The organism is Caballeronia sp. SL1002 (genome assembly GCF_057814995.1).
On sequence record NZ_JBYMUW010000003.1, the window covers coordinates 516740 to 574410 of the forward strand.

General features: G+C 61.6%; 51 protein-coding genes and 3 pseudogenes (1 of these 54 cut by a window edge). 23 read left to right on the forward strand and 31 right to left on the reverse strand.

Annotation, left to right across the window (positions count from 1 at the left end):
- From AC3D25_RS19755 to AC3D25_RS19770, 4 genes are all read right to left on the reverse strand, one after another.
- Positions 1 to 106, reverse strand: partial view of a hypothetical protein gene (locus tag AC3D25_RS19755; RefSeq protein ID WP_488890141.1) — the start only. It extends 464 nt beyond the left edge of the window; the window shows 106 of its 570 coding nt (coding positions 1-106); it begins with the start codon at positions 104 to 106; its stop codon lies off the left edge, out of view.
- A 10-nt stretch (positions 107 to 116) separates the two neighbouring features.
- Entirely contained in the window at positions 117 to 1370 is a 1254-nt protein-coding gene (locus AC3D25_RS19760; RefSeq protein WP_488890142.1) for an HdeD family acid-resistance protein, read from the reverse strand.
- The gene (locus AC3D25_RS19765) at positions 1367 to 2131 is read right to left on the reverse strand and encodes a hypothetical protein (protein WP_488890143.1); all 765 of its coding nucleotides are present in this window, start codon (positions 2129 to 2131) and stop codon (positions 1367 to 1369) included. The genes AC3D25_RS19760 and AC3D25_RS19765 overlap by 4 nt, the downstream gene beginning before the upstream one ends.
- 266 nt (positions 2132 to 2397) lie before the next feature.
- Entirely contained in the window at positions 2398 to 3315 is a 918-nt protein-coding gene (locus AC3D25_RS19770) for a LysR family transcriptional regulator (protein ID WP_488890144.1), read from the reverse strand.
- 115 nt (positions 3316 to 3430) lie between these two features.
- Between AC3D25_RS19770 and AC3D25_RS19775 the strand changes: the two genes are divergently transcribed.
- Positions 3431 to 4240, forward strand: a complete 810-nt coding sequence (locus AC3D25_RS19775; protein ID WP_488890145.1) for an alpha/beta fold hydrolase — start codon at positions 3431 to 3433, stop codon at positions 4238 to 4240.
- Between the two features lie 56 nt (positions 4241 to 4296).
- Here AC3D25_RS19775 and AC3D25_RS19780 read toward each other — a convergent pair whose 3' ends face one another.
- From AC3D25_RS19780 to AC3D25_RS19795, 4 genes are all read right to left on the reverse strand, one after another.
- Positions 4297 to 5031, reverse strand: a complete 735-nt coding sequence (locus AC3D25_RS19780; RefSeq protein WP_488890004.1) for a Crp/Fnr family transcriptional regulator — start codon at positions 5029 to 5031, stop codon at positions 4297 to 4299.
- A 670-nt stretch (positions 5032 to 5701) separates the two neighbouring features.
- The gene (locus AC3D25_RS19785; protein ID WP_488890146.1) at positions 5702 to 7522 is read right to left on the reverse strand and encodes a hypothetical protein; all 1821 of its coding nucleotides are present in this window, start codon (positions 7520 to 7522) and stop codon (positions 5702 to 5704) included.
- A gap of 420 nt (positions 7523 to 7942) precedes the next feature.
- Positions 7943 to 8269: a cupin domain-containing protein gene (locus AC3D25_RS19790; protein ID WP_488890147.1), complete on the reverse strand. Its 327-nt coding sequence runs from the start codon at positions 8267 to 8269 to the stop codon at positions 7943 to 7945.
- A gap of 24 nt (positions 8270 to 8293) precedes the next feature.
- On the reverse strand, positions 8294 to 9055 hold the full coding sequence (locus AC3D25_RS19795) for a bestrophin-like domain (RefSeq protein ID WP_488890148.1): 762 nt from the start codon (positions 9053 to 9055) through the stop codon (positions 8294 to 8296).
- 225 nt (positions 9056 to 9280) lie between these two features.
- Here AC3D25_RS19795 and AC3D25_RS19800 point away from each other — a divergent pair, with 225 nt between their 5' ends.
- From AC3D25_RS19800 to AC3D25_RS19815, 4 genes are all read left to right on the forward strand, one after another.
- Positions 9281 to 10066, forward strand: a complete 786-nt coding sequence (locus AC3D25_RS19800) for a hypothetical protein (RefSeq protein ID WP_488890149.1) — start codon at positions 9281 to 9283, stop codon at positions 10064 to 10066.
- Positions 10067 to 10206: 140 nt separating this feature from the next.
- Positions 10207 to 10596 (forward strand): DUF2946 domain-containing protein, encoded by a 390-nt coding sequence (locus tag AC3D25_RS19805; protein ID WP_488890150.1) that lies wholly within the window; start codon positions 10207 to 10209, stop codon positions 10594 to 10596.
- A 114-nt stretch (positions 10597 to 10710) separates the two neighbouring features.
- On the forward strand, positions 10711 to 11616 hold the full coding sequence (locus AC3D25_RS19810; RefSeq protein ID WP_488890151.1) for a hypothetical protein: 906 nt from the start codon (positions 10711 to 10713) through the stop codon (positions 11614 to 11616).
- A gap of 98 nt (positions 11617 to 11714) precedes the next feature.
- Positions 11715 to 12011 (forward strand): copper resistance CopC family protein, encoded by a 297-nt coding sequence (locus AC3D25_RS19815; RefSeq protein ID WP_488890480.1) that lies wholly within the window; start codon positions 11715 to 11717, stop codon positions 12009 to 12011.
- Between the two features lie 162 nt (positions 12012 to 12173).
- Here the strand turns inward: AC3D25_RS19815 and AC3D25_RS19820 are convergent, their stop codons facing one another.
- Complete coding sequence (locus AC3D25_RS19820; RefSeq protein ID WP_488890152.1) at positions 12174 to 12608, reverse strand: ribonuclease; 435 nt, start codon at positions 12606 to 12608, stop codon at positions 12174 to 12176.
- A gap of 174 nt (positions 12609 to 12782) precedes the next feature.
- Between AC3D25_RS19820 and AC3D25_RS19825 the strand changes: the two genes are divergently transcribed.
- Together AC3D25_RS19825 and AC3D25_RS19830 are read left to right on the forward strand one after the other, a co-directional pair.
- On the forward strand, positions 12783 to 13079 hold the full coding sequence (locus AC3D25_RS19825; protein ID WP_488890153.1) for a YdhR family protein: 297 nt from the start codon (positions 12783 to 12785) through the stop codon (positions 13077 to 13079).
- Between the two features lie 297 nt (positions 13080 to 13376).
- Entirely contained in the window at positions 13377 to 13595 is a 219-nt protein-coding gene (locus tag AC3D25_RS19830; RefSeq protein ID WP_488890154.1) for an RNA chaperone Hfq, read from the forward strand.
- A 66-nt stretch (positions 13596 to 13661) separates the two neighbouring features.
- Here the strand turns inward: AC3D25_RS19830 and AC3D25_RS19835 are convergent.
- The 3 genes and pseudogenes from AC3D25_RS19835 to AC3D25_RS19845 form a co-directional block, all read right to left on the reverse strand.
- A pseudogene (locus AC3D25_RS19835) lies at positions 13662 to 14032 on the reverse strand (ABC transporter permease subunit); the annotation flags it as partial.
- Between the two features lie 33 nt (positions 14033 to 14065).
- Positions 14066 to 14251 (reverse strand): annotated as a pseudogene (locus tag AC3D25_RS19840) (LLM class flavin-dependent oxidoreductase); the annotation flags it as partial.
- Between the two features lie 79 nt (positions 14252 to 14330).
- A complete protein-coding gene (locus tag AC3D25_RS19845; RefSeq protein WP_488890155.1) occupies positions 14331 to 15452 on the reverse strand; it encodes an FAD-dependent oxidoreductase in 1122 nt (373 codons plus the stop codon).
- Between the two features lie 415 nt (positions 15453 to 15867).
- Between AC3D25_RS19845 and AC3D25_RS19850 the strand changes: the two genes are divergently transcribed.
- Positions 15868 to 16692 (forward strand): alpha/beta hydrolase, encoded by an 825-nt coding sequence (locus AC3D25_RS19850; protein WP_488890156.1) that lies wholly within the window; start codon positions 15868 to 15870, stop codon positions 16690 to 16692.
- Positions 16693 to 16713: 21 nt separating this feature from the next.
- On the opposite strand, the gene AC3D25_RS19855 is transcribed toward AC3D25_RS19850, so the two are convergent.
- From AC3D25_RS19855 to AC3D25_RS19890, 8 genes and pseudogenes are all read right to left on the reverse strand, one after another.
- Entirely contained in the window at positions 16714 to 18234 is a 1521-nt protein-coding gene (locus AC3D25_RS19855; RefSeq protein WP_488890157.1) for an amino acid permease, read from the reverse strand.
- Positions 18235 to 18306: 72 nt separating this feature from the next.
- On the reverse strand, positions 18307 to 19746 hold the full coding sequence (locus AC3D25_RS19860; RefSeq protein ID WP_488890158.1) for a gamma-aminobutyraldehyde dehydrogenase: 1440 nt from the start codon (positions 19744 to 19746) through the stop codon (positions 18307 to 18309).
- A gap of 300 nt (positions 19747 to 20046) precedes the next feature.
- The gene (locus AC3D25_RS19865; RefSeq protein ID WP_488890159.1) at positions 20047 to 20964 is read right to left on the reverse strand and encodes a LysR substrate-binding domain-containing protein; all 918 of its coding nucleotides are present in this window, start codon (positions 20962 to 20964) and stop codon (positions 20047 to 20049) included.
- 106 nt (positions 20965 to 21070) lie between these two features.
- Positions 21071 to 21730, reverse strand: a complete 660-nt coding sequence (locus AC3D25_RS19870; RefSeq protein WP_488890160.1) for a M24 family metallopeptidase — start codon at positions 21728 to 21730, stop codon at positions 21071 to 21073.
- A 134-nt stretch (positions 21731 to 21864) separates the two neighbouring features.
- Positions 21865 to 22368, reverse strand: a complete 504-nt coding sequence (msrA, locus tag AC3D25_RS19875; RefSeq protein WP_488890161.1) for a peptide-methionine (S)-S-oxide reductase MsrA — start codon at positions 22366 to 22368, stop codon at positions 21865 to 21867.
- A 123-nt stretch (positions 22369 to 22491) separates the two neighbouring features.
- A complete protein-coding gene (locus AC3D25_RS19880; protein WP_488890162.1) occupies positions 22492 to 22884 on the reverse strand; it encodes a DUF779 domain-containing protein in 393 nt (130 codons plus the stop codon).
- A gap of 80 nt (positions 22885 to 22964) precedes the next feature.
- Positions 22965 to 23756, reverse strand: a pseudogene (gene adh, locus AC3D25_RS19885) (aldehyde dehydrogenase); the annotation flags it as partial.
- A gap of 4 nt (positions 23757 to 23760) precedes the next feature.
- Positions 23761 to 24816 carry a Rieske 2Fe-2S domain-containing protein gene (locus AC3D25_RS19890; RefSeq protein ID WP_488890163.1) on the reverse strand — a complete coding sequence of 352 codons (1056 nt, stop codon included), beginning with the start codon at positions 24814 to 24816 and terminating at the stop codon, positions 23761 to 23763.
- A gap of 325 nt (positions 24817 to 25141) precedes the next feature.
- Between AC3D25_RS19890 and AC3D25_RS19895 the strand changes: the two genes are divergently transcribed.
- On the forward strand, positions 25142 to 27319 hold the full coding sequence (locus AC3D25_RS19895) for a TonB-dependent receptor (protein WP_488890164.1): 2178 nt from the start codon (positions 25142 to 25144) through the stop codon (positions 27317 to 27319).
- Between the two features lie 80 nt (positions 27320 to 27399).
- Here the strand turns inward: AC3D25_RS19895 and AC3D25_RS19900 are convergent, their stop codons facing one another.
- Positions 27400 to 28425: an SGNH/GDSL hydrolase family protein gene (locus tag AC3D25_RS19900; RefSeq protein WP_488890165.1), complete on the reverse strand. Its 1026-nt coding sequence runs from the start codon at positions 28423 to 28425 to the stop codon at positions 27400 to 27402.
- A gap of 240 nt (positions 28426 to 28665) precedes the next feature.
- Here AC3D25_RS19900 and AC3D25_RS19905 point away from each other — a divergent pair, with 240 nt between their 5' ends.
- From AC3D25_RS19905 to AC3D25_RS19940, 8 genes are all read left to right on the forward strand, one after another.
- Positions 28666 to 30618: a methyl-accepting chemotaxis protein gene (locus tag AC3D25_RS19905; protein WP_488890166.1), complete on the forward strand. Its 1953-nt coding sequence runs from the start codon at positions 28666 to 28668 to the stop codon at positions 30616 to 30618.
- A gap of 131 nt (positions 30619 to 30749) precedes the next feature.
- Complete coding sequence (locus AC3D25_RS19910) at positions 30750 to 31457, forward strand: CsgG/HfaB family protein (RefSeq protein ID WP_488890167.1); 708 nt, start codon at positions 30750 to 30752, stop codon at positions 31455 to 31457.
- Positions 31458 to 31482: 25 nt separating this feature from the next.
- A complete protein-coding gene (locus AC3D25_RS19915; protein ID WP_488890168.1) occupies positions 31483 to 32010 on the forward strand; it encodes a hypothetical protein in 528 nt (175 codons plus the stop codon).
- 161 nt (positions 32011 to 32171) lie between these two features.
- On the forward strand, positions 32172 to 33452 hold the full coding sequence (locus AC3D25_RS19920) for a hypothetical protein (RefSeq protein WP_488890169.1): 1281 nt from the start codon (positions 32172 to 32174) through the stop codon (positions 33450 to 33452).
- Between the two features lie 146 nt (positions 33453 to 33598).
- On the forward strand, positions 33599 to 34660 hold the full coding sequence (locus AC3D25_RS19925; protein WP_488890170.1) for a DMT family transporter: 1062 nt from the start codon (positions 33599 to 33601) through the stop codon (positions 34658 to 34660).
- A gap of 123 nt (positions 34661 to 34783) precedes the next feature.
- Positions 34784 to 35008, forward strand: coding sequence for a DUF6900 domain-containing protein (locus tag AC3D25_RS19930; RefSeq protein ID WP_488890171.1), 225 nt, complete (start codon positions 34784 to 34786; stop codon positions 35006 to 35008).
- A 249-nt stretch (positions 35009 to 35257) separates the two neighbouring features.
- Entirely contained in the window at positions 35258 to 35524 is a 267-nt protein-coding gene (locus AC3D25_RS19935; protein ID WP_488890172.1) for a helix-turn-helix domain-containing protein, read from the forward strand.
- Positions 35521 to 36870, forward strand: a complete 1350-nt coding sequence (locus AC3D25_RS19940) for a type II toxin-antitoxin system HipA family toxin (protein WP_488890173.1) — start codon at positions 35521 to 35523, stop codon at positions 36868 to 36870. Before AC3D25_RS19935 ends, AC3D25_RS19940 begins: the two co-directional genes overlap by 4 nt.
- Positions 36871 to 36900: 30 nt before the next feature.
- On the opposite strand, the gene AC3D25_RS19945 is transcribed toward AC3D25_RS19940, so the two are convergent.
- On the reverse strand, positions 36901 to 37299 hold the full coding sequence (locus tag AC3D25_RS19945) for a VOC family protein (protein ID WP_488890174.1): 399 nt from the start codon (positions 37297 to 37299) through the stop codon (positions 36901 to 36903).
- A 410-nt stretch (positions 37300 to 37709) separates the two neighbouring features.
- Positions 37710 to 38426 (reverse strand): YdcF family protein, encoded by a 717-nt coding sequence (locus AC3D25_RS19950; protein WP_488890175.1) that lies wholly within the window; start codon positions 38424 to 38426, stop codon positions 37710 to 37712.
- A gap of 399 nt (positions 38427 to 38825) precedes the next feature.
- On the opposite strand from AC3D25_RS19950, the gene AC3D25_RS19955 reads away from it, so the two are divergent.
- The 5 genes from AC3D25_RS19955 to AC3D25_RS19975 are packed head-to-tail and all read left to right on the forward strand — an operon-like array spanning position 38826 to position 44911.
- The gene (locus AC3D25_RS19955; RefSeq protein WP_488890176.1) at positions 38826 to 39077 is read left to right on the forward strand and encodes an acyl carrier protein; all 252 of its coding nucleotides are present in this window, start codon (positions 38826 to 38828) and stop codon (positions 39075 to 39077) included.
- 50 nt (positions 39078 to 39127) lie between these two features.
- A complete protein-coding gene (locus AC3D25_RS19960; RefSeq protein WP_488890481.1) occupies positions 39128 to 40339 on the forward strand; it encodes an acyl-CoA dehydrogenase family protein in 1212 nt (403 codons plus the stop codon).
- Between the two features lie 32 nt (positions 40340 to 40371).
- Positions 40372 to 41388 (forward strand): amino acid--[acyl-carrier-protein] ligase, encoded by a 1017-nt coding sequence (locus AC3D25_RS19965; protein ID WP_488890482.1) that lies wholly within the window; start codon positions 40372 to 40374, stop codon positions 41386 to 41388.
- Positions 41385 to 42440, forward strand: a complete 1056-nt coding sequence (locus AC3D25_RS19970; RefSeq protein WP_488890177.1) for a DUF1839 family protein — start codon at positions 41385 to 41387, stop codon at positions 42438 to 42440. The genes AC3D25_RS19965 and AC3D25_RS19970 overlap by 4 nt, the downstream gene beginning before the upstream one ends.
- Positions 42437 to 44911 (forward strand): glycoside hydrolase family 2 protein, encoded by a 2475-nt coding sequence (locus AC3D25_RS19975; RefSeq protein WP_488890178.1) that lies wholly within the window; start codon positions 42437 to 42439, stop codon positions 44909 to 44911. The genes AC3D25_RS19970 and AC3D25_RS19975 overlap by 4 nt, the downstream gene beginning before the upstream one ends.
- A 19-nt stretch (positions 44912 to 44930) precedes the next feature.
- On the opposite strand, the gene AC3D25_RS19980 is transcribed toward AC3D25_RS19975, so the two are convergent.
- From AC3D25_RS19980 to AC3D25_RS20010, 7 genes are all read right to left on the reverse strand, one after another.
- Positions 44931 to 46733 carry a serine aminopeptidase domain-containing protein gene (locus AC3D25_RS19980; protein ID WP_488890179.1) on the reverse strand — a complete coding sequence of 601 codons (1803 nt, stop codon included), beginning with the start codon at positions 46731 to 46733 and terminating at the stop codon, positions 44931 to 44933.
- A 128-nt stretch (positions 46734 to 46861) separates the two neighbouring features.
- Positions 46862 to 48115 carry a glycosyltransferase gene (locus tag AC3D25_RS19985; RefSeq protein WP_488890180.1) on the reverse strand — a complete coding sequence of 418 codons (1254 nt, stop codon included), beginning with the start codon at positions 48113 to 48115 and terminating at the stop codon, positions 46862 to 46864.
- 91 nt (positions 48116 to 48206) lie between these two features.
- On the reverse strand, positions 48207 to 49397 hold the full coding sequence (locus AC3D25_RS19990; protein WP_488890181.1) for a glycosyltransferase: 1191 nt from the start codon (positions 49395 to 49397) through the stop codon (positions 48207 to 48209).
- On the reverse strand, positions 49394 to 50632 hold the full coding sequence (locus AC3D25_RS19995; protein WP_488890182.1) for an MATE family efflux transporter: 1239 nt from the start codon (positions 50630 to 50632) through the stop codon (positions 49394 to 49396). The genes AC3D25_RS19990 and AC3D25_RS19995 overlap by 4 nt, the downstream gene beginning before the upstream one ends.
- Positions 50629 to 52089 (reverse strand): DUF6418 domain-containing protein, encoded by a 1461-nt coding sequence (locus tag AC3D25_RS20000; protein WP_488890183.1) that lies wholly within the window; start codon positions 52087 to 52089, stop codon positions 50629 to 50631. The genes AC3D25_RS19995 and AC3D25_RS20000 overlap by 4 nt, the downstream gene beginning before the upstream one ends.
- Before the next feature lie 14 nt (positions 52090 to 52103).
- A complete protein-coding gene (locus AC3D25_RS20005; RefSeq protein WP_488890184.1) occupies positions 52104 to 53267 on the reverse strand; it encodes a glycosyltransferase in 1164 nt (387 codons plus the stop codon).
- 67 nt (positions 53268 to 53334) lie between these two features.
- The gene (locus AC3D25_RS20010; protein ID WP_488890185.1) at positions 53335 to 55560 is read right to left on the reverse strand and encodes a polysaccharide biosynthesis tyrosine autokinase; all 2226 of its coding nucleotides are present in this window, start codon (positions 55558 to 55560) and stop codon (positions 53335 to 53337) included.
- Positions 55561 to 55752: 192 nt separating this feature from the next.
- Between AC3D25_RS20010 and AC3D25_RS20015 the strand changes: the two genes are divergently transcribed.
- Entirely contained in the window at positions 55753 to 57021 is a 1269-nt protein-coding gene (locus tag AC3D25_RS20015) for a glycoside hydrolase family 71/99 protein (protein WP_488890186.1), read from the forward strand.
- Positions 57022 to 57331: 310 nt separating this feature from the next.
- Here the strand turns inward: AC3D25_RS20015 and AC3D25_RS20020 are convergent, their stop codons facing one another.
- On the reverse strand, positions 57332 to 57523 hold the full coding sequence (locus AC3D25_RS20020) for a hypothetical protein (protein WP_488890187.1): 192 nt from the start codon (positions 57521 to 57523) through the stop codon (positions 57332 to 57334).
- Between the last annotated feature and the right edge of the window lie 148 nt (positions 57524 to 57671).

A 57671-nucleotide genomic window follows, 5' to 3' on the forward strand; every position in this document is an offset into this window, starting at 1 on the left:
TGGACGAGGGATGCTGGATCGTCGAGGAAATTCCCTTGAGCATGTGCGTCAGCCCGAGACTGACGATCATACCCATCACGATCCGCACATGCGTGAACTTCTCCATGGTCGTGAGCCTAACCGCCGCGAACGCGACGTGTATGTCTCATCGCCAGCGCCGCGAGCGCGAACCATCCGACAGCCGGCGGATGCGTCACGATCCGAAGCGCCCGCGCGTAGTCGAGAACCAGTCCCGGCGTCCACGCCATGGTGTGCGCGCGATGCCGGAGTTGCGCGGCGATCCACAACTCGGGTGTGGTGACGAGACGCAACGCATCCGACCACGCACCACTGCGGTATGCCGCCCCCTCCAGCGCAACGTCGATCGCTTCAGCAACGCTGCTCGAACAGTTGCGATTGGTCAGGTTATAGATTTCGGCCAATTTGAATGTGTGCGCGAACGCTTGCAAACGCTCGGCGCTGAAGCGCCGGAACGTGATCCGCATGGTCGATTCGCACCAGCTCGCGGCTTCCTCCGGATAACTCGGCAGATAGCGGCCCTTCACGTTGTTCGATGCATCGGCGCGCAGCAGGCGCGTGAATTCGTCGGGCGAACGGTCGATCTCCACTGCCGGGTAAAGACTCAGGTACAACCCGCCCGCTTCGAGCGCGGCGTGGCCGGTCGAAATGACACCGTTGACGTCGACCGCAGCGATATAGCGATCGACAACCGGCCGGCTTACCGCCTTGCCTTTCGATGAGCCGAGCGGAGTCCAGACGTGGACGATCATCGGTTCGGCGGCATCGTGCTCGATTGCGAATTCCGTCGCTCGCGCGCGCGCCGATTTACGCAGCCGCAAATACAACCAGATCATGCGGCAGCCGCTCAACGCCATCCACATGCCGATGCAGTACGGCACCGTGCCCCGATAGTGAGTCGGATAAGGCTGAAAGAAGATAATCGCGAGAACGATGCTGAAGACGCCTAGCGCCATGGTCGAGCGCCAGTGGCGATAGCGCACCATCCAGGAAGCGGCGATCAGCAAGGCGCCTTCGAGCGCAAATCCGGCGCCGAAAAGCATCGCCAGAACGAAGTCGGAATAGGTATGCCGTGCAATGACAAGCACGCCGATCAGCACCCCGATGATGCCTTTGACGAGGCGAAAGTGCGTTTGCAGCGAGAGGCCGCTCTTCGCGAGAAAAATGGCGGCGAGACCTTCGAAAGTCAGGAGCACGCCAAACGTCTGCAACGGAAACCACAGCGCGCCGTCGAGTGCGTCGATCACGACGAAGCTGCCTATCGCGAGCCAAACTGCACCGAGCACGAGCAATTTGAACAAATGCCGGCTGGCATAGCGTGGGCCTAGAAGGTGTAAAAGCAGTTGAATCATTTGAACGAAACCTCGGTTGGGCGGCGGAGGTGGCTATCGTCTTCATCCTCCGTGCGCAAGCGCAGACACATCTGCAGCGCCTCGATGGCATGCGCGTGGCGTCGCCGCGCGGCGCGCAACTGGTGGGGATCGCGGCCGTCTGCCTCGGGTTTCAGATCAGCGCGAGCGCTACGCTCTTCTTCGATCAGGGAGGTGATCAACGCATTGTCGCGTCGGCTTTCGTCCAGCAGGCACACGAACGCCTGAACGTTTTCGGCTGAAATGAAGCGCGCCTTCTCGCTGATCGCGATCACGCGATTCCAGATCGACACGAGAATCGCCGCGATCCATACCAGCACATTGGCAGGCACGAGCCATCCGGGCAGCGGAAGTGCGCGCTCGGCATCGAAGAGCCAGCTTTGTTGAATCGGCGCGGCTGAGGAAGGCAAGGCGCTTGCGCTCAGCACGGCATGTTCGAGCGCATGATGGCGCGCCACTTCAATGTCCACGCCTTTCGATGCAAGCAGGAGCGCGATGACGAAGAGCACGATGCCCGCCACGAAAATATTCTGCCGATGCTCGCCTTCGTAGATCGAGCCGATCGCTTCGCGCAGCGAATCCAGCATGAGTACGGAGGCGACAATCGGCAGTTCCGCGCTGCCGAGGAAATTGACGATGCCATGATCTCCGCCCACCTGCGCGTGCAGCATGACAAGTATCGCGGTAACGAACACCGTCAAGATGACGCCGCCCACCGCATCCGCAAACACTGCCTTCTTCATCTATCCCTGCACCGAGAAGTTATTCGATAGCCGCGACTCGCATGGGAATATTTACCTGATGCGGCCGCTCCTAACGTATCTAACGGTCGATGCGTCGCAAACTTGAGGTTAGTGATAGAAGGCGTCGACGTGGAAGGTCAGTGTGCCGTCGAGCAAATGCTTTGCGTCCCGCGTGCCGGGTGCCGGGTGCCGCGCCGTCGGCGGCGAACGCGATCGTGGAAACCGGTGTGAATTGGCACTCGCAACGACCCTTGAACACTACCTTCCTAACCCACGCGCTCCCGATCCCAACTCGGTTCATCGCCAAACATCCCGGCAAGATAATCGACAAACCGCCGCACCTTGAGCGGTATCCGCCGCGCGCTCGGATAGACGGCCTGAATCGTCAGGTCGACCGTGCGATATGCGGGCAGCAGCGCCACAAGCTCGCCGCGGCGGATGTGCTCGCCGAACACGAAGGTCGGACCATACGCAATGCCGGCGCCGGCGAGCGCGGAGGCGAGCAGCATCTGCGTATTGTTCGCCGTCATCCGGCAAGGCCCGTCGATCACGTGCGCGCGGCCTTTCGCGTCGCGTAAAGTCCAGTCTCCCGCCGACACGGCCTCGCTGAACGCAAGCCGTTGCGCGCGCCGCAAGTCGTCCGGCTTGCGCGGCGTTCCATGGCGCTCGAGATACCCGGGCGACGCACACACGACCATTCGGCACGGCGCAAGCCGCCGCGTCACGAGTCCCGGCGAATCCAGCCGTCCGATCCGGATCGCGACATCGACGCCCGCGTCGATGAGATCGACATAGCGGTCACCCAGCAGCACTTCCGCGCTGACGTGCGGATGGTCCTCAAGATAGCGCGCCACCACGCCGCCCAGGTGCATCGCGCCGAACGTGACCGGCGCGGCGACGCGCAACACGCCGCGCGCCGTGGCTTGCGAATCGCTCGCTTCCCGCGTGGCTTCGTCGAAGGCTTCGAGAATTCGCTTGCTTCGCTCGTAGTAAGTCTGGCCGGTATCGGTGAGACTCAAGCGCCGCGTCGTGCGTTGAAGCAGCCGTGCGTTCAGTTCGGCCTCAAGGGCGCTCACGTGCTTGCCGGCCATCGCCGCCGATAGCCCGAAGCGACGCGCCGCCGCGGCCAGGCTACCTTCCTCCACCGCGGCGACGAACACGCCGAGACTCGTAAGCCGGTCCATTTTGCCCTCCCATTCGATAACACCATTATCGACTGACCCCACCGATGCGGCAATTATCAAGTCGAAGGCTTGAATCTACTATTCGAACATCAACTAACGAACGAGGGATGTGGAAATGGAAATCAAGTCGAACGGTACGCGGATTCACGTCAAGCAACAGGGCGACGGCGAGTTGGCACTGGTGTTCCTGCACTACTACGGCGGCTCGTCGCGCACTTGGGACCGGGTCGCTCGCGAACTGTCCGGTCGTTATCGAATCGTTGCCACCGATCATCGCGGCTGGGGCGATTCCGAAGCGCCCGCCGACAGTTACCGCATTGCCGATCTTGCCGCCGATGCCGAAGGCGTCATCGACGCGCTAGGTCTGCGGCGCTATGTTCTGGTCGGTCATTCGATGGGTGGGAAGGTCGCTCAACTTATGGCATCGCACCGGCCGGGCGGACTCGAAGGTCTTGTGCTCGTCGCGCCGTCGCCTCCCTCGCCGATGCTTCTTTCCGACGAGGAACGCGCGACGCTGGCGGGCGCGTATCAATCGCGCGAATCGGTCGAATACGTGATCGATCATGTTCTGACCGCGAAGACGCTCGACGCGGCTTGTCGTGAACAAGTCATCGAGGACAGCTTGAAGGGTGCGCCAGAGGCCAAGGCCGCGTGGCCGAATGTGGCCATGCGCGAGGACATTACGGCGGCGGTCGCGTCGATCGACGTGCCGACCATCGTCATCGCCGGTGAGCTAGATCAGGTGGACCGCGTCGCGACCGTGCAAACGGAATTGCTGCCGCGCATCCCGCACGCGGCGATGCACATTCTGCCCGGAACGGGACACCTGTCCCCGCTCGAAGCGCCGGCCGAGGTGGCGCGGCTCGTCGCACAGTTCGTCGCGGCAATCGAGGACAAAGCCGGCATGCGCGACTCGTCCAGGTAGCTTCAAGTCACTTTCGAGGAGGACCGCTCAAGCCCTGCTCGTCCCACCGTTCACCCTTAAGCCACCGCTTCCACACGACGCGTGCTCGGCAGCATCCGGTCGAACTCGCGCTTGACGATTCCGTAGCACTCGCAAGCACGCGCTTCGAGCGCCGCGCGATCGAGCACCTTGATGCATCCACGGCTGTGATGGATCAGGCCGGCATCGTGCAACTTGCCGGCCGCTTCCGTCACGCCTTCGCGACGCACGCCGAGCATGTCCGCGATCATCTGCTGGGTCACCCGGAATTGTTCCGACGACGTACGATCTGCCTGGATCAGCAGCCAGCGGCACAGTTGCTTGCTCAGCGTGTGATGGCGATTGCACGCCGCCGTTTGCGCCACTTGCGTGAGCAGCGCTTGCATGTACAGCAGCATGATCCGGCGCAGGAAATCCGAGCGGCCAAAGTGTTCACGCAAGGCGCTCGCGCTCATCCGATACGCGAAGCCCTCGCGCTGAACCTGAACGCGCGTCGGCATCGTGTCGCCGCCGGTCAAGACGGGCACGCCCGTCATGCCTTCACGCCCGACCGCCGCGACTTCGGCGGTGCCGCCATCTTCCATCGTGTGAAGCAGCGACACGATGGCCGTCGTCGGGAAATAGACGTGATGAATGCGTTGGCCGGAGTCGCACAGCAGTTGCTCGGTGCGTAACTGGACGAGTTCGAGATGCGGTGCGAGCGCCTGCCATTCTTGCGCGGGAAGCGCGCCCAATAAATGATTGCCGTGCAGGTCGGACTGAAGGGTCAACATGATTTTTGCTTCTCTTGGTCTCGCGCGATGTGCGCTGTATTTTTATCTGGCGCGCTGCGGATTTCGTGTTCGCATCTGATGGCGTTCATCGAAAATCCGCAGCGACCAGCCCCGGAGCACATCTATCGCCGTTTGTATGAAACCCCTCACGGCTGTTTTGTGTGCTTTGTCAGACATAAGCGAGAGTCGTGCCAGGAACGACGAATCCGCTACCAGTAAGCAGGCTCACGATATGTCGCGCGCCGCACGCTGCGCTCGCGCGCGGATTTGATTCAGTTTTGAATAGACGAAATGGAGACGCTTGCTTGAAGGACGTCTCGCGAGAGTCAGGTCGAAAATCGGGCTATCGTTTGCGCGTTCCCGTGGATAAGGAACGACTCGCCGCGCGCCGCCAAGAACGTGCGTCCGGGGGCGTGCTTAAGAAGTGTTGCAAGTCTGAGGTTTATTCAGCGAAGCGTGCCGATTATCGGACGCGCCAGTAAGACGACCGCGCCTGCGAAAGCCCCGCCCACTCTGCGTTCGGCGCTTGCACACGATTCTCGGTATTCATACGCAGCGCCGAGATGAAAGGCGGACGAAAACCGTTGCGTTTTCGAAACGTCGAAAGGCGTTCGTGCCTCGGCTCTGTCGGGCGACCGTTTAAAAGAACGCGACGCGCCAACGACCGCGCTCACCCGCCTTTGATCGGTTCGACGCGGCGGTCGCGATGCGATATCAGCCAATCTCCGTTCTCGGCCAGCGCCTCGGCACCCAGATCGCCGACTATCGCCTTGAACTCCTCTTCCTTCCCGACGTCCAGTTGCGTCACGAGCGCCAGCGCCTTGCCGAAGAGTCGGCCCATCCGGCTGTACTGATGCGCGTGATCCTTGAATGCCCGTTTCTCCGAAAAGATGGTAAGCGCGCCGGCGAGAGCGGGCGCGAAACCGATCGCGGTGACCAACAATGAATGAAACGTGTCGTCGGGGGCGGCAGGCTTTGCGAAAAGCAGCAACGCGGCCATTCCCATCCCCACCAGATAAAAGAACCAAGCTAGCCACTCGAGAACGACCCATTTTCTCCTGTTGTACTCGGCTTTACCCAAGGTGCCGGCGGGCCGGCCCGCGCCGCTGAAATAATCGAACTGACTCTCGATCCAATATCGCGTGACCACCTCGCGTTGAACCGGTCCGAGGCCCATCGCCAGCGCGTGCAGTGCCGTTCCGCGCAATGCCGTACGGATCCAGCTCAGTTCGTCCTGATGCTTGCGCATATAGAAATCCTGTACGCCGCAACGGATTCCTGAAAGTCCCCAAAAGAACTGAACCCTAAGCGCTTCGGCGAGCGCCCGATAATCCTGGAAATGGTTTTGCCATTGTCCGGGACGAATAAGGGTGCGGTACGCAAGCGCGGCCAACCCGTTAATGAGGACGTAATAGACCAACAACATTCGCTTTTCGCGGTGATGGACGAATTGCTCAAAGGTCAAAACGCTCGCGAGCAGTACCAGGATGAGGGCATATAAAGCCAGAAAAATGAGAACCCGATTTTTTTGCGAAAAGGCGTCCGCCATTGCGTGAGCGTCTCGGATCGCCGTGGCCGGCAGTCGTTGGCCGCCGAGCGTGCGCATCGCATCGGGCGGCAGCAGGCGCTCGGCAGACCGCGCAATGCGTTGCCCGCGCGTCTGTGCAATCTCCGCCAGCAGGCCATTCGCCTTGTTCAGCCTGGCTAATTCGCCTGGCGTCGCATTCAACGTGTGCCGCGCCTCTTCTTCCATCGGATGAAGTTCGGACGTTCTGCTGCCTTCGCGCAATTCAGCCTCTGTTCTGTCCGCATCGATCGCGACCTCGCTGCTTCTGCCGGTGCGCAGCCAGAGCGATCCGGCGACGCCGACACACCCTTGCGCGCTTTCCCGCGGCGTGGCGATCCGAAACGTCAGCCCACTCTCGACGGGATACAGCGTGGTGCGAACATGAGGAAAAATCTGGCTACGTTGATACACCGGCGATTCGTACTCACCGACAGCCCGCAAATAGACGATATGCGCGGTCCCGCCTCGCCGGTCGGATCGCTCGTCGCCCTTGGCTTCCGGCTGCCACTCGCCGTTGCCGTTCCAGAGCGCCACCATGACATGGCTGAAGTGCGTGATAACGAGTCCCACCTGCTCGTATTGCAGCTCATTGCGATTCGGCTCTTCGCCATCGTCGATCCACGGCAATTCCATCCGCAGCGCCGCCTCGCTCCAAAGCGTATGCAAACGCTTGCGACCCGCGTCGGTCTGGAGGGTCCGCTCGTAGTCGTCGAGCGGCATCGGAAGCACCGCGACCAGTGGTAAGTGCAACGCCTGCGCGGCTTCGGCCACCAGTTGATCGGCGCCTTCGGCAAGCGCCGTCATGACCCAGATGTCCGAATTTCCAAAGCACTTGACTAGCGACTCGAGCAGATTGCGCACCGACGCGGCCACGGCCTCGTGCGCGTCCGGCTGCAGATCGACGTGACCGGTTACACCGACCACGAGCGGAAGCGGACCATGTGTCGTATTTTCCATCGCGTCAGTCGCTCCACGTTTTTATGATTCGGGCGGAAACGTCGCAAGCCTCGCGGGTTGCGAGGCTGCATGAGGTCGATCGATACTGCGGTGGTGCGCTCGCTAGTTCAGGTGCGCCGAGACGATGAGCAGCCATATCGCGTCGAAGCAGCGCGGACGGCGACAGCGTGATCCTCGTGACGCCGGCTAGCGCAGAAAGCTAATCCCCGGGAGATCGCGCGCATCGCCGGTTACATCACACGAAATGCTTTGACGGTTTCAGCCGGGCGCAGCGATCGATGCGCCATCGCGACAAAACGTGCGATGCGTCACTTGCGACGCGCTATAAATTTACCCTGCCATCGTAGAGCCTTAACGGTTCGAACAAATTAAAGCCTCGCGATTCGTTCAGTAATAGATCGCGAGCCAGACGCTAGGCGTTTCAGCATGCGACCACGCAACGCGATGCCGGCAATGCGCGTCGATCAGCACGTAATCGCCGGGACGCATCTCGTGCAGCGCCGGCTCTTTTTCGAACTCGAGCGCCGCCGCGCCCGACAGCAGCACAACCCATTCGGCGCGCGAGTCGTCGTACCAGAATCCTTCGGGACTCGCCTGCCCCATGGAAACGATCCGCTCCACGTTCAGGCGTTGCCCGGTGAGAAGCACGTCGATCCGCTCCTCGCCGCCGCTCGTTTTTTCGAAGCTGAACAGGTTGCCCGTTTGCAGTTGCATGATCCGACCTCTCGCCGGTGACGCCTACGAGCCGAGGCGCGCGAGCGCTTCGCGCATCGGTGCAGTAGATACGGTAATCATGCCGTCGAGCGGCGTGTCCATTTCAAGAATCACGAAGATCGCCCCGGACGCCGAGAACGCGCACAGCAAAAAAAAGAAGATGACCGTGCCATTACGCGGAGAAAACAGGCCGAACGTCCCGAAGATAATCGCAAGCCACGACACCAGCACGACCAGCAGCGTCATCGGGATCGAACCTCGCTTTTGCAAAAGCGCGAGCCATCGCGCCGCAAAAACTTCGTCGGAAATTTCCATGCTGCGCGTTTGCAGCTGCCGCTTGGCGGCCGTGTCGGGCGCGAGTTGCGCGAGGCTGCGCTGGAAATGCTCGATCTGACCGACCACGTCCGGCCCGTTAAGCCGGTCGAGTTCACGCGAATCGCCGGAACCGATCATATCGATCCACGTCGCGTAATTGCTTCTGAGTTGCGCGCGCAATGCGCCCGTCTCCGATCCATATTCCGCAAGCGCGCGGTCGAGCCGGACGATGTTCACCGCGTTGCGCACGAGGTCGCCGCTCACGGTATCGAACGAATTCTTCGCGGATGAAATCAGGAGCCCCAGCACGAGCGCCGAAATTGTCGCTATGAGACCCGTGGCGAGCTTGATCGAACTGGAAGATTCTTCGTTGAGATGGTGTTGGGGTAGCCGTTCGCGCAAGTAGAAGCCGAGCATCGCGCAAGAAAACACGCAAACGAACACGGCGAGCGAAATGACGAGATGCTTCACGCTTCTACCTCCATGCCGAACGACAAAGCGACGCCGGACGAGATAGCGCACGCTATCGGGCAGCGTCGACAGGCCGGGCTTTTCGCAGAATAGCGCTTTCGTCCGCATTAAACGAGGTGTACGCATACGCGGTTCGATTACGCGCTAAAGTCACGCTTGGTCGCGGCCTGATGCGCGGATGAACCTCGGACTCCGGATGCCGGCCCCTATACGAAAGGACCTGCCATGAAGAAGCGTTTCGTCGCCGCCGTCGCCCTGGCCGCTCTGCCCGCCTTGCTGACAGCGTGTACGGCCAGCGCGCCGATCACCGGACCGCTGCAGGCGGGAAGCGCGTCGAGCGGATTGTCGCTGACCTCGGCGGGCGTCTATAAAGGCGCGCTCGCGTCGCACCGCGCAGCCACCTTGCTGATGCTCTACGACGGCACCGCGTATCTTTTCTATGGGCCGGATGCGCCGGGGAACGCGGCGCTTGGCGGCGTCGTGGTGGTGTTTGCCGGGCAGCAATCCTCCGACGGCCAATTCAAAAGCATCCAGGCGACGAACTTTACGTTCCGCCCGCCGGGTGGCGCGCGGGTATCCATGTCGGTCGACTTTTCGCACGCGCCCAACGTGGCGGGTGCGGTTGTCGCGAGCGGCGAGGCGGCGGCATCGCCGCTGAATTTCGCGGCCGTCGCCGACCAGATGCTCGGACAAACGCCATCGCTCGCGGCGGCGGCGGGCTTGTATAGCGGACAGGCTGGATCGACGAAAGGCAGAACGAGCGCGCAGGTAACGGTCACGGCGGATGGTTTGCTCGCGGGAACCATGCCCGGCGGATGCGCGTTCCAGGGCAAGATCGCGCCGCACGCGGGACTCGACGCGTACGACGTCTCGCTCACGTTCGGCGGAGCGCCTTGCGCCGAGCCGGGCGTCAGCGTCGCGGGCAACGCCGTGCTCGACGCGGGACGGCTGCTTGCGGCATTGCCGGCCACAGACCGCTCCGATGTGTTCTACTTCGTGGGCGGAAAATGACGCGGGCCGTACAGTATTCGCGCTACAAAAATCGATAGGACCGCGTTTGATTCCGGCTCGAATAGCCCGTGTTTCTGCGGGCGTTTAACCAAAAGCGCGTGGCATAATCCGCCAACATTTCCTGCCGAGTTCGCCGACGAATGCGGAGCCGTTTATATCGGAAGATTGCCAGCCTCCTGGGATTGCTTGCAATCCTGATGGTGACGCTCGCGCCGACGGTTTCGCAAACGCTCGCGGCTGCCCGCCACGGCGATTCGTCGATGGCATCGGATTGCGACATGGCTTCCATGCCGTCCATGCAGCACGACGCGGACGACGACAAATCGCGGACGGACACGACTTTGTCGGACGGTCAGGCGTGCGGCTATTGCAGTTTGCTCGCACACGTTCCCGTCGTGCCGGGCGTTCCGGCGACTTTCGCGGTTACGTCTCTTCTCATCCAGCATCCGGTCGCGACGCGCTTCGAAAGCGCTCGTCTTGTCGAACCGCTCGCCTCGTTCCAGCCTCGCGCTCCACCCACCTTGTCCTGATTTCGCGATTCACTTTTGTCATGCGGCCGGCGTTTGCGCTGCCGCGTGCCTGTCTGCGCGCGGCGCTCGTCGCCCGCGTCAAGACTTCGACGTGACCGAGAAAAAGGACTGACCATGTTCACTCAATCAACGCGCTGCGGGCGGCCGCTGCGCGCGACGCCGCCTATGCAGGCGTCTGCAAGCCTGCTGGCGCTCGCGGCATTGCTCACGCCATCCCTTACGCAGGCCCACGCTATCGCGGGCGATCGCGTATTCCCCTCGACAATGGCCGTGGACGACCCCGGTGTCGGCGATGAAGCCAACTTCCAGTTCGGGCACGTTCGTGTTCCGGGCGACGGCGGCGATCAAAACATCAATACCTTCGATGTCGAATACGACAAGCTGATCACCTCACGGCTCGCGGTATCGGTCGGCGGCACTTACACGATGCAGAACAACCCGACATCACGCGGCTTCGATAACTTCGGCGTGGGTCTCAAGTACCTGTTGTACGTGAATGAAGCCCACGAATTCATGACGTCGATCGGTGTGGACGCGGAGATCGGCAGCACCGGCAGCCGGGCCATCGCCGACAATTTTTCGACCATCTCGCCGACCCTGTTCGCGGGCAAGGGCATGGGCGATCTGCCGGACTCGCTCGCCTACTTGCGGCCCATCGCGATCACCGGCGAGCTAGGCCCGTCGCTCACGACCGGCGCGGGCCAGCCCAATGCATTCAATTACGGCTTCACCGTCCAGTACAGCCTTCCCTATCTGCAGCAACATGTGCACGACCTGGGGTTGCCGCAGCCGCTGTCCAACATCATTCCCCTCGTCGAAATTCCGTTGTCCCGCAGCCAGGGCGTGACGACGGGCACGGTCAATCCCGGCTTTATCTGGATAAACCGCTACGGACAGTTCGGCGTCGAGGCGCAGATACCGGTTAACCGGGCGAGCGGATCGCATGTGGGGATTCTCGTGCAGGCGCATATCTTTCTCGACGATATCGCGCCGAACAGCATCGGCAAGCCACTGTTCTAACGAGCGAGGAACGGACCATGAAAATCTCTAACCTGTCCTGGCGACCCACGATAAGCGCGGCCACGTTGTGCCTTGGGTTGGCGTTTGGCGACGCCGCGATGGCGCATGTCTTTCCGAAAAAGCAGGAGCCGTCCGCGGGGGCCACCGTTGCGGACCCCGCCGAGGTCAAGATTCTGTTCGACGGACCGCTTGAGCCTTCGTTCTCATCGCTCACAGTCACCGATGCGGCGGGAAAGACCGTGACCACGGAGAAATCCGCGATCGACGCGCATCACCCGGACGTTGCCATCGTCGCGCTGCCCCCGCTGAACGCGGGTCGCTATACCGTGCATTGGGTGGCCGTCGCCGCCGATGGACATCGCACCCATGGTGACTATCCATTCAACGTCAAGTAGCGTGCGCGGTGCGGAGCAGATGTTCAAACGTCTGCTCTTTGAACGATGCGATCGACGGCCGGCGCTAACACCAGCCGCCTGCATCGTCGCGACATACGTTCTTTGAAAAGATTAGCGCTCCGCCGTCTTTGCTAGGCGGCCGGAGCGCTTCTTAACTTTCGCTCATTCCGCGATGCGTTTGAAACTGACGTAGTAATCGTCGGTGTAATAGCACTCGCTAGTCGTTTTGCGCGCCCCGCCACACACGATGCGGCGTTGCCCGCGATCCGTCGATCCGGGCGTGCGAACCGTGTACGCGTGGTAGTAGCCGCGCGGATGCTGCGGTAGCAACGTCGAGCTATTGCGGAACATGACGCCGTCTTCGCTAAAGGGAAACGGGCCGCCCGCTTTGATCAGACGCAGTGTTTCCGCGGCTTCTCCGGGCAACTGCGCTTTAGTGACGGCGGCTAGCGTGCCCCGCTCTTGCACGGCCGATGCGGCCGGTGCGCCACTCGCGGCTTGGCCCGGTGGAGCCGATGCCTGACTCGCGGATGCCGCCGCGTCTTGAGCCGTGTTTTGAGATCCACCCTTGCCGCATCCGCCGAGGATCGCGTTCAAGGCCAGAATGCAGGAGAAAACCCAAGCTCGCTTGACCAAACGATTGTCTCCGGTTGAACCCGCATTGGACGTTCACGAATGATTTAAGAGTATCGCTAATGGCACAGCGAATCAACGTTCGGTCTGCGATGACCGCGAACCGCGCGGCGCCGCCCGCCTTGCAAGGAGTATGAAATGATCGGTGTATTCGTTACGTTTCGCTACCAAGACGACTTCGACGAGCAGGCCGTGCGGAAGATTGCAGATACGGTGCGTGCAAAATTCGAAGGGATGCCAGGACTTCGCTCGAAGGTCTTCACGCTGAATTCCCAAAAGCGTGAGGCAACGAACTTCTATGTCTGGGAGTCGGAAGATGCGGCCAGAGCGTTCTTCACCGACGAGCTTGTTGATCGAGTCACTGGTCTTTACGGCACACGCCCGAGTGTCGAGTTCGCGCAGATTGCCGGGCTGGTGGACAACGTTCGAGCATGACGCCGTACGGCGTCGTGGATTACCTGAACCGGAAATCGCGAGCTAAGCCGCGTTCTGTTGCCGCATCGAAACGCAATGGCCAAGGAATCCAGCAAACCTAGAGACTCGAAGAGGTTATAGCGAAGAACGTCTGAGTATTTTCTTCATACGGCAACATTGCTTAGCAGATTCAATTAGTTGGTCGACCTCCGCGCTTTGCGTATATTCGACCCGTCGGCAATCATTTGCCCGCTCCCAACATAATAGTTCGTGACCTTCCAAGCCGGGCATAGCCGGCTTTCTTTGGAGTTCAGCAAAATGGGTTCGGTGACGGCACGTCTTCAGGACGTCAATTTCCACGCGCTTCAGCGTAATAGATCGACCATCAAGGTGACCATGCACGACGGCGAAACCGTTCACGGCCAGATTGTCTCTTTCGACGACTGGCATATGCTGATGCGAATGGACACCACGCCTTGCGTCGTGTTTTTGCGGGCAGTCACGTCCATTGAGAAAGTGCGAGAGCCGCATCATTGAAAGCTCCGACCGTGGGCGTCGATGTTCTCGCGGACACGGTCGAAGCTCGTCGCACTAACGCCCCTTCTACGGAACGAGGCGCCGTTCGAGCGCTCGCATCTCAAGGTCGAGTTCCCAGGCAAACATGCCGATCGGCACGATGCCCATCACCACCATATCCGTGCCGAAGAAACTTGGTGCGTTAAGCACCATCTGTCCGAGACCCGCAGTCGCCGCCACCATTTCCCCGGCCGCGAGCGTCGTCCATCCGAAGCCGATAGCGATCCGCAGACCCGTCAATATTTCGGGCAGCGTCGCGGGCAACACCACGCGACAGACCACTTCCAGAAAATCGCCGCCGAGCGAATAGGCCGCGTGAATCTGCTCGACGGTGGCGCTGCGTGCGTCGGCTCTCGCGGCCATCGCCACGGCGCAAAGCACGCGAGATGGATCGCGACCGCGCGCCGACTCCGATTCGCCACAGACATAAATACCAGATTGATCGCGAAACGTCCGCCGCTGATGTGCTCGATCTGTTGAGCCATCTTCGCGAGTACGACTGGGTGACAGAGATAACGCTTGATCGCCGCGATGATTTCGCTGCGCGACGTAAGCGCCGCTAATGCAGCCGATGCCGTCCATGCTTCGAGTTGGCCGAGCGTGGGATCGTGCCAGTTTCTATCGCTATGAAATCGCTAAAAACGCATAACGTCATCGCTTTTATGCGTGAACGGATCGAACGCCGCCGGGCGCCGCTCATTTCAAAAGATCGCTCAGGTCGATACCATTCTTCGCGCGGGTCATCTGCTCATCCGGGACCGGCGTGCCGCGATTGAGATCGACGAGATCTTGATTGAGAAGCACGTACGGGCGCATACGCGTTTCGTAGGCCGCAAAGGCGTCGCCCGTGTCGTCGCGATTCCGCACGATTTCCTGCGCCAGCACGAACGCGCCGACCAGCCCGAGACTCGTTCCCTGCCCCGAAAACGGCGAAGCGCAATGCGCGGCGTCGCCCGCCAGAACGACGCGGCCCTTCGACCACGACGGCATGCGAACCTGTGCGAGCTCGTTGTAATAGAACGGGTCCGTGGACATCACCGATTCGAGAAAGCGCGGGAATGCGCCGCCGAGATGCGCGCAGCGCTGCGCGACGAGACGCCTCTGCGCATCCACATCGTTACGCGCAGGCGGTGGCGCTGGCAATTCGAAGCCGACGCCGATGCGCAATTCGCGCTGGTCGAGACTCGGATAGATGATGTAGCCCAGGCCGTCCGAACGATGACCGAGTTGCCAATCGACTAGCTGAATGAGATTGGGCGTCGAGAATAACGCCAGGACTACGTTCAACGGCCGCACATGCTCGTGCTCATTTTCGAAGCACAACCTGCGTACATTCGAATAAAGCCCGTCCGCGCCGATCAAGAGATCGAACCGGCTCTCCCGTCCACTTTCAAGCCGCACGTCTACACCATCGCCGCGCTCCTCGATGCCGAGGACACTGTCGCCATAGACAAACTCGACGCGTTCGCTCAAGGCACCCATCAAAAGCTCGCACAGGTCGTCGCGAAAGATTTCGATGTCGTCGCTGTCGAGACGGCCAGCGCTAAAAGTGCGCTCCTCTGTCCGATCGATTTCGTGGCCTTGTGCATCGAGCGTCGACATGCCTCTCAAGCGGGTGCGCAATGCGCGTGCTTCATCGAGCAAGCCCATTGCCCGGACCACGTTCAGCGCGACGCCACGGATATCGACAGCCTGGCCGCCACGCCGGAACGCAGGCGAACGTTCGACCAGCGTGACGGCGTAGCCGGCCCGATCGAGCCAGAGCGCCAGCGCGAGGCCCGTCACACCGGCACCGGAAATCAACGCAGTTGCTTTCATGTAAGTGACCTCGCTAGATCCTGCATCCGCGACTTTTGACGAGAAGCTTTCCAGCGCGAATATTTTAGTCGAGCAATGCGTCTCGTCGTGCGAATACGTTTAATAGCGCGAGCCGAAAAATCTAAACGATGCCTTGCGCACCTACGGCCGTTTTCCGGCGTCGTTTAATGCTCAATACGCGGGTTGATTGTGCCTTTAGCGCGTGAACCTACGGCTTGCCTTCATCGCGAGTACAAATGCCTTGCGGGCCGTTCACGATGCGAGTGAACGAGTGCGTGGCCGCCTTTGTCTACCTATTTTTGTCATGCAAGCATGAGGTCCGCCGTTCAAGCCGCGAATATCTACTGTAGACGTTCGGCCGCAACGCGTGCGCCTATTTCGCTAACAACCGTAGACCAACAGGAAAACGCGCCACATGGCGAGACGAAAGTTTATTGCCCTTTCACTGGCCGCATGCGCGTCCGTCTTGATCGGCTATCACGCACGCGCGCACTTCGAACCGGGTGGCATTGCCTATGGTAACGGACCCCGGCAGCAGCTCGACGTCTATAAGCCCGAGCCCGGCTCACGCGAGAATTACCCGGTCGTGGTGTACTTCTATGGCGGCGGCTGGCAAGGCGGGCGTCGCTCGGATTTCAAAGACATCGGCCGAGCGCTCGCGGCACAGGGCATCGTCACGGTTATCCCGGATTACCGGGTCTATCCCGACGCGGTGTTCCCCGGCTTCCTCGACGACCCTATGGCCGCCCTGCGCTGGACACGCGATCACGCGCGCGAATTCGGCGGCGATCCGGGACGCATTTTCGTTATGGGACACTCATCCGGCGCACACATGGCCGCGATGATCGCGACCGATCCTCGCTATCTCGCGGCGCAAGGCATGACCAAACGTTCGCTCGCTGGCATGATCGGTTTAGCGGGCCCGTATGCCGCATTCCAGAAAACCGATCCTCACATGGACGAAATTTTTCCGGCGGCATTGCGTCCGCGCGCGCTGCCCACCGCGTTTGTGTCCGGAGACGAGCCGCCGATGCTGCTCGGCGCAGGCACGGCGGATACCGACGTCGATCCGGCTAACAGCGACCGCTTCGCTGAAGCGCTGCGGGCGCATCACGACGTGGTCGAGTTGAAGAAATATCCAGGTTTCGGCCACGATACGATGATTCAGTCGATATCGGCAACACCGCAAACGGCGTCGCCGGTCTTAACCGATGTCGTGGCCTTCATCAACGCGCATTGAAGAACGCAGCCCGCCGCACCGTTACGCCTTCAGTTCCGCCTCCACCGCCGCCTTCATCTCGCTCTTGACTTCCGGCGGTCCGGCGAAGCGGTTGCGCACGCCCAGCCCGTACCAGAACACAGCCATCACCGCGATCAAAAGCAGGCTGATATAAAGCACTTTCTGGTTCGGCGGCTGGATGCCGACATAGACCAGCACCGCGCCGCCGATCACCGCGAGCAGCGCCACAGGTTTCGACCACACGCCGAGATTGAACGGGCCCTTGCGCACCCACGTCTTGCCTTCCGCGTTGAGACCGGCGGCGATGGGCATCACGTAGGACACGTAGAGAAACACGGCGCAGCCGGTCGACAGGACGGCGAACGCGTCGCCGTAAAGCGTCGCGGCGATAGCGAGAATCGCCGATACCCAGATAGCCGCGCCCGGCGTCCGATGCGTCTCGTTGACCTTCTTGAGCCAGTTCGAAGCGGGCAATCCGCCATCGCGAGCGAAGGCGTACATCATCCGCGAGCAGGACGTGAGGCACGCCAGACCGCACAAATAGTTCGACAGGAAAATGCCGACGCCGAGCGGCACGCGCAGCCACGTCGGCAACGTGCCGAGCAAGGCGTTGAAGAAGCCGCCGCCGAGCTTCACGCTCTCCTTGATGTCCGGCATCACGAGCAGGAACGCGCACACCATGATGTAGCCGAACAGCGCTGACCAAAACACCGCGCGCAGCATGCCTTTCGGAACATTGCGCGCGGCGTCGTGGGTTTCTTCCGAGGTATGCGCGGACGCATCGAAGCCGGTGATCGTGTAGATGGTCAGCAGAAGGCCCGAGAGGAACGCCGCGAGCATGCCTTGCTTGGGCCACGCGCCGCCGTCGAAACCGGTGAAGTTGGTGAAATCGACGAGCCGCCCGAAGTCGAACGGCGTCTTCGAGAAGCCGAGCAGCGCGAGCGTCAGGATCACGGCGATCGCGAAGATCAGGTAGCCGGAGAGGTCGGTAAGCGTGGTCGTGAGTTTGATGCCGCGATGATTCAGCCACGCCTGGCTCAAGGTCACGGCCGTGATGAAGCCGGTCTGCGACCAGAAGCCGAGCGAATCCGGGTCGATGCCGAAAAGCGGCGCGATCAGCGTCTTGAAGAACGGATCGTAGACGCCGAAATTCACCGACGCCACCACGAAGATCAATCCGAGCAAGTTGAACCACGCGGTGGCCCATCCCCATCCCTTGTTGCCGAGAATCGAACTCCAGTGATAAAGACCTCCGGCAGTCGGATACGACGAGGCGATCTGCGCCATCGATGCGGCCACGACCATCGCGAAGAGCGCGCCCACTGGCCAGCCGATACCGATCGACCCGCCGCCCAACGCGGAGAGCGCCTGCGGAAACGCGGTGATGCCGCCCGCGAGAATGCAGATGATCGAGAACGAGATGGCGAAGTTCGAGAAGCCGCTCATCCGGCGCGCGAGTTCCTGGGTGTATCCCATGCTTTGCAACTGGCGGGCGTCGTGGTCGAGCGCTCCGGGAGCGCCGTCCTTATGCACAGGTTCCATGATTTTCCTTTGGCTCGAATTGACTGCGGAGGTTGAAGGGCTTGCTTGAATTCGTGAGCGCCCTAAAGCGCCTTATTCGAACTTCGCCATGATGTGACGCGCGCAGGTGTAGTCCTCGAGCGCGTAGACCGACATGTCCTTGCCGTAGCCCGAGCGCTTTACGCCGCCGTGCGGCATCTCGCTGACGAGCATGAAATGCGTGTTGATCCACGTGCAGCCATATTGCAGTTCGGCGGCGACCTTGAAGGCGCGATTCACATCGCGCGTCCACACGGAACTCGCAAGGCCGAAGTCGGAGTCGTTGGCCCAGGAAATCGCCTGCTCCGTATCGTCGAAGCGTGTCACCGACACCACCGGTCCGAACACTTCGCGCCGCACGATCTCGTCGGTTTGCCGCGCGCCCGCAATCACGGTCGGCTCGTAAAAAAATCCGCGCGATGCGCCTGCCTTGCCGCCTGTTGTGACTTCAATATGGTTCTGGCTTGCCGCGCGCTCGACAAAGCTCGCTACGCGGCTGCGTTGCCGCTCGGATATCAGCGGCCCCATTTCGACGCCTTCCATGTGCTGCTCGCCGAAACGGATCGTGCTGACCGCGCTGGATAGATCCGCGACCAGCTTTTCGTAGATCTTCGGTCCCGCATAGATGCGGCACGCCGCCGTGCAATCCTGCCCCGCGTTGTAGTAACCGAAGGTACGCAGGCCTGCCACGACCTGTTCCAGGTCGGCGTCGTCGAAGACGATCACGGGCGCCTTGCCGCCCAGTTCCAGATGCGTCCGCTTGACCGTGCGCGACGCAGCTTCGAGAATTTTCTGGCCCGTCGAAACATCGCCGGTAATCGAAATCATGCGCACGTCAGGCTGCGCAATCAGCGGCGCACCGACCGTCTCGCCGCGTCCGATCACCACGTTGACCACGCCCGCCGGAAAAATCGCGGCCATCAACTCGGCAAGCTTGAGCGTGGTGAGCGGCGTCTGCTCGGAGGGCTTGAGGACCACGGTGTTCCCCGCCGCGATGGCCGGGGCGATCTTCCACGCGGCCATCATCAGCGGGTAATTCCAGGGCGCGATGGACGCCACCACGCCGAGCGGATCGCGCCGCACCATGCTGGTATAACCCGGCAAATATTCGCCTGCAAGCTGGCCGTGTTGCGTGCGGCATGCGCCGGCAAAGAAGCGGAAAACATCGGCGACGGCGGGTATTTCGTCGTTCAGCGCGCCGAGATACGGTTTGCCGCAGTTCAGCGATTCGAGCCGCGCGAACTCGGTGGCGCGCGCTTCGATGGCATCGGCGAGCTTGAGCAGCATGGCCGCACGGTCCTTCGGCGTGGTCTTGGCCCAACCCGGAAACGCCCGGCTCGCGGCAGCGACGGCGGCTTGCACCTGTTCGACCGATGCCTCCGCGATACGTGCGATGACGTCGCCGGTTGCCGGGTTCAGCACGTCTTCGACATCGCCTTCGCCCGCGATGAAATGGCCGCCGATCAGCAGGCTCGTCTGTACGGTCTGTTCCATATGCCTCTCGTGCGTTGTTGAAAGAAGGCCGGCGGCCCGCAGTTCGCGTTTGCACGACCCCAAGGATTGGACCCATTTTAGGATCGCGTTTTTTTTGACCGCCAGACCTAAACGCAGATACGAGCTATCGAAAAAACCGAACGGAGGGATGCGGCGAGCGCGGTACAGTCGCTTTGCCGGTCGCGCACAGCAGGGTTTTCGATACTCGAGCGCGACGCACGAGCACTGCGCCATCTCCGCTATTTCAAACTCGGCTGTCAGTTCTGAAAAACAGAAGGAAGGGCGGCGGATATCCGCATTTCAGATGCCCGCTTTCGCATGCGTGCGGGTGTGCTCGCGAGCGACGACGAGGAAGTTCTGCGCCGTCTCGGATTGCGTCAACCCGCGCCGCCAGGCGATGCCGATATCCACCTTCGGCATTTCTTCCATGATGTTGCGCACTTCGAGCCGGTCGCCGTCGAGCGACCACGGGCGGTACAGCATGTCGGGAAGGATCGAGAGGCCCGCTCCCGTGGCGACGAGGCTGCGCACGGCCTCCACCGATGCCGTTCGCATCGTCACGTTCGGCTTGAGACCGGCGGCGCGCCAGTAGGCGGTGGTGTTGTCGTCGAGTTCGTCCACCTTGAGCATGATCATGGCTTCGTCGGCGATCTCGCTCAGCGAAATGCTGCCCAGGCCGCGCAGTGCGTGATTGGCCGGCAGCCACAGCCGCCATGCCGCGCTCACGAGCGACTCCGTTTCGATTGCCTGCGTATTCTCGATGTTCGACACGATCAGCACGGCTACATCCAGTTCGCCGTTCACGAGCAGATGCTCGATATAGTCGCGCTGATCTTCGATCACGTGTACCTGAACCTTCGGGAATACGCGCCGGAAGTGATCGAGCAGGTAAGGCAGGAAGTAACCGGTCATCATCGTCGTGACGCCAATGTTCAGGCGCCCGGTCATCGTGTCGGGACGCGACGACATAGCCTGCTGCGCGTTGCGGACGGCGGCGAGAATCTGATGAGCGTGGCGCAGAAACTGGTGTCCCGCGTGCGTGAGGACCATGCCGCGCGCGTGGCGGACGAAAAGCTGCGCGCCAACCTCGGTTTCGAGGCTCTTGACGGCATCGGTGATGACCGACTGCGAGATATTCAGCGACTGCGTCGCGCCGGTGATGGACTCGGCTTCAGCGACGGCAATGAAGTAGCGCACGCTGCGGAGAGAGAGGCTCATGGGACTTCGGCGGGTCGTGGAAGTCCGACTATAGCCGAGCCAAAAACGGCGGCCCCTTCGAGGCTGGGCCGAGTTCTGGAATGGCCGCGTTGGCTCGTTCAGCCGCTTACACGAGCAGGTCTTCGTAGAACGCGCCGAACTTGCGCGCGGGGTGCGCGAGCTGGATCTCCAATATCCACAGACCGGGATTCGGATTGCCCTCGAAGTCGCCTAGATCGCCGGCCTTGAAAATTGCGTGAGGAAAGTCGCTGACGCGATGTCCCTTGATGTCCAGATTCAGCCGCCATCCGAGTTCGTCCGCACGGGCGGCGGCGTAGTCGTACAAGGCTTTGCCGCCCGCGCCGGTGACGCGCCAATGCGCCTCGACATCGTCGAACACGATCTTGGCGGCATCGGCGCAGGCTTTCATCTCGGCGTCGTGGCCGACCACAAAAGTCGCGCCTGCATCGCCTTCGTGCGCATCCCAGACCACGCCGAGGTCCACGAAAAAGATATCGTTCTCGCCGAGTCGCGGGTCGCCGTTGGAACGCTGCTTGAAGGTTTTCAGCGTGTTCTCGCCGAAACGGACAAGAATGGGATGCCAGATACGATCCATGCCGAGGTCTGTCAGTACCCACTTGCATTCGGCGTTTGCTTCGGATTCGAGCATGCCCGGCTGAGCGATCGCACCCATCTTTTCGACGACTTCCCAGGTCTTGTCGCGAGCGTATTTCATCGACTCCAATACGTACCGGTTCCCCACTGCCTGCCAGTTTGCTGTCTGCATGGAAATGCTCTTACGTTGTATCGAATGGAATATATCGATCGCGGCAAGGCGTGTCCATCGCCGAACCGCCCTATCGCTTGAGCAACATTCCCCGATCACGCGCGCGTCGATTCCAAGCCGCCCCTAGCCTTGGCTCAACGCTCGGGCAATTTCCAGTCCGGTCGGACGAAGTGACACGTATAGCCGTCGGGCAGGCGCTCCAGATAATCCTGGTGTTCCGGCTCGGCCTCCCAGAACGGTCCAGCGGGGACGATCTCGGTCACGACCTTGCCCGGCCAGAGATCGGATGCATCGACGTCCGCCACCGTGTTCACCGCGACTTTCTGCTGCTCGTCGGTGAGATAGAAAATGGCCGACCGATAGCTCGTCCCGACATCGTTACCTTGCCGGTTACGCGTGGTCGGATCGTGGATCTGAAAGAAGAATTCGAGAATCTTGCGGTAGCTGATCTGTTCGGGATCGAACACGATCTCGATGGCCTCGGCATGCGTGCCATGGTTCCGATAAGTCGCGTGAGGCACGTCGCCGCCCGTGTATCCCACGCGCGTGGACAGCACGCCGGGGTATCGCCGAAGCAGGTCCTGCATACCCCAGAAGCACCCGCCCGCCAGCAGAGCGGTTTCAGTCTGCGTCGTCATTTGGTTCACTCCGTTAGCGTGTCCTCTGTCGAGCACACGGGTCTCAAGTCAGGCTCGCTCGCCAAGCCAGGGGCGAGCCCAAAGTCCCATGTTACCGGAGGTCGCGCAAACGTTCAGACGCGTTCAGTTCACACCATGTTCGACGGGATGCTCCGCGAGCCATGCCGATTCCGTGTCGTCGAAGAGCCGCGAACGCGTCAGGAATCGCAACCCCGACGGCCGTTCGAGTGAAAACATACCGCCGTTGCCCGGCACGCAATCGATGATGAGTTGCGTGTGCTGCCAGTACGCAAACTGCGATTCGCTCATGTAGAACGGCACGTCGGCAATGACGCCCAGCTTGACGTCCGACGGCCCGACCATGAACTCGCTGACCAGAAAGCACATTGGCGCGCTGCCGTCACAACATCCGCCCGACTGGTGAAACAGCACGTCACCGTGCTCAGCCTTAATCTTGCCGATCAATTCAGCGGCAGCGGGTGTGACGAGCACGCGCGAGACTTCTTCGACACTCATGGAAAACTCCTGTTTGTCCAAGCGCCTGAAAGCGAAAAAGCCGCCGCTCATCGCGGCGGCTCGCTGCGAAAACTGTTCCGTCAGAAGAAACCGAGCGGTTTATCGCTATAGCTTACCAGCAGGTTTTTCGTCTGTTGATAGTGATCGAGCATCATCTTGTGATTCTCGCGGCCAATGCCCGATTGCTTGTATCCGCCGAACGCCGCGTGTGCGGGATAGGCGTGATAGCAGTTCGTCCACACGCGGCCGGCCTGAATCTGGCGACCGAATCGATAAGCGCGCGTACCGTCCCGCGTCCAGACGCCCGCGCCCAGTCCGTACAGCGTGTCGTTCGCGATTTCGAGCGCTTCGTCTTCGTTCTTGAACGTGGTCACCGACACCACCGGTCCGAAAATTTCCTCCTGGAAAATACGCATCTTGTTGTGACCGCGGAACACGGTCGGTTTGATGTAGTAACCGTTCTTCAGCTCGCCATCGAGTTGATTGCGCGTTCCGCCCGTGAGGCACTCGGCGCCTTCCTGTTTGCCGAGGTCGAGATAGGACAGGATTTTTTCAAGCTGTTCCTGTGAGGCTTGTGCGCCGATCATCGTCTTCGCGTCGAGCGGATGGCCCTGAACGATTGCTTCGACGCGTTTCAACGCGCGCTCCATGAACCGGTCGTAAATTTTTTCTTCGATCAGCACGCGCGACGGACACGTACAGACCTCGCCCTGATTCAGCGCGAACATGGTGAAGCCTTCGAGCGCCTTGTCGAAGAAACTGTCGTCGCGGTCCATGACGTCGGCGAAAAAAATATTCGGACTCTTGCCGCCGAGTTCGAGCGTCACAGGATAGATCACGCATTCCCAAACTTTCATGATGTGTCTTCCTGTTCCGTCAGCGCATGTAGGCCTGTCCCAGCCCGATCTCCGACAACGCGCGGCGATACGCACCGGACGAGCGGTCAGCGAGGATCGGCGCTTCCGCCGTTCTGTCGACCGGCAGATCCTCCGGCCGCTGAAGTTCGACGATCGCCCGGTCTTCTTCGAAGACCTGGCGGTTGAACTCATACACGTCTTCCAGCGGCAAGTGAGTGTCGAAGTTTCTGGCGATCGGCACGAACAGCCGCGTCTTGCGCGCGGACACCGGACACGCGGCGTTCAGAATGGAGAGACGCCCGTTCTCGGGAAAGTGCACGGTCAGGCGCGCAGCGAACGGCACGTCGACTTCGAATATGCGTCGCCACAGGAAGCCTTCCGGCGCGCGATGCTGCATCGACTTCGGAAAGTTACTGACGGTGCTCACATATTCCGCGTGCATGCCGCGCTCGCGCCGCTCGACGGAATATTGCGGCACCACTGCGTTGCGACGATCGGCAAAGCTGCCGTGATGAATCCAGGCGAAATGCGCGACGTCGATAAACCCTTCGGTCTGCCTGCCCGCCGACGCATCGATATCGATCGACGGCGGCAGGATCTGCTGGAATCCGGCGGTGTTCCACGCGGGGAAATCGGGTAACGGCTGCGTCCCGCCGCCCAGCGAGACCCACACGAGTCCGTAGGCCTCTTGCGCCGCATAGTTCATTAAATGCAAGCGATCCGGAATCGCCCCGTCCGACTGTGACGGGATGAATTTGCACTTGCCGTCGGCGCCATACGTGAGTCCGTGATACGGACAAACAATGTGACCACCTTCGACCCATCCACGGCTTAACGGCGCACCACGATGCGGACAGATATCCCGCGCCGCCACGACCTGTCCGTTTGACCGAAAGAGGACCAGCGGTTCGTCGAGCAAGGTCGCCGCGAACGGTTTGCCGGCGATATCAGAACTGAACGCGACGGGGTGCCAGTATTGACTGAGGACGGCCCAGTCGTGCGGGGCAAAGGTACAGTCGCGCGGCAATTGGGGGGAACGCTGAAACGTCAGCGGCGATGCATTTGGCGTTGCCATGCACGTCTCCATATTCTTGGAAGTTTTCGCAGCCCGATGAACGGCGACTGCGTGGAGACAACGATAGCCGCCGGTCCTTCGCGTTCCAATCCGCGTCCGGACATTGACTTCATATCGAACATGCAATGGCTGGATCACGCCGGCAACACCGCCTTCGCGTCGTCGCGCAACAACAACCCTGAGCCAAAGAATTTTTTATACCACCCGTTTAACAACTTATTTTACAATTGCAAACGATTCGTATTTACGCTGCCAAACGGCTCATCTAATCCATTCCAGAAAAAGACTTCAAGGCTCTATGTCACAACGGGGAACGCAGCAAAAAATGGGTCGGCGCACTGTGGTGGCTGGAGCAGTCGAACGCCTTTTCTTGATGGGATGGGTCGCCGTAGCGGCGATTCCGACGAGCGTCTACGCGCAGAGCGCCGACGCGACCGATGCAACCGACGCCGCCGCATCGCAAGGAGCGACGCTGCCCGCCGTGGTGATCAAGGCGACGGCCGCGCCCGGCGAATTGCCCGCGCCGTACGCAGGCGGACAAGTCGCGCGAGGCGGCAGTATCGGCGTGCTGGGAACGTCGAACGTGATGAACCAGCCGTTCAACACGACCAACTACACCGAGCAGATGATCCAGGACACGCAAGCCCGGACGCTCGGCGATGTCGTGGTGAACAATGCGTCGGTGCGGACCGAGCAAAGCAGCGGCGGTTTCGGCGATGTGTTCCAGATCCGCGGCTTCGACGTGCAACCGACCGACGTCGCGCTGAACGGCCTGTACGGCATGGTGTCGGCCGCACGCGTGCCGGTCAATCTGCTGGAGCGAGTCGAGGTGCTGCAAGGACCGGGATCGCTGATGTACGGCATGGGACCGGCGGGCAGCGTCGGCGGCGCGATCAACATCGTCACCAAGCGCGCCGACGATACGCCGCTCACGCGCCTCACGGCGCTGTATCAGTCGAAGGGACAGTTCGGCGTCGCCGCCGACATCGGCCGGCGCTTCGGCGATGAAGGCCAGTGGGGCATCCGCTTCAACGGGCAGATCAAGGACGGACAGACGGGCATCGCGCACGGCAATCAACTGCAGGGCGACAGCGCAATCGGGCTGGACTATCGCGGCAAGCAGTTGCGCTGGTCGTTCGACGCGTACAACACGTCAGAGAACACTGACGAGTATCGTTCGCAAATCGGCTTCGGCACCGCCACGGCGGTGCCTGCCGTCCCGTCCGCGTACAACAATCTCTATCCCGGCTCGAAGCTCAAGCTGCGCGACTCGGCCGTGATGACGCGGCTCGAATACGACGTCAATCAATACGTGACCGTGTACGGCGCGGCGGGCGAGCATTACGGCACGTCGGCGCAGAATTTCCCGTCTGCAAGCAACATGACCGCGGCGGGCACGTTCGACGTGAATAACGGCTATTACGACGCGTACAGCCGCACCAAGACCGTCGATGCGGGCTTCCGCTTTCACTTCGATACCTTCGGCGTCAAGCACACGCTCGTCACCGGCGTGACGAGCCTGAATCAGGAGCAGGGCTACTTCTACGCGCTTGGAACCGCTGCGGTCGCATCGAACCTGTACGATCCCTCGCCGCTCGCACCCGTCGATTCACCGCGCGGCGACGCACAGCGCAGCACGCAGTTGCGCCTGAACAGCCAGCAGGTGATCGATACGATGTCGTTCTTCAACGACCGTCTGCTGATTACCGGCGGCTTGCGTCGTCAGACGATCGGTGTGGACAACTACGACCCGACGACAGGCGTGCAGCAAAGCGCGCTCGATCAGCAGGCGATCACGCCGCTCGCGGGCATCGTGTTCAAGCCGCTGTCGAATGTTTCCGTGTACGGCAACTTTACGTCGGGCCTCTCGAACGGCGGCACCGCGCCGTTTGGCACCGCGAACGCGGGCCAGGCGTTCGCGCCGTACAAGTCGGACCAGTACGAAGCGGGCGTGAAAGCGGACTGGGGCCGCGTGCTGACATCGGTTTCGATCTTCCAGATCTCGCAGCCGAACGCCGTCACCGATCCGACGACGCTGATCTACAGCTACAACGGCAAGACGCGCGTGCGCGGCCTCGAACTGTCCGCTTACGGCGAGGTGTTCCGCAGCCTTCGCCTGATGGCGAGCGCGACCTTCTACGATCCGAAAGTCTCGGGCACGGCGGGCGGCACGCAGGACGGCAACGTGGCGGGCGGCGTGCCGAAGTTCGCCTTCAACCTCGGCGCGGATTACGACCTGCCGTGGGTTCCGGGTCTCGGCGTGAGCGGCCGGATCATCCATACGGGCGCGCAATACTACGATTCGAGCGACGCCTTGCGCTTGCCGGCGTGGACACGTTACGACCTCGGTCTGCGCTACGCCACGCGGATCGCGGCGAAGGATGTCGTGTTCCGCGCGAACGTCGAGAATCTCTTCGGCAGCCGTTACTGGATGCAGCAAGGCACATACGTGACGAACGCCGCGCCGCGCACGTTGCTGCTTTCCGCGCAGTTCGATTTCTGAATTTTTACGATGGCGAATCGAGAAAAGCCGGACACCGTGCGTGGTGTCCGGCTTTTTTTTGTTGAAGCAAGTTGTCCCGCTCAACGACCCAGCCCGCTTGCCGCGATCTGCTGCTCGACGTATTGCGCGAAAAGCGCGTGCAGATGCGTGGTTGGATGGAGATCGTCGGCGAACATGTAGGTCTGGTCGGCATTCGCTGTCACGTACGTCGCGGGCGAGCACAGCAAAGCGGTCTGCCGGGGCGTCTTGGCGGGATCGCATGCGACCGCGGTGTTCGATACCGTGAAGCCTTTCGCCTGATAGTTCGCGACCGTCTGCGTAAGCCAGCTGTAGGAATCGACCTGGATCACCTTGCCTTGCAATCCGTCGGCCTGCAGCGCGGCGTTCAGGCTGTCGTTGAATATCTGCGACAACTGCGTGAGATTCGCACCGCCGTCCGTCGCGCTGAAACCGGTCGGCGAAAGGCCGACATTCGGCACGTTGACGACAGCGACATGCGTGGCCCCGTTCGTCACGATCTGCCCGACGATCTGCGCGAGCGCGGCCGCGGCGGTCTGAACAGTCGATGCCGCCGCTGGCAGCGCACCGGCGCGCAAAACATCGTTCGCGCCCGCCCATACCAGCACCAGCTGATTCGAATTGAAGCGGCTATGCGTCGCCAGATAGCTTTGCACCTGCTGGCTCACCGGCATTTCAATATCGCCGATCACATCGGTCAGGAAATCGTTCAGGTCCGCAGCGGTCGCGACGGTCGCGCCGCCCTCCGCGTAACCGAAACCGCTTTGCGCGGTGAGCTTGTGATCGACGCTGATGGTGAAGGCGGCGGTGAGTGTATCGCCGTAATACTGGGCCACGTTCTGCGTCCAGACCTGGCCCGGATTGGTCGTGAAGCGCCCGCCGCCCACCGCGCCGGCGATCGGCGCATACGTGCCGACGTCGGACAGGCTGTCGCCGAACGAGACGACTTGCAACTTGACGCCGCCCGCTGGCGCCGTTGCGCCGCCGTTATTGTCGCTTGAATCGTCATGCCCGCCGCCGCACGCGCTCAGCAATGCGATCAGTACGACAAAAATTGCAGCGCGTACCGTGTCGAAATTTCCTCGCATCGCTCCTCCACGCTTATTCAAACAACCAGCAGCACCGCTTCTCGGGACGTCGGTCAGCCGCTCGTTTGTGAAAGCATAAATCGTGCGCTGGGAGCGGGGTCGCATCCGATCCATTTCCGGCTCTCCTAAAGAATCGCGTTCGAACGCCGATAAGACGGGTATCCCTCGTCAAACGTTTTTCAAAAAAACGCCCACGTCTACCCCCTTTGCTCGTTTTGCGGCATCTTCGAAAGTCTCCCTATGTCCGTTGGAAAAAGCCTCAATCTGCGCATGCGGATGATGATCGTCATCGTCTCGGCCGTCCTCGCCGGATTTCTGATTAGCGTTTCGCTTCTGACCTGGCAGGCGAGCCGCGCGCAGCAATCCGTCGCGATTCTTTACGCCGAACAGCTTGCGCAATCGAACGCGAATCAGGTTCGCGCGCGGCTGGAATCGACGCTTGGCACGGCTCGCACGCTGGTTCAGACGCTCACCGGCATGCGCGCAGCCGGCAATCCCGAACGCAAGAGCGCGGACGCGATACTCAAGTCCGTCATGGAGGGCCACCCCGGCTATCTCGGCGTATGGACGACCTGGGAACCCAACTCGTTCGACGGCCAGGACGCCAGATTCGTCAATGCGCCGGGCACCGATGCCACCGGCCGCTACCTGCCGTACTGGAATCGCGGCAGCGGCACGGTCGCGCTCGAATCGGCGGTCAACGCGACGAGTTCGACCGAAAGCAGCGACTGGTACCAGATCCCGAAACGGCACGGCAAAGAGACGCTGATGGAGCCGTACCGCGATACTGTGGGCGGCCAGGAAGTGCTGATGACGAGCCTCGCCGTGCCGATGTCCATCGACGGAAAGTTCGTCGGCGTGACCGGTATCGATATCGCGCTGTCCGAACTCCAGAGCGACATCGCCCGCATTCACCCCTACGGCAGCGGTTACGCGAGCCTCGTCTCGAACACGGGCCAGTACGTTGGCGACCGCGACGCCGCCAACGTCGGCAAGCCGATCGCCCAGGCGGGCGCCAGCGCCGACGAACAGGCCGCCGTGCGCGAAGGCCGCCGTTTCGTTTCGACCGCCGACGGCGGCGCGCTCGGCCCCGTGACGCGCGTTTTCGTCCCGATCCAGATCGGCGACACCGGCACGACGTGGTCGTTCGCGGTCACGGTGCCGGATCGTGAAGTGATGGCCGAAGTCACCAAGCTGCGCTACACGGCGGCGGCGATGGGTTTGCTGAGCGTGATCGCCGTGTCGCTCGGACTTAGCGTCGCGCTCAATCGACTCGTGCTGCGTCCGCTCGGCGGCGAGCCGGCCGATGCCGTCGATCTCGCCCAACGCGTCGCGGAAGGCGATCTCAGCGTGCGGATCGCGGTCGAGCACGGCGACACGACGAGCCTCATGGCGGCGCTGCACCGAATGCAGGAACGGCTTTCGTCGGTGGTCGCCGGTGTGCGGCACAACGCGAGCGGCGTGGCGTCGGCATCGGCGGAAATCGCGCAGGGCAACATGGACCTGAGCGGGCGCACCGAACAGCAAGCGGCCGCGCTGGAAGAGACGGCGGCGTCGATGGACGAGTTCAGTTCGACGGTCCGCCAGAACGCGGAAAACGCGCGCGAAGCGAATCAACTCGCGGCGGTCGCGAGCGATGTGGCGCGGCAAGGCGGCACCGTGGTCGGCGAAGTCGTCGCGACGATGCGCGATATCAGCGACAGCTCGTCGCAGATCACCGACATCATTAGCGTGATCGAGGCGATCGCGTTTCAGACCAACATCCTCGCGCTGAATGCGGCCGTCGAAGCCGCGCGCGCCGGCGAACAGGGCCGTGGCTTCGCCGTCGTCGCATCGGAGGTACGCAATCTCGCGCAACGCTCGGCGACGGCCGCTAAAGAGATCAAGGACCTGATCGGCGTGAGCGTCGAACGGGTCGAGCGCGGCACGACGCTGGTCGATCAGGCCGGCGCGACGATGACCGAAGTCGTCACGGCAATTCGGCGCGTCGCGAGCATCATGGGCGAGATCAGCACGGCGAGCGACGAGCAAGACAAGGGCGTCGTGCAGATCGGCGAAGCGGTCAACCAGATGGACCAGTCGACCCAGCAAAACGCCGCGTTGGTCGAACAAAGCGCCGCAGCGGCGCAAAGCCTGCGCGAACAAGCCGACGAACTCGTGCGCGCCGTGGGGATCTTCCGATTGAGGGATTGATCGCCCGGTAGTACAGCCAGCCGCCCACGGAACTACGCCGGAAAGTCATCGGCCCGGGGCGGCTTTTTCACGTCGAAACGCCTCGCCTCCTGACGCTCCTCGCTGCGGTACACCGCTCGAAACGGCCCTTCATGCGCCGGCAGGTGACGCAGGGCGGCGCGTCGTTCCTCGTCAAGGCGATGCGCGATTCCGGCTGGTTCACGCCGGTCGAGCGCGAGAACCTTCAGGACCTGTTGACCGAACGCAAGATCATGCGTGCGCTGGAAACGCCCGACGACAAGAACCGCGCCGGCTCCAACGTCCCGCAGATCGGCGCGCTGGCACCGGCCAGCATCGTGCTCGAAGGCGGGATCGTCGGCTATGACTCGAATATCCGGACGGGCGGCGCGGGCGTGGCGTATCTCGGCATCTCGGCGTCGCAGCAATATCGCGTCGATCAGGTGACGGTGAATCTGCGCGCGGTGGATATCCGCAACGGCACGATCCTGAACAGCGTCTCGACCACCAAGACCATCTATTCGATTCAGATCGATACCGGCGTGTACCGCTTTATCGGATTCAAGGATTTGCTGCAGGCCGAAGCCGGCATGACGCGCAACGAGCCGCAGCAGTTGTGCGTGAACGAGGCGATCGAATCGGCGCTCGTGCATTTGATCGTGCAGGGCGTGTCGAACCAGACCTGGGCGCTCAGGGACATGAAGGACTGGTACGACCCGACGATGCAGCGCTATCTGCAGGAAAACCAGGGCTATGCGCAGACGATGGAAGAGGTGAATCCGCCGTTCGATCCGGCGAAGGTCGAACCGCCGAAGACGCTCGGCAGCAACGCGAACAGCTAAGCCAATCGAAGAGGAGGAGACCAGCATGAAAATTCCGCGCGCCTCGAAGCTCGCGCTGAGCGCGGCACTCGGCGCAGTCGTGAGCCTGTCGCTCGCGGTGTTCGCCGCCGATTTGTCGCCCGTGTCGGACCTCGGTCCGCCGGAGCCGGGTTTCGGCGGCGCGACACAAGTCGCGAGAGTGACGCAATCCGGCGCTGAAAATCGGCTCACTGGCGTACAGGCCGGACATAACGGGTTGATGGCCAATCAGGCGGGCGTCGCCAATGCGGCCGTCATGGCGCAAGCAGGAACGGACAACTGGATGGCGCTCTCGCAAAGCGGCAACGGCAACCAGTACAGCGGCTACCAGGCGGGGATGAATAACCGCTCGGTCACCGCGCAAAGCGGTAGCGGTAATGCAGCAACGGTCACGCAGATCGGTTCATCGATGTCGTCGCAGGTGTCGCAGTTCGGCACCAACGATTCGGTCACCATCCTGCAGGGCCGCAGTGGCTCCGGCCTGTCGGTCACGCAGACCGGCAATGGCGCGCGAGCCTCCGTCTTGATGAAGTAAGCGATGTTGATTCCACGGCATGTTAGCAAGGCCGGAGGAGACCAAAGCAGCAAAGTTTCGAGATTGCAGGTGTGGGGATGTGCACGGCATGGCAGCGGGGGCTGTCGTCCGTAAGGGTAACTAATCGAAGTACTCAACTATCAAATCAACGAGGATTAAAAATGAAAGTCAAGGCAATCATCATCGCTATGGGTCTGGCAGCACTGGCTTCGACGTCGGCATTCGCAGCGGACAGCTACTCGGTTGGCGAGCGCGCGAGCGTCGATCAGTTCGGCAATAACAACACGGCAAGCGTCGATCAGAAAGCGTCGCGCTACGACGACGTGAAGGTTCTGCAAACGGCCAATGGCGCGAATGCCACGGTCACGTCGGCCACGGGCGCGTTCAACAAGACCGACATCACGCAAAAAGGTGTCGGCAGCAACTCGAAGCTGAACGCAACGGTCACGCAAAACAGCGCTTATGCCGAGCAGACGCGTGTCTCGCAGACCGGCAGCAACGCGACGGCCACGGTGACGCAAACGAACTCGTCGTTCGACCGCGACGGCATCAACCAGAACGGCTCGAACAGCAAGGCGACCATCACCCAGACGGGCGCTGCCGGCAACCTCGTCAACATCGATCAAGGCATGAACAAGGCCTTCGGCAAAATCGACGGCGGCGACGCAACCGTGACGCAGACCAGCACGCGTGGCAACACCGTGCAGATCTCGCAAGATCGCGGCAACGACAAGGCGAAGGTCGAGACGACCGGCGGCGGCTTCAACAAGACGACCATCACGCAAACGGGCGGCGGCACCGACGCTTCGGTCCAGCAAAGCAACGAAGTCGCGGACACAGTTTCGGTCAAGCAAAACGGCGCGGAAATCGCGAACGTCTCGTCGACCAACGGCGGCGGCAACCACACGACCATCGACCAGAGCGGCGCCAACCTGCCGAATCTCGTGAACGTTCACCAGATCAACGCGCAAAACGAAACGACCAACGTCGTTCAAAGCGGCGCGGCCTTCAACAAGGTCTATGTCGACCAACTGTTCGAAGCGAACGACCACACGACGGTGATCCAGAACGGCAGCGAAAACACCGCTTCGGTGGCGCAGCGTTTCGGTGGCAGCAACACGGTGAACGCGCTGCAAGTCGGCAACCGCAATAGCGCCGACCTGTCGCAACAGGCTGCGCTGGAATCGTCGCTGTCGACGACGCAAATCGGCGAACTGAACACGGCGACCGCATCGCAGACGGGCTCGCGCGAAGAGTTGACGCTCGTGCAAGGCGGCTACGACAACACCGCGACTGCTTCGCAAAGCGGCGCGGGCAACGTCGGCGTGATCGCGCAAGTCGGCCTCGGCAACAGCGCTACGCTGACGCAAGTCGGCTACGGCAACTCGGCTTCGGTGAACCAGATTGGCGTGGCGAACAAGGTCACGATCGCTCAGCACTAAGTTCTCCGTTGCTTAAAGGCGGTAAGCGGGTCTCTCGGGGCCGCTTACCGCCTTTTTTTTGGCGCGTCCGATGAACGCGGCGAGGCGCGGTTGCAAAGCAAACGCCTAGAATGAAGGCCTTGTCTTTCGCGCGGATCGGCCATCCAATGAACATTCGATATAACGCCGCTTTCACCGCACTTCTGGCGGCTGCGTTGTTTGGCGCTGCCACGCCCTTCGCCAAGATCCTGCTTGGATCGCTAACGCCCTTCCTGGTCGCCGGTTTGTTTTATCTCGGCAGCGGCGTAGGTCTCGCGGTGGCGATCCTTATCCGGCGAATGAAGCGAACGACCCGCGAGCGTGAAAACGAAAGCCGCATTCAGCCGTCGGAAATCCCGTGGCTGCTCGGCGCGATAGCCGCTGGCGGCATCGCGGGTCCCGCGCTTTTGATGCTTGGACTCGCGACGACATCGGCCGCGTCGAGTTCTCTCCTGCTCAATCTCGAAGGCGTGTTCACGGCCGTCATTGCATGGGGGGTCTTTCGCGAAAACGTCGACTGGCAGGTGTTTCTCGGGATGGCCGCCATTGTGGGCGGTGGCGTGCTGTTGTCATGGCAACCCGGCGCGGCAGGCGTCTCAACGGGTGCCATTTTCGTGGCGGGCGCCTGTGCGTGCTGGGCAATCGATAACAACCTCACGCGCAAGGTTTCGACCCACGACGCGATGGTGATCGCCTGCCTTAAAGGGCTGGTTGCCGGGCCCGTAAATCTGCTTCTAGCGTTTTTTCTGGGCGCCGATCTGCCCGGATTTTTCAGCATAGCCGGCGCGATGTTGACCGGCTTTGCCGGCTACGGTGTGAGTCTGGTGCTGTTCGTCGTGGCGCTTCGCAATCTCGGTACGGCGCGTACCGGTGCGTATTTTTCGATCGCGCCGTTATTCGGCGTCACGCTGTCGCTTATCGTGTGGCCCGAGGCACCATCGTTTCTGTTCTGCGCCGCCGCCGCGCTGATGGCGCTGGGTGTATGGCTGCACATGCGGGAGCGGCACGAGCACGATCACACGCACGAACCGCTGATGCACAACCACCGACATCGCCATGATGCCCACCATCAGCACATTCATGATTTCTCGTGGGACGGCCAGGAGCCGCACACGCATCCGCATCGACACGAGGCGCTGACGCATCGGCATCTGCATTTCCCAGATGTTCATCATCGGCACAGTCATTGAATTTAGTTCATTGCAGTCTGCGCAACTCGGTGTTTTGCGACTCTGCGGCGTTTCACCACGCACCATCGCACGTGGCGCCTTCTACCCTTGAATGTCTATGCAAGCAATCGATGAGGTGGAACGATGAAAACCCGCACACAATTTTTGAATGAAGAACGCATGGCACGGTTCCGGTCGATCGCCCAGGAAACGCTCGGCATCAAGTCGCTCGAACCAGCGGGAAAACCGAGCACTGACTTTCATGTCGTCAGCGTCGAAAACCTCGCTCGTGCGCTTGATGCGGCATACAGGGCCGGCGTGTCGCGGGCCTGCCGCGAACGCCACCGCGCCGCGGACAAGGTCAGTTGATCGAGGCTCGCCAAGCGTCCGACGTTCTCAAAGCATAAAGACGAAGCCAACGAGTTTGATTGACGCGCCGCATCGACTCGCGTGCTTCCAGCGGCAAGTATGCGGACACCGCACTGTAGCCTGCAGGATACAAAATCGGCCAAAACAACGTTTTTGTGGCCCACAGGATACAAGCAGAATTTGCGACTTGGTAGCCCAAGGGATACAATATCGACTCGAATCCGATTTTCTGTCGCCTTGGGGCTACAAATGACAACACTCGCTGACGTTGCCGACATGCTTCGTGAAGCAAGACGCGATGCGGGCTTGTCGCAGGAAGAAGTCGCGGGCCGCGCGGGCGTATCGAGAACCACCGTCGCGCGGATGGAGACCCTCGCCCGCGGCGACATGAGCGTTTCAGCGCTCGTGCGGCTGCTGGAAGCGGCGGGCTACGACCTGCGCCTGGTAAAGCACGGCCACGCGCGAACGCTCGAAGACGTTCTCGCTGAGCAACGCAGACAGGAATACAACCCGTGAAGCTCGACGTACAGGTCAAGGGCAAAACGGTCGCGCAGCTCTATCGCGAGCGCGACGACTACGTGCTCAACTACAACGCGGACGCGCTATCCGACGATTTCGTCAGCCTCACGATGCCGGTGCGCGCCGAGCCTTGGGTCTGGCCTCGGGATATGCATCCGTTCTTCCGGCAGAATCTTCCCGAAGGTTATCTGCTTCAAGTGATTCGCGATGAGTTCGGCCCGTATCTGGATGGCACGGATATGTCCCTGCTCGCCGTGATCGGCGGTACGGGTATCGGCCGCGTCACCGTCACGCCGCAAGGCCTTTCGCCCGAGCATGACGTGCAGCCTCTGGACGTCAAGGACCTGCTCCACGGCGATAACACGACCGAGCATTTCGCTTCGCTCGTCCGGACCTACGCGCGCGCTGCCATATCCGGCGCGGTCCCGAAATTCCTCGCGCCCGAATCTTCGGCACCCGACCCCGACCATCCTCTGGGGAAATCGACGATTCGAACCAGCCGGCACATCATCAAGGGCTCGGACGAACAGACGCCCTATCTCGGCTTCAACGAACATTATTCGATGCGGGTGCTCGCGGCTTTGAACGTCGCGCGCGTAGCGAAAACCACGATGTCCGACGACGGCCGCGTGCTTCTGGTCGATCGCTTCGACATCGACGAAACGGGCCTGCCCGCTTTCGGTGTCGAGGACGCCTGCGGCTTGCTCGGATTGCCGCCGCACGAGAAATACCGGCCATCCACCGAAGCGGTCCTGAAGGCGACACGTGCCTATCTGCCGAACGCCACCGTGCGCCAGCAACTCGAACAGTTAGGCTGGTTGCTGCTCACGAACTACGTCGTGCGCAACGCGGATTGCCACGCCAAGAACATTGCGCTCGTCTACTCGGGCATCGGCGATGTCGCGTTCACGCCCGCCTACGACATCGTAACGACGCAGGCATATCCGCGCTTCGCGAACAATCCGCCCGGACTCGCGATAGACGGCCGCAAAACATGGGCACCGGGCAAGACACTAGAGCGCTTTTTCAACACGCGTCTGGGCATTGCGCCGAAGAGATATCACGAGATGGTCGAACAGTTATGCGAGTCGGCCGTGGACGTCGGACGGGAAATCGTCGAGGCTTCCAGCGACGAGAAGCAATGGCGCTGGGTCGCAAAACAGATGCTGCACGCATGGAACGACGGCATGGCCTCATTGCGCAGCGTCAAGCCGACGAGCCGGATGAGAAGCCTCACGCCTTTAATAGACGCTGCGGGTTTCTCCGATGCCGACCAGCCCGACAGCGCGCGGCAGGTCATCGGTCGGTCGGATCTGCTGGCGAATAGCGGCAAGAACGACTAACGCGTCTTGCCACGCTCATTAGCTGCGTACTCACTTCGACGCGGCATGACAGACGGCCTCGACCCGATTGCCCGCTGGATCGAACAAGAATGCGGCGTAATAGTTCGAATGGTAGTGGGACCGCAGACCGGGCGCCCCGTCCGACCGTCCGCCGGAGGCAATTCCCGCTGCGTAAAACGCGTCCACTTGTGCCCGGGTTACTGCCTTGAAGCACCAATGCCGTTTGTTTTCGTCGATGCTTGCTAGATCGAGATAGACGGCCAGGCACGTGGAGTACGTATCGTCGGCGTTGCAACGCTCGCCGTATCCTAGCGCGTCGGAGCGGTCATACACTTTCGTTGCGCCAAGGACCGGCATGATCGCGTCGTAAAACAAACGCGCCGCCTCAAGATTGGGTACACCGATAGAGACATGATCGAGGAGTTGCATCGTTCGTTCGCGGTTTGATTTCAGCCTTCGATAATATCAGGCGGCTAGCAACGATCCTCTACGATGACATTCGTACACTTGCGCCGGCGACCACTTGACTACGCTTAAAGAAAAAAGGGCCGACAAAAATTGTCGGCCCGAACAGACCACCCGGGGAATGGCCTGAGAGAAACTTGGACTTACTAAAAAGACACTTTTAAAATACAGACAGGATCGCGCAAAGCACTTTCCATTAAACCCTAAGTCAGGTCACAGTCTAAGCGCTTGCCTAAGTGGTGGTAAGTGAGAGTCTTCTCTTTGGCTAACAACAACTACATCGCGTCGGACAGTCTCGATGCACCGTTGGAACCGGGCTTAAGCTCAAGCAGAATCTCCCACGATGCGCGGCCTCTGCAAGCCGTGCCACACATTCAATACCAGCCAAGCCATCGCCATACATAGAAGCGCACGACACCTAGCATCTCGTGAAGCGCGCCATTCGAATCTACCCATCCCTCGGGATGCGGCACGATCCACGAATAAGGGTTACGTATAGTCGCGACGAAAGCCTGTGGGCGCAAACCGAACGCGCCGAACGACAACAGCGCTCGCCGCATGTGCAGCGACGACGTAATCAGCACCAGCGTGTCATAGCGGTCCTGACGCAGCAGCTTGTCCACGTTGCGTGCGTTCTCGTACGTATCCATGCTCTGGTTTTCAATCAGGAGATCGGACCCGTCGATCCCGGCCGCGACCAGAAGCGGCGCATAAACATCGGCTTCCGCGCGTTCATGGCCTTGCGGATCGCCACCGCTCACGATCACCCGGCAGACAACCTCGGTCCGCTTGCAATCCTTGTAAAGCGCCGCAGCAGCGCCAATCCGGTCGATGGAATCGCCCTTGGGCACGAGCTTGTTGTTCCTGTCGAAACTCGTCCCGCCGCCGAGCACGATGAACGCCATATGCGGCGCGAAGCGGGGCGCTACGACCATGTCGTGTCCGCTTTGCGCGACGCGCACGAGCGGTCCGGCCAACCAGCTTCCAAGCAGCCAGAACGTGATTGCTGCAGCAACCAGGACCTGCACGCGGCGCTTGCGCCAGAAGAAGAACACTGCGGCGAAGATCAACAACAAAACGACAAGAACCAATTCGCACGTCCTTAGTTGAACATTGACTTGAGAAGCACTTCGGACTAACCCGCATTATGAACAAGTGTCCCGGTGTCTTCGGTGTCCGATCACTCACAAGGAACCTTGGTGTATGCGTGCTTTGCCTCAAGCGTCGAGTCCCTTGGTTCGGTGCGGAATCGCACGGACGCATGGGGGCCCTCCTTCGTTAAATACCGTCAGACGAAGATCACCGCACCTCACCGGCAAGCAATAGATGATCGACTCGAAAAATGCTTGTCGATCAAGCCCGGCGCTCGGGCGACGCAAGCACGGTGAGGATGTTTTGCGCATCGATTGGCTGACAACATGTAAGCCGGCCGCGCGAAATTTCGAACAAGCATAGCCGAGTCAAATCGGTAGTTACCCCGGGGAAAGAAAATGAAAGATCAATTGCGGCGCATCCTGTCCGAGTCCGCCCGTCTGGACGCTCCTGTCGACTCCATCGGCGATAGCGACGACCTCTACGCAGCAGGCCTGTCATCGCTCGCCACAGTACACGTGATGCTCGCCATCGAGGACGACTTCGGTATCGAGATTCCTGACCGCATGCTCACGCGTCGGCTGTTCTCGAGCATCGACGCACTGGCGGCGGCGATCACCGAACTCCAGCGCGCGCAGGCTGCCGCATGAACTCCCACGCCGAAGTCTATGCCACGGGCACAGGATTCGCGCAGCCGCACATGCCAGAGCGCGACGCCACGGCCTTGCTCGCCGCCGCGCGGCGCGTCGCCGAACTAGCAGCCAAGCATGCCGTCGCGGTCGATCGCGACGCGCGTTTCCCGCATGAAGCGGTCGACATGATGCGCCGCGAACGCCTGCTTTCGGTGACCATCCCGAAGGAATTCGGCGGCGATGGCCTCACGCTCGACGAAGTCGCGCAACTCTGCGAAGCGATGGCTCACGGCTGCGCATCGGCCGCCATGATCTATGCAATGCATCTGGTGCAGATCGTGTGCATCGTCGATCATGGCGCAGACGTAGCGTGGCAACGCGATCTGCTGACGCGTATTTCGCGCGAGCAGATGCTCCTCGCATCGGCGACATCCGAAGAGACGATCGGCGGCAACATGCGCACGAGCGCGTGCGCCGTCGATCTCGCAGAGGGTGCCTTCGCGATCGAGAAGCTCGCCCCGACCATCTCCTATGGCGCGTACGCCGACTGCATTCTGGTTACCGCGCGCCGTCATCCGGACGCGCCGCCATCCGACCAGGTGCTGATCGTGGCGCCGCGCGAGACATTCACGCTTGAGCCGCGCGGCACCTGGGACACGCTCGGCATGCGCGGCACCTGCAGCGAAGGCCATCGGCTTAACGCGCACGGCGGCGCGGACCAGATCCTGCCCGCACCGTTCGCGAAGATCGCCGATGAAAGCATGCTGCCCGTGTCGCACACGCTCTGGGCAGCGGTCTGGATCGGCATCGCGGGCGACGCCCTCAATCGCGCGCATCAATTCTTTCGCAATCAGGCGCGCGGCAAGCCGGGTGCATTGCCGCCCTCCGCTTCGCGTCTCGTTCAGGCGGTCACGCTTCACCGGATGATGCAAGCGCGCCTCAAGGTCGCGCTCGACGCTGTCGCCGGTGCGAACGCAGAACGGGTTGCGCGCAAGGCGCTGGAATGCGAGCTATTCGATGCGCCGCTCGGCGCGTCGATCGGACTCGCGGCCGACATGAACATGCTCAAGCTCGCGATATCGCAATCCGCGCTTCAGGTCGTGCAGGAAACGCTGATGATCTGCGGGATGGCGGGCTACAAGAACGACAGCGAATTCAGCGTGGGACGCCATATCCGCGATCTCATGTCGGCGCCGCTGATGATAAGCAACGATCGCATCGAGTTGAACACGGCTAACTTGCTGCTTGCGCAGCGCACTGCGGTCACGGGGACACACTAAAAATGAATATGCCTAACGAGCAGGCCGCAATCATGCAGGCCGAAGAACAACAAATGTCTGTCGGCGCCGACCCGACGCTGCGTGACCGGCTCTTCGAGGCCGGCATCCTGATCGACACGGGAGAGAACGGGCTGTATGGGCGCAGCGAGGTTTTCGAGGACATCGTCGACCGGCTCAACAAGGTAATCACGCTGATCGGCGCGGATCAGCACGCCGAGGTGCTGCGCTTTCCGCCCGCGATGCGTCGCCACGACTTCGAGGACAGCGAATATCTGAAGAGCTTCCCCGATCTCGCCGGTACGATCCATGCGTTTCAGGGCAACGATCGAGGCCATCATCGCCTGCTCGACGCGCTCAACAAGACGCTTGCCGCCGGCGACGAAGAGCGCTCCGACGAATGGATGGATCAGCAGAAGCCGACCCGTCTCGTGCTCGCGCCCGCTGCCTGCTATCCGGTGTATCCGCTGATCGCTAAGCGCGGCAAGCTCGGTGAGGACGGCGCAACGATCGATGTGTACGCTTACTGCTTCCGCCACGAACCGTCGATCGATCCGGGCCGCATGCAGATGTTCCGGCAGCGCGAATACATCCGTATCGGCAGCCCGGCGCAAGTGATGGCGTTTCGGCAAAAGTGGATCGATCGCGGCTCGATGCTCGTTCGCCTGCTGCAATTGCCCTTCGAGATCGACCTCGCGAACGACCCGTTCTTCGGACGCGGCGGCAAGATCGTCGCCGACAGCCAGCGCGAGCAGCAACTGAAGTTCGAATTGCTCGTGCCCGTCGCGACGCCGAACAAGCCGACCGCCTGTCTCTCGTTCAACTACCACATGGAGCACTTCGGCGAGATCTGGAACATCGCGCAAGCCGACGACACGCTCGCGCACACGGCATGCGTAGGCTTCGGCATGGAGCGCACCACGCTCGCGCTGTTCCGTCACCATGGCCTCGATGTCGCCAAGTGGCCAGAGGCGGTACGCGCGCTTCTCTGGGGCGATGCCGCCCCCGTCGTGGTCGCCGACGCACTCTCAGCCCTGGGTGCTCAGTCGTGAACGCGCCGGCCGGGATCGTGAACGCCGACAGTGCATTCGCCTTGACGTCGCCGGCCTGTCAGCCGGCGCAACCGGTCGGCTTTGGGGCGAAAGCGCTTTTCAGCGAAGCCGCGCGTCATCCGCTTCATCAGGGCGAGCGCGTCTGGCTCGAAACCAATTGCTATGTCGATCTGTGGATCGAAATGCTGCACGACTACGGATACGATCCGCGTGCGGCGCTCGGCTTCACGGTGCTGCAGGATTTCGAGGGCGATCACTTCACTTTCCCGAAGTTTTCGCTCGACGACATCGCGCAGCTTTACGGTCTGCAGGCGCAGGAGCTCGCGGTCTACGACACGCTCGAGCGGCACGTACTCGAGCAGACGCGACGCGGCCACACGGTCATCGTCGAGGTCGATGGATTTTATTTGCCCGATACGCGTGCGACGTCCTATCAGCGCACGCATACGAAAACCACGATCGGCATCAAGCGCGTGGACACGCTGTCGCGACAGCTCGAATACTTTCACAACGCGGGCTCTTTCGCGCTGAGCGGCGCGGATTACGACGGCGTATTCCGCCTCACGCCGGAATTCACGAGCAACCCGAATCTGCTGTTTCCGTATGTCGAGTTCGTCAAGCGCAACCGGTCCGCGCTGTGCGGTCCGGCGATCGCGCAGGCATCGGCAAACCTGCTTCGGACCCACCTGTCGCGCATGCCGGCGAGCAATCCCATCAGCCTGTGGCGCCGCGCGTTCAAGGATCACGTCCACGCGGTGCTGAATCGGGACGTCGAATACTTCCATCTGTATTCGTTCAATCTCATGCGTCAACTCGGCGCGAATTTCGAACTCATGTCGAAGTACTTCGCATGGCTTCGCGAGCGGGGTTTCGACTTGCCCGCGAATCTGGAAAAGGATGCGCAGCACATCGCGAGTGAATCGATGGTGATGCAGTTTCGCCTCGCGCGTTCGCGCCTTCGTGGACGCCCCGACTATTGCGAAGACGGTCTCGACGCACTGGAAGCGTCGTATGAGCGCGTGATGACGCCGCTCGTTGCGTTCTTCTCATGATCGGCGTGACGCGCCAGCTGTCCGCAGGTTGGCAATGCGTCAGCACGCCTGCGAACGCGTATGCGACGCCAAGCGAGCTGGATGCGGCAAGCGGATGGATCGATGCGCCCGTGCCTGGCACGGTTGCGTCGGCGTTGCGAGCGGCGGGGCGGCTCGACGAAAGCAATCCGCCAGCGTTTGCGTTCAACGACCACTGGTATCGCGTCCGCTTCACGGCGAACGGCGCGCGCAAGTTGCGCTTCAACGGACTTGCGACGATCTGCGAAGTCTGGCTCGATGGCCGCAAGGTGCTCGACTCGGACTCGATGTTCGTCACGCATGATGTCGATATCGACGTTGACCGGACCGCGACGCTTTATCTTTGTTTCCGGTCGCTCACGCCCGCGCTTGCGGCCAAACGCACGCGCGCGCGCTGGCGTCCGCGTCTCGCTCAACCCGCGACCCTGCGCAACGTTCGGACCACCCTCCTCGGCCACATGCCCGGCTGGTGTCCGTCGATCCAGCCAGCCGGTCCCTGGCGCGCGGTGGAACTGATCGGCGATACGACGGCTTCGATCGAACGGATTGAGATGGCGACGCGTGTCGAAGGGGCCGACGGCATCCTCGATGTCAGCGTGCGATTCTTTCACGCGCAGGAGCCGCACCCGGTAAGCCTGATCTGCGCGGATGCGGCGAACGCTCTCGAATGGACCGACTCGCATACGCTTACCGGAACGGTGCGCGCGCCGAACGCTCGGCTCTGGTGGCCGCATACCCACGGCGAGCCGGCACTTCACGCAGCCGCGATCCAGTCGGACGTACTCGGCGAGATCGCGTTGGGCAAGGTCGGTTTCAGAACGCTCGAAATCGATCGCGGCCCCTCCGGCGACGGCTTTCAGATCGTCGTGAACGGCGTGGCCGTGTTTGCGCGCGGGGCATGCTGGACGTCAGCCGATCTCGTCTCGCTCGATCCGTCACGCGAGGTGCTCGAACCGGCGTTCAGATCCTTGCGTTCGGCGGGCATGAACATCGTCCGCGTGGGCGGCACGATGCTCTACGAATCCGACGCGTTTTACGAACTCGCGGACGAATATGGCGTGCTCGTATGGCAAGACTTCGCCTTTGCCAATTTCGATTATCCGGACGACCCGGCGTTTCGCGCGAGCGCCACACGGGAGGCGGCGCAATTCCTCTCGCGCACGCGCCGCTTCGCGTCGCTTGCCGTCTTGTGCGGCGGCAGCGAAGTGCAACAGCAGGCCGCGATGCTCGGTCTGTCGCGCAAACAGGCACACCAGCCCCTCTTCACCGAACTGCTTCCTTCGCTCGTTGCAGCGTCGCGTCCGGACGTTGCGTATATCGCGAATTCACCGTGTGCCGCGCCCGGCGATGAACATTCGTTGCCCTTCGCGACACGCTCCGGCGTCACGCATTACTATGGCGTCGGCGCGTATCAGCGACCACTGGACGACGCGCGTCGCGCGCAAGTGCGATTCGCCTCCGAATGCCTCGGCTTCGCGAACGTCCCCGACGATGTCGCTTTGAACGTCTTGCCGCGCGCGGCGCTGGCGCACGAGCCCGGCTGGAAACAGGCCGTGCCTCGCGATCCCGGCGCGCCCTGGGACTTCGACGACGTGCGCGAGCACTATATGCGCACGCTGTATCGCGTCGATCCCGCGCGCTTGCGCTACGAAGATCACGACCGTTACCTCGAACTCTCGCGCGCCGTGGTCGCCGACGTCATGACGGCCGTGTTCGCCGAGTGGCGGCGCGCCGGATCGTCGTGTGCGGGCGGGATCGTCTGGCAGTTGCAGGATGTGCGGCCCGGTGCCGGCTGGGGACTTATCGACGCGCTCGGCGCGCCGAAGAGTGCGCTCCACGGGCTCGCGAGCGTGCTTCAACCCGTCCAGGTGCTCGCCATCGACGAGGGGCTGGACGGCATCGACCTTCATCTGATTAACGAAAGCGCGCGCGATATCCCTGCGCGTCTCGAACTCGTCGTACTGCGCGACGGCGTGGCGCAGGTCGTCAACGCGGCACGTGACGTCGTGCTCGCGGCCCGCAGCGTAGAACGCATTGGCGCGACGGCGTTGCTCGGCCATTTCTTCGACTTCACCTACGCATACCGGTTCGGCCCGCGCGCGCACGATGCAACGGTTGCGACATTGCGATGCGCCGAAAGCGGTGACCTACTGTCCGAAGCGTTCCATTTTCCCGATCTCGCAGTCGAGCCGCGACACGATGCGGCCTTGACCGTCGAACTCGAAAAGAGCGACGGCGGCTGGACGCTCGTTGTCAGCGCGGTGCGGCTGGCGCGCTGGGTCCATGTGGTCGATCCGAACTATCGCGCCGCGGTGGACTGGTTTCATCTGCGTCCGGGCGCGAGCCGCCGCATCGCGCTGATCGCGCGAAACGACGCGCCTTCATGGGCGCCCGAAGGCGAAGTGCGGGCGCTCAACGCATCGTCGCCCGTGCGCTACCGGGCGGCCGGATAACGCGCCGCCTTTCGAGCGTTTAGGATATCGCAGGCGTTCCCGCCGGCATCCGCGCATCGTCTTCACGCGTACACATCTGCTTGATCAGCGTGTCGCACAGCGCGATTACCTTCGCCGAACTCGACGCGTTGAAAAGCGCGTGGTCGATATCGTCGATAATCGCGACTCGCACGTTCGGATATCGCGAAAGACGCTGGCCGTGCTTGCCGAAATGCATCGCGAGCAAGTCGAGGCTGCCATCGTAAGCGCCATGCACGAGCAGCGTGCGCACACCTTTTCGATCGAGCGCGTCGAGCATCGCGGCGGGCGCGGCCGGTATTTCGCCAGCGGTCAGCGCGCGTCGCGAAACACCGAGTGCGTCGGCCACACGCAGTCGCAGCCGAGTGAGCAGATAACCGGCAATGTAGCGCACGACAGGGCCGAGCTTGCGCTCGCCGCTCACGACGCGCTTCCACTTCGACGGATCGAACATCGAGATCGCATAGCCCGCCATCGAGTTTCGCGCCTGGTTTTTCGCGCCGTTGACCGGCTGCGGCACCGGCTTCGTGAAGGTCGGAATGTTGATCATCACGACGCCGTTGAGCGCCGGCTCGACAATAGCTGCTCGCATCGCGTGGTACGCGCCCGAACAGATCCCGAACGAAACGATATTGCTAAAGCCCTTGCTCGCGAGCCAGCGTGCCGCGCTTGCAGTGTCTTCCGTCGCGCAAGGTTCGTAGATGTTGCTGAACGGGGTTCCCGCGTGCGGCGTGCCTTCTTCACGCGGACTGTCGCCGCGACCGCGCGCGTCGTAACGCAAGGACGCGATGCCGCGCCGTGCCAGTTCGCGCGCCATCCGCACCGAGAGCTGGCTATCGCCCACGTGCGCGCTTGCCGATGTATTGGCAATGAGCAACGCCGACTTGCGCGCGGTCACGGAACGCGGTTCGCAAAGAATGCCGAACAAGCGGTGCTCGCCGATCAACACCGGCCGCTCGATCGACTCCGGCGTCTGGATCAACAGATCGTCGGGCCAAGCGGATTCATCCGGCATTGCAGCCGCGTCGATCGATCGTCCTTCTGACATCCACTCGATTGCGCGTGCGAACGTCGCAGCGGGATGCTGCGATAGCGCAGTTTCCTGCGCAAACGCGCCGAAATCATCGAACGAATCCATCTCCACGCTCGCACCGTGCGCAGTGAGTGCCGAGCGCAACGCTTCGCATGCCGACACTCGCGTATGCGCGATCAGGACGCGCATCGCGGGACTTCGCGATGCATTCCTGGCCATGGCCGCGGCGTCGAAGGTTTCGAGTGCGAGCTTGAGATCGTCCTGATAAACCTGCCCGAGCACGTTGAGCGGCCCGTCTTCCGGTTGAGCGGCGCGCAACGGCGGCGCCAGTTGATCGAGCCACGTCTTGCGCACCATCGTCAGTTCGCGCATATAAGTGCGCCCGCTTAGCATGGGCGCAAGCAAAACGAGATCGTCGACCGGTTCTTTGAGCGCGGCGCTTAGCGCAAGCGCCGCGCCCACTCGCAATCCGCATAGCGTCACATGCGTCACGCCGGTCGTCTCTTTCAACCATGCACTCGCGGTTTCGACATCCGATACGGCCGAATCGAACGCGTCCGCGCTATCGTTGCCGCCGGCTGAATCGCCAGTGCCCGCGTAGTCGAAGCGCAATGCCCAGATGCCGCGCGCTGCCAGCGCCTCCGCGAGATACCGCGTGCCGTTTCGCGTCCACACGGCTTCATGCCCGAGCGTGTTGCACAAAATCACGCCGCGTTCACCGCGTCCTTCATGCAGCCACCCGAATCGTCCGCCGAAAACAATCGGTTTCATGTCTTTCCCTTTGTGCCCTCTGCTCGTTGGCAAGAGGACTTATATCGTTCCCGATGCACTATCCGTGCTCTCCCAGTCCACGATTATTTTGTGTCACCCGGCGCGTGGCGGTCGTTACGTTCCGCACATTACAAATGTAAAGCTTGAGTCGCGGGCAGCTGTGCGGCGGCCGGTTGCTTTTGCATCGTCGGCGGCAAGGCGAGCAGGTTGCGCCATTGCGTCGTGAAGACGCTCACGCTGTGATTCGCTTCGCAATACGCGAGGAACGCGGCGGCCGCATCCATGACGGCGTCCAGTCGTGGTAACGGGTCCACGACGAAGCGCTCGAGTTCCGCTCCGGTCATTGCCAGCGATTCATCGTGAAAGCCGATACCTTCGAACGCTGTTGCGTTGCCAACCGGCGCGCAGCCGTGCGAGATCGCCTCGATCACTTTGGACTTGATGCCGCCGCCGAGAAACGCCGGGCATATCGCGATGGAATTTCGCGTGTACACGTCGTCGTGAGAAGGCGCGAAACCTGCAAAGCGCACGTTCTCGATCGGCTCGTACTCACGCGACATGCGCCCGTAAATGACGAGCGGCGTCGCGGGAGCCAGACGCTTCCACACATCGAGCAGATAGTCGATCGACATCCGGTTCTGCACCTGACTATCCGCGCCGATAAAGACAAACCGAAGCGGCGTTTCGGGGCGCGCAAGCGGACGCGCTGCCGTCATCGGCGGCGATATCACGTGAATCTTGCGCATGCCCTGGCTGCCGACAAGCGAATTAAGTTCGCCTGCGTCGGCAGTCGATACCAGCGTGACCGCGTGCGCCGCCTCCACTGTCTCGCGCTCATGACGCGCCAGGCAATAGCCTTCGTAGCGCAACACTGCGCTCCGCAGCACGCTCGCGTTCGCCAGCTCGACAACCCGGCGTGGGATGAACTTGGCCAGGTAGCCCGCCGAGAGCGGCAAGCGCGCGTCGAGCAGCATCTTCGCGCGGCGCGACATCAAGTCGTCGAAGTCCATGATGATGGGACGCGGACCGACCACGCCGCGCACGCCCACCGCGTAATCGGCAAGCCGTATACCGTCGAAGTAAATCACTTCCGGTTCGAATGTCCCGATCACGCCGACAAGTTCGCTTAGCTTTTCATGGTCGGAGAACATCGCGACCTGTAACGCGCAAGGCGCGCCCGTCAGCAGTCCCCGCAATACTCGCATCAACGCGCCGCATTTCGCTGCGAAGCCGCCGGACTCGAATACCGAACGAATCGTGAACTTGTTCAGCTCGACTTCACCGCCGATCGCTTCCTGAATGAAGCGCAATGTACGCTCGCGCCCGTTCGCTGCCTCGGGGGGGATGTCCCGAGTCATCACCATCAATACGCGCCTTTTCATTTACTACCCCGTGCTTGTGGTCTACAAAATCTGTTATTTTTTTGATGCAACTACTCGATGCCCGAATCGGGTCGCCTCTTTGGGCGCCGCCTTATCGATCCGTCATCGCCGCCTTAAGAACCTTTTCGATTTCGCGAACCTGCTTCGGCGGAAGAAACCGCTCGCGTTGCGACAGGCAGCGTGCCGCCGCTTGCGCATAAAAGGCCCGGTCCGTCGCGAGCCGCGCGACAAGCGCGCCTAGCGCCTGTGTATCGCCCGTGCGCACAACGAGTTCCGGCATGCCTTCAAAGACTTCGGGCAAGCCGCCTGACGCGAATGCAATCGACGGCTTCTGGAATTCCCACGGCTCGATGGCGACGATGCCGAACGGTTCGCTCCACATCGACGTCACGACCACGAGATCCACCATGTCGTAGAACGTCTTTCGATCCATGAAGCCGTGATAGACGACCTTGAGCGCGGGATACTCGCGCATCAACGCGGGCAAGCGGTTCTCGTTGTCCCGCCCTGCAATGTGGAGCTCGAGCCCCGGCACGTTCGCGGCCATCACGCTCGCGAAGAGTTCGGCGACGCCTTTGGTGTCGTCGGTACGTCCGATGAAACCGACGCGAAACGGCGTGTGCGGCTGAGAGGCTTTCGACCGCGCGAAGGTGATCGGCACGGGCGCGTTGTAGACGACCGATTGCCGGCTGCCCGCAAAAAAGCCAAGCTCGCGGTGACGGTCCTCGACGAAACGGCTCACGCTCACCGCGTGCGCGACGAGCCGCGAAAACCAGCTCTTCGGCTTGGCGAATGCTTTGCACTGGCCGCATGCCGTGGCGCACGAATGACCGCCGTTGAACATCGTCGAGCGTGGGCACACGAGCCAGTAATCGTGGTTGACATGCACGATCGGCACGCGCCGCAGCCACGCCGCGACCCAGACGGCCGGGCCGAGACCCTTGAGCGTATTGGTGCAAAGCACGTCCGGGCGGGACGCCTTCAATGCGCGCCACGCAAGCAGCAGCACGAGCGGATTGAACAGGTCGATAACGCCAAAGAGCGATTTCTTGAGCGTTCCCCGGCTCGCGTGGCTGAACTGGTTGTAGAGGTTGACGTTCGGCAGCAGATGAACATCCAGACCATCGACCACGGTGCGGCTGCCCGAGCGCGTGTCGGACAGCGTGAGGATATCGACCGCATGACCGCGCTCCCGCAACTGCAACGCGAGCGAATGAACGGCCACCTCCGCGCCGCCGACGATATTCGGTGGAAAGCGATTAGCGCAAAGGCAAATTTTCATTTGCGCTCCGGGCGGTGCAGGTCGAGCGAAAGCGTGATCGCCCAGAAGCCGATGAGCGAGACCGCGATACCCGTCGCGGGCGCATACATGATGAGCGAGCGCGGCATCAGCATCGGCGCGACGGCGATGGCCGCCACGGTCATCGCCTGCTTGATGCTCACGAGGCGATATCGATGCGCGGCGATCAACCACGTGCTCAAGCCCGCATCCGCGAACGTGGCGATAGCGCACGTGGTCGCGTAGATCATCACCGGCACGCCGGCCTTGAATGCCGGGCCGTAGATCAGCAGGAACGCGCGTTCGCCGAGAAAGACACTGCCGATCGCCGCGACCACGGCGACAGCGGCGAGATAGACCGCGAGCTTGCACGCCCGCGACATCAGTTGCTGCTCGTTGCGCGCGGCGTAGACCATCGTCGGTGCAAGCGCGAGCGCGAGCGTGGTGCCGACCGAGTTCCATTGCTCGACAAGCGAAGCGGCTGCGGCGTAGATGCCGAGATCCGCCTTGGAGATCATGACGCCGAGCAACAGCCGGTCCATTCGCAACACGATCACGCTCGCCGCAATCGCGGGCCATATCTTGAGGCCGCGCACGACGAGCGTTCGGGTGACGGCGGCATCGCCGATCAGCGACTTCGGGGTCCGGAACGCAAGCGACCGATAACGGCTGAACGGCGCGACGGCGGCAACGCAAGCTTCCAGCGGCCAGGCGAACGATGCGATCACCGCGCCGAAAGAAGCGTGCGCCGCGCCCAGCAGCCATAGCACACGCACGCCGCTCGCATAAGCCTTGGCGCGCGTGATGACCCACGGCTTGGATTCCGCGTAGGCCATGAGCGAACCCAGCGCGAGCGGCTCGACGATCAGCACGAGCGACGCGATCAGCGTGAGCGCGGTGGCGCTCGATGCGGGCATCGCCAGTGCGATGACGGCCATGAAGACGAGCATGACGGCGAGCGTCAGCATCAGACGCAAGCGGAACGTCCGATAGAAAACGATATGACGCAAGCGCCGGTACTTGCCAAGAATCGGCGCGATGGTCGGCGAACCGAAGATGAGCGCGATGCTGCCGACCACATACGCGAGCGAGAGTGCAAACTGAAGCTCGCCGAAAAGGCGCGCACCGTAGATGTTCGCAAACAGATGGTTGCTCGCGATCGCCGCGAGCGCGCCGACAATCTTCTCGCAGACGACGCCCGAGAAAGATGAGAACAGGAGTTGCACTAGCGAATTCACATCAACTCCATGCGCGCGGGCGACGTCTGCGCCTGGCGTCCATCGACGCAATACCACCAGGCAAGCGCGAGCATCACGTAGCCTAGGGTCCGCAATCCAAACAGGTTCCAGTACTCGCCTTGCTGCAAACCGAAGCCCGCATACGACACGATCTTCGTGATGAGCCACAGCATCACGACGCCCCCGCGTTGCGTCACCAGAATCTGGGCGGCCGCGAGCCCGCCGTAGGCAACGCCGGTCAACGCGATAAAGATCAGCGCACCGGCGAAGCCGAACCAGTAGACCGGCACGGCCATCTGGCCCATCGTGAACGTCACGTCGTCGTGGACATACGCGCGCAGAATCTCCGGCGTGCCGTAGGCGAGCATCACGTCGCGTAACCCGCTGACCGCGCTGTCGTCGAAGAAAGTGGGCGCCGAGGGCGACTCGAGCGATTGCAGCACACGGCTAAATGCGGCAGCGCCGCCCGCCGGTGCATCGACAAGGCCGGCGTCGCTATCCACGACATACCAGACCTGTCCTTGCAGCAACATGCGCGACATGACCGTATCCGAGACGTCGAGGCCTTGTCCCTTGTAGGCGTAAAACACCGACGTGCAGCCGAGCAGAAGCGCGATTCCCGCGCCAATGCCCAGATAGCGGACGACGGGCTTGCCGTTCGCCGCATGCACGGCGATGAACGGCACCAGTACCGAGATGCACACGCCCAGCACCGACATGAACTGTTCGCCGTGCAGCACGAGCAGCCCGATGTCCTCGACGATCATCAATATCGCCGCCCATCTGACAAGCCGGTCCTTCGCCGTGCAGAACGTGCCGAGCAGCACGGGGATGAACAACTGGTTATTGAGGAACAAGTTGAATATCGGGCCGGCTCCCGCACTGTCGTTACGCAACGCAAACCGGTTGACGCCCTTGAGCAGCGCGAAGCCTTCCGTAAATCCCGCAACGACGCCCGCGCCGATCACGGCTGCGGCGAGTCCCAGGCCGAGCGCGATGCTCCCGTTCGCGACGGTCATGCGCGGCACGACCTTCGAGCGGTTTCCGCCCTCGCGATAGAGAAGACTGAACCCTGCCAGCGCGCAGCCCGCGAAGACCACGTAGAACCAGAGCAGACGGCTGAACGCGCCGGTCGCCTCGCCCTGCACGCCGGTTTCCGTGAGAAATCCGCCGGACTCGATACCGACGCCCGCGATGAAAACGGTCAGGCTGATCGCGAAAAGATAGAGCAGCGAAACCGTGAAAACCGGGCGCGTCACGATCAGCCCGAGCAGGCCGACCGCTGCGAGCGCGAGCGCGCCGGCCGCGCTATACGATGCAAGGCCGAGGTAAGGCAGCGCTGCGTCGGTTAAGAGCGCGAGCGCGTAGAAAGCGGGAAAGAGGATTCCCCGCGCGGAATAGGCGGTTTCGCCCGCCTTTCCCGCCCGTATGGATTGACGTGCTTGTGTGGGTGTCATGATCGTGGAAGCGCTTAACGCTGCGCCGCGCGGGCAAGCGCGCGATGAAGGTCCGCGCTGACCGCCGCGCTCGAAAAGCGCTTGGCGTTCTCTCTGCCGTCTTTCGATAGCGCGTCGCGCAGCGATGTATCGTCGAGGACACGCCCGATTTCCTTGCACCACGTGTCTGCGTTCGTCGGGTCGCCGACCGCGACGAACGAGTCCGCCATGGTGAAGCGATACACGGGCAGATCCGACGCGATCACCGGCAAGCCGACCAGCTGCGCCTCGATGACGGTGCGGCCGAATCCTTCATGCAACGTGGGCGAAACATAGGCATCGGCCGCTTGATAGCAGGTCGCCAGATCGTCGTCGCTCACGCCTTCGATAAAGTGCGCCTTGAGCTTCGCCGCGCGCGCAATCTCCTGGCATTCGCCGCGGTTCGCCTCGTTCTGCGCGCGGCCCACGCGCAGCATCACGACGTCCTTGCGCCCCAGTTTCGCCAATGCGCGAAAGATCGTTGCATTGTTCTTGCGCGTTTCGTCGGTGCCTACATTGAGCAACACGGTCGCGTCGCCGAGCGGCAGATCGAATTTATCGCGCAGATAATCTCGCGCCTTGCGTCGTACCTCGGCACTGGTCGGCACAATGTGTTCATCGAACGCGTTCGACACGAGTTGCAATCGTTTGGGGTCGATGCCGAGTTCTTCGATGCCGTCGGCAACGGTCACCTCCGTCGTCGATATCACGACATCGGCTCGGGCGATCAGCGGTTGCAACACCCGCATATAGCGCGCCTTGAGCGTCTCGATCAGCCCACGTGTCTTGTCCGCGAACACGACGTGATGCATGACGATGCACACGCGACCGCCGGCGAGCCGCACGAACGGAATCAGGTAGGCCATGTCCTCCTGATACAGCACGACGATATCCGACGATCGAGCGGCGGTCATGGCCCGCAACGGATACAGAACAAACTGCGTCCAGTAACGTTTCAGCGAGCGCGACGGTGCCGGAATGTCGATGGCCTGCACGGTGAAGTCATCGAAGTGCCTCATCATGTCCAGGCAGTCGAGGCTGTAGCGCATGACGCCGTTCCAGCTTGCCGGCCGTGGGCCGAGAAACCAGACCACGCGCGTTTTCGTCGTATCGTCGATAGCCGGTGTTCTCTTCAATAGCGTTTCGGTTGTCGCAGCCATTGCGCCATTTCCCCGTGACACGCGCTCGTGACGCGTGTCATCTTTATAGAGTGATTGCATTCGCGCCTCAGGATTGCGCGCTGTCCATGTACCCGTAGTTATCCGAGTAGTAGCCGTAGCGCAGCGGCGACGGCTCGAATCCGTTGAATACGAGGCCGTCCACTTGCGTGCCGACCTTCGATAAACGCGACACCCCTTCGACCACTTCCGAGTAACTCACCTTGCCCTGGCGCGCGACGAAGAGCGTGACGTCCGCGAACTTCGAGATCACCGCGGCATCGGCGGCGGCCAGCACCGGCGGCGAATCGATCACGACCATGTCGTACTCGTCGCGAACCGATTCGATCAGCGCTGCGAGCTTTTCGGGTCCGAGGAGCTTGCGCAGATGCCGAACGCTCTTGCCCGCGGGCAGCGTATGCAGGTTTTCGAAGGGCACGGTGATCGCATTGCCCGTCGTAACCGATCCTTGCAGCACGCCCGACAGCCCCTGGCTTCCCTGAACCGGCACATATCGGTCGATCGTGGAGCGACGCATGTCGGCGTCGATAAGCAGCGTCTTCAGACCTTTCTCTGCGTACAGATACGCGAGGTTCGCCGAGATCATCGACTTGCCCTGCCCCGGTACGGCCGACGTGACGAGCACGACCTTCGAACCTTCCGTGGCCGCCAGCTTGTACTGCAGCGAGTGCGCGAGCGTATCCATCGCTTCGACGAGCGGCGTATCGGATTGCTCGCGGCTCACCATGAAGCGCGGAATGTTCGTCACGCTGGCTTCGAGTTGATGCGGCGAGATCGGCAACACGCCCAGCGTCTGGATGCCGACCATGGACTCGAGACGCTTCGGATCGCGAATACGCCCGGAAAACAGCGGCAAAAGCTGAGTCGCGAGGAAGCCGAGCACCGCGCCGAACGCCGCGCCGAGCAACAGAACAATGATTCGCTTGGGCCGCACGGGCTTCTCGGGCGGCACGGCCTTGTCCACGAGCGCCGCATTGCCGACCGTGCCTGCCTGCGCGATCTGCAATTGCTGCGCATTGTTCATCAGGCCGACGTACAACTGATTGTTGACTTCGACATCGCGGGAAAGACGCAGATATTGCTGCTGCACCGAAGGCAAGCGCGCGATCTTTGCCTGCAATTCCGCCGATTTCTGATCGAGCTGACGGAACTTGTTGGCCGCTGCCACGAGTTGCGGCTGGTCGCCGCTAAAGCGCGTCGCGAGATCCTGGTAGCCGAGCTTCGCTTCGAGACGCGACTTTTCCACAAGCGCGGATTCGTCGAGCAGCATCTTCGCTTCGCCCTGCACGTCGATCGTGCCTTCCTTGTTGCGATAGTCGTTGAGCGCCTGCTCGGCGTTCTGCACACGCTCCTTGACGACCGGCAGTTGCGCATTGAGGAACGCGAGGCTGCGCTCGGAATCGGCCGCGCGCCGCTTGGCGTTCGAATCGAGATACGCGGCTGCAATTGCGTTGACGAAGCGCGATGCGAACACGGGATCGGAATCTTCCAGCGCGAGCTGGATGATGTTCGACTGGCGCTTCGTCTCGGCTACGTTGAGCGTTTTCTGAAGCTGTTCGAGGCGCGTCTGCGTCGCGAACCGGCGCACCGTGAACTCCGTTCCGGGTTGCGCGACGATCTTCTGCACGTCGACGGTGAAGCCGTCCGCCGTGACCGGCGTTCCGACGGTGCCGCTCAGGAGTTGAGCGCCGTGTTCGTCGTTAAGCGTCCATTTGTGGTCCGCGAGATACCTCAGTTCGAGCTTCTCGCCGATCACCGCCTCGGGCACATCGAAGGTCTTGAATTCGACCTGTTCGCCGCCCCAGGCCCAGAACGGTTCGTCGAGCAACGGACGCACGAGCCCGTTAGGCTCCTTAGGCAAAATTGATCCGAGAAAACCGCCGACCAGCGGCACATGGTTCTTTACCGTCACCTCTGCTTGCGCCACCGTCGCGTCCATCGCGTGTTCGAGCACCGCGCGCGAACGAACGATATCGATCTCGCCAATGACCGGCGAATCCTGGATGTCTAGCGCCTTGGATACATCCGAGAGCGAGCCTAGCGCGCTAGCCTTGCTTTGCTCGATCTGGATGAGCGCGTCGGCGGAATACACCGGCGCCGAGAGCGCGACATAGCCCACCGATAGCGCAAGGCACGCGAGGAACACACCGAGAAACAGATACTTATAGTCGAACACGTTCTCGATCATATCGACCGGCGAGAGCCTGTTCCCTTGATGCGATACCGAATCGCTCCAATCGAAAGCGTCGGGGGAATTGTTTTTATTAAGCCTCATGCATGAACTCCGATATTTCTGCGCGACACGCAAGCACGCCTTCCATGCCCGGCGGCGATGCCCATAGAGAAGACGACAATTCGTAGCATGAGACCACGGCGTTCCAGCCACCTCTGTACGAAACCAAACATGGTCCGAGGACTTGGAACCCTTATGCTCTTATCATTCCATTACGGGCAATCGGATACATACATGCTTAGATCGATCGTGTTCGCGGCCGTGCTCGCCTTAGTCACTGCGAATGGCAACGCTGCCGATCGTGACTCCGTCTCTACGCTCTTGCCCGCGAATACCGCTGGAAGTGCGGTATTTAACGGATCGACTAACGGAAATCTGTCAGGCCTAAGTTCGGTCTCCAAGGTCGACGTCCATACACTTCTCTATCCCGGCAGCACGACCAAGGTTCTCGCCCACTACTTGCCGTGGTGGGGACCGACGCCGCGCGGGGTCGATGTTCACTACCGCTCCGACGATCCGCGTCAGGCTGCGCGGACATTCAGCGACATGGCCTCGCGCGGGGTGGACGGTGTGATCGTCGACTGGTACGGCGCAGGCCATTTCGTCGACACCGCGTGGAAGGCGTCGATGCCGCAACTCGCGGCATTTCCGAACATGAGCTTCGCGCTAATGATGGATAGCGGCACGTTCAAGTTCAACGCGTGTGAAGGCTGCGACTTGAACCGGACGATCCTTCATCACCTCGACTACATGTCGCGCGAGTACTTCTCGTCGCGTCAGTATTTGCGTTACGAAGGCCGGCCGGTCGTTTTCGAGTTCGGGATGGAAGCCGTCGGCCGGGCCGATTGGGCGCGCATTCAGGCGGCGCACCCCGAGGTGCTGTGGATTCATATCCACGCGCATGGTCTCAACGCGCCGGCAAGCGCCGGGGCTTTCGTGTGGGTCGAAGCCCAGTCGAAAGCGCGCTTCAAGGGGACGACGGCGGACCTCACCGGGCTCAACGTGTTCTACAACACGGCAACGGCGCAGCCATCGAAGATCGCGGTGGGCGGCGTATGGAAAGGCTTCGACGATTCCATGGCGCCCTGGGCCGCCGCATCGCCGAATGTGCTTCCGCAAGCGTGCGGCAAGACCTGGCTGGACGGCTTTCGCATCTTGAACGAGCACTACAGCGCGCATCATCAGCTTCCCTATCTTCAACTCGTTACGTGGAACGATTACGAAGAAGGCAGCGCGCTGGAAACGGGTATCGCAAGTTGCACGAAGATCGAGGCGCGCCGAACGGGGCAGACGCTTTCGGTTTCGGTCAGCTATCAAGAGACCGTCGATCATCTTGAACTCTACGAACAGCTCGGACCGGCGTCGTTCAGACTCGTCGGGCGCTATCCAGCGGATACGACGTCAATTGCGATCGCGACGCCCTCCAAAAACAGCTTCTTTGTTAAGGCCGTTGGAAAACCATTCATGCAGGACATCGTCTCGGCCGCTATCGCACCGGGCTAAGGAGATCGACGCTCGCGCTTATTTGGCCGCGCGAGCGCGGCCCTAAGCCGCTCGACTTTCCCGTAGCATTTTTAGAAACTCTTCCTGATGTGCTTCCATCGACGCGCGACTGTATGGATGATCAAGCGGGCACGTCGTATCGATAAGAGAGCGCGGTAGACGCCGCAAGACGACGAGCAATCCGCTTAAGGTGGTCCATGGCCTTCCCCTTCTTGTTTTGTGGTCTTCGGTGCCTTAGCACGTCTTAAGGTTTTTACAACTGAGGCGTTACAGGTCCTACAGGACAATGCAACGGCTTCTATTGCCTCTTTCAGGTGCCCGTCCTGACATGATTGAATCGCTGTCGCGCGGCGCTTCGCCGCAGAGCAGCCTGCTGGCCACGATAGCGAGCACGCCAGTGATCGACCAGGCGATAGAGCGGATACAGCAGCAGAGCAATCATCCACACGAAGACGAAAAGCAAAGTCTCCAGGACTCGTGCAGTCCAGCCTTTTTCCAACATTGCGGCCTCCGTAGTTAAGAGCGTCCCCGTGCAAAGCTTGCTGTGGCACTTCCTGACATCATTCAGTAAGTGCGTCCGATCGGCAATTCACGCGAGGTAATTATGGCCGAGCAGCGTCTCTTTCCGCGATGAATATTCTCGTGGTCGT

Bases quoted from the DNA above. Each gene is read 5' to 3' on its own strand.
- AC3D25_RS20020 (WP_488890187.1), bottom strand. From the start codon at position 57,523: ATGTTGGAAAAAGGCTGGACTGCACGAGTCCTGGAGACTTTGCTTTTC.
- AC3D25_RS19945 (WP_488890174.1), bottom strand. From the start codon at position 37,299: ATGCAACTCCTCGATCATGTCTCTATCGGTGTACCCAATCTTGAGGCG.
- AC3D25_RS19960 (WP_488890481.1), top strand. From the start codon at position 39,128: ATGCCAGAGCGCGACGCCACGGCCTTGCTCGCCGCCGCGCGGCGCGTC.
- AC3D25_RS19920 (WP_488890169.1), top strand. From the start codon at position 32,172: ATGAAAGTCAAGGCAATCATCATCGCTATGGGTCTGGCAGCACTGGCT.
- AC3D25_RS19925 (WP_488890170.1), top strand. From the start codon at position 33,599: ATGAACATTCGATATAACGCCGCTTTCACCGCACTTCTGGCGGCTGCG.
- msrA (WP_488890161.1), bottom strand. From the start codon at position 22,368: ATGACGACGCAGACTGAAACCGCTCTGCTGGCGGGCGGGTGCTTCTGG.
- AC3D25_RS19765 (WP_488890143.1), bottom strand. From the start codon at position 2,131: ATGAAGAAGGCAGTGTTTGCGGATGCGGTGGGCGGCGTCATCTTGACG.
- AC3D25_RS19855 (WP_488890157.1), bottom strand. From the start codon at position 18,234: ATGGAACCTGTGCATAAGGACGGCGCTCCCGGAGCGCTCGACCACGAC.
- AC3D25_RS19900 (WP_488890165.1), bottom strand. From the start codon at position 28,425: ATGCGAGGAAATTTCGACACGGTACGCGCTGCAATTTTTGTCGTACTG.
- AC3D25_RS19790 (WP_488890147.1), bottom strand. From the start codon at position 8,269: ATGCAACTGCAAACGGGCAACCTGTTCAGCTTCGAAAAAACGAGCGGC.
- AC3D25_RS19825 (WP_488890153.1), top strand. From the start codon at position 12,783: ATGATCGGTGTATTCGTTACGTTTCGCTACCAAGACGACTTCGACGAG.
- AC3D25_RS20015 (WP_488890186.1), top strand. From the start codon at position 55,753: ATGCTTAGATCGATCGTGTTCGCGGCCGTGCTCGCCTTAGTCACTGCG.
- AC3D25_RS19860 (WP_488890158.1), bottom strand. From the start codon at position 19,746: ATGGAACAGACCGTACAGACGAGCCTGCTGATCGGCGGCCATTTCATC.
- AC3D25_RS19850 (WP_488890156.1), top strand. From the start codon at position 15,868: ATGGCGAGACGAAAGTTTATTGCCCTTTCACTGGCCGCATGCGCGTCC.
- AC3D25_RS19965 (WP_488890482.1), top strand. From the start codon at position 40,372: ATGCAGGCCGAAGAACAACAAATGTCTGTCGGCGCCGACCCGACGCTG.
- AC3D25_RS19760 (WP_488890142.1), bottom strand. From the start codon at position 1,370: ATGATTCAACTGCTTTTACACCTTCTAGGCCCACGCTATGCCAGCCGG.
- AC3D25_RS19775 (WP_488890145.1), top strand. From the start codon at position 3,431: ATGGAAATCAAGTCGAACGGTACGCGGATTCACGTCAAGCAACAGGGC.
- AC3D25_RS19990 (WP_488890181.1), bottom strand. From the start codon at position 49,397: ATGAAAATTTGCCTTTGCGCTAATCGCTTTCCACCGAATATCGTCGGC.
- AC3D25_RS19810 (WP_488890151.1), top strand. From the start codon at position 10,711: ATGTTCACTCAATCAACGCGCTGCGGGCGGCCGCTGCGCGCGACGCCG.
- AC3D25_RS19975 (WP_488890178.1), top strand. From the start codon at position 42,437: ATGATCGGCGTGACGCGCCAGCTGTCCGCAGGTTGGCAATGCGTCAGC.
- AC3D25_RS20005 (WP_488890184.1), bottom strand. From the start codon at position 53,267: ATGGCTGCGACAACCGAAACGCTATTGAAGAGAACACCGGCTATCGAC.
- AC3D25_RS19910 (WP_488890167.1), top strand. From the start codon at position 30,750: ATGCGCCGGCAGGTGACGCAGGGCGGCGCGTCGTTCCTCGTCAAGGCG.
- AC3D25_RS19985 (WP_488890180.1), bottom strand. From the start codon at position 48,115: ATGAAAAGGCGCGTATTGATGGTGATGACTCGGGACATCCCCCCCGAG.
- AC3D25_RS20000 (WP_488890183.1), bottom strand. From the start codon at position 52,089: ATGACACCCACACAAGCACGTCAATCCATACGGGCGGGAAAGGCGGGC.
- AC3D25_RS19915 (WP_488890168.1), top strand. From the start codon at position 31,483: ATGAAAATTCCGCGCGCCTCGAAGCTCGCGCTGAGCGCGGCACTCGGC.
- AC3D25_RS19890 (WP_488890163.1), bottom strand. From the start codon at position 24,816: ATGGCAACGCCAAATGCATCGCCGCTGACGTTTCAGCGTTCCCCCCAA.
- AC3D25_RS19895 (WP_488890164.1), top strand. From the start codon at position 25,142: ATGGGTCGGCGCACTGTGGTGGCTGGAGCAGTCGAACGCCTTTTCTTG.
- AC3D25_RS19815 (WP_488890480.1), top strand. From the start codon at position 11,715: ATGGCGCATGTCTTTCCGAAAAAGCAGGAGCCGTCCGCGGGGGCCACC.
- AC3D25_RS19845 (WP_488890155.1), bottom strand. From the start codon at position 15,452: ATGAAAGCAACTGCGTTGATTTCCGGTGCCGGTGTGACGGGCCTCGCG.
- AC3D25_RS19800 (WP_488890149.1), top strand. From the start codon at position 9,281: ATGAAGAAGCGTTTCGTCGCCGCCGTCGCCCTGGCCGCTCTGCCCGCC.
- AC3D25_RS19880 (WP_488890162.1), bottom strand. From the start codon at position 22,884: ATGAGTGTCGAAGAAGTCTCGCGCGTGCTCGTCACACCCGCTGCCGCT.
- AC3D25_RS19980 (WP_488890179.1), bottom strand. From the start codon at position 46,733: ATGAAACCGATTGTTTTCGGCGGACGATTCGGGTGGCTGCATGAAGGA.
- AC3D25_RS19770 (WP_488890144.1), bottom strand. From the start codon at position 3,315: ATGGACCGGCTTACGAGTCTCGGCGTGTTCGTCGCCGCGGTGGAGGAA.
- AC3D25_RS19905 (WP_488890166.1), top strand. From the start codon at position 28,666: ATGTCCGTTGGAAAAAGCCTCAATCTGCGCATGCGGATGATGATCGTC.
- AC3D25_RS19865 (WP_488890159.1), bottom strand. From the start codon at position 20,964: ATGAGCCTCTCTCTCCGCAGCGTGCGCTACTTCATTGCCGTCGCTGAA.
- AC3D25_RS19955 (WP_488890176.1), top strand. From the start codon at position 38,826: ATGAAAGATCAATTGCGGCGCATCCTGTCCGAGTCCGCCCGTCTGGAC.
- AC3D25_RS19805 (WP_488890150.1), top strand. From the start codon at position 10,207: ATGCGGAGCCGTTTATATCGGAAGATTGCCAGCCTCCTGGGATTGCTT.
- AC3D25_RS19870 (WP_488890160.1), bottom strand. From the start codon at position 21,730: ATGCAGACAGCAAACTGGCAGGCAGTGGGGAACCGGTACGTATTGGAG.
- AC3D25_RS20010 (WP_488890185.1), bottom strand. From the start codon at position 55,560: ATGAGGCTTAATAAAAACAATTCCCCCGACGCTTTCGATTGGAGCGAT.
- AC3D25_RS19780 (WP_488890004.1), bottom strand. From the start codon at position 5,031: ATGTTGACCCTTCAGTCCGACCTGCACGGCAATCATTTATTGGGCGCG.
- AC3D25_RS19935 (WP_488890172.1), top strand. From the start codon at position 35,258: ATGACAACACTCGCTGACGTTGCCGACATGCTTCGTGAAGCAAGACGC.
- AC3D25_RS19830 (WP_488890154.1), top strand. From the start codon at position 13,377: ATGGGTTCGGTGACGGCACGTCTTCAGGACGTCAATTTCCACGCGCTT.
- AC3D25_RS19930 (WP_488890171.1), top strand. From the start codon at position 34,784: ATGAAAACCCGCACACAATTTTTGAATGAAGAACGCATGGCACGGTTC.